At 64.9% G+C, this 46241-nt stretch carries 45 protein-coding genes; 31 read left to right on the top strand and 14 right to left on the bottom strand.

Annotated elements, in window-relative coordinates:
* The first annotated feature begins 71 nt into the window (after positions 1-71).
* The 7 genes from rpsA (at position 72) to galU (ending at position 7482) form a co-directional block, all read left to right on the top strand.
* On the top strand, positions 72-1757 hold the full coding sequence (gene rpsA / locus AC5P9P_RS04650) for a 30S ribosomal protein S1 (protein WP_005409285.1): 1686 nt from the start codon (positions 72-74) through the stop codon (positions 1755-1757).
* 88 nt (positions 1758-1845) lie between these two features.
* A complete protein-coding gene (locus tag AC5P9P_RS04655) occupies positions 1846-2151 on the top strand; it encodes an integration host factor subunit beta (RefSeq protein ID WP_005409286.1) in 306 nt (101 codons plus the stop codon).
* Between the two features lie 76 nt (positions 2152-2227).
* On the top strand, positions 2228-2512 hold the full coding sequence (locus AC5P9P_RS04660; protein ID WP_005409287.1) for a lipopolysaccharide assembly protein LapA domain-containing protein: 285 nt from the start codon (positions 2228-2230) through the stop codon (positions 2510-2512).
* Positions 2513-2518: 6 nt separating this feature from the next.
* The gene (gene lapB, locus AC5P9P_RS04665) at positions 2519-3697 is read left to right on the top strand and encodes a lipopolysaccharide assembly protein LapB (protein ID WP_033834904.1); all 1179 of its coding nucleotides are present in this window, start codon (positions 2519-2521) and stop codon (positions 3695-3697) included.
* Between the two features lie 3 nt (positions 3698-3700).
* Complete coding sequence (locus tag AC5P9P_RS04670) at positions 3701-4690, top strand: MraY family glycosyltransferase (RefSeq protein WP_033834903.1); 990 nt, start codon at positions 3701-3703, stop codon at positions 4688-4690.
* Between the two features lie 3 nt (positions 4691-4693).
* Positions 4694-6607 (top strand): polysaccharide biosynthesis protein, encoded by a 1914-nt coding sequence (locus tag AC5P9P_RS04675; protein ID WP_005413043.1) that lies wholly within the window; start codon positions 4694-4696, stop codon positions 6605-6607.
* Positions 6604-7482, top strand: coding sequence for a UTP--glucose-1-phosphate uridylyltransferase GalU (galU, locus tag AC5P9P_RS04680; protein ID WP_005409291.1), 879 nt, complete (start codon positions 6604-6606; stop codon positions 7480-7482). The genes AC5P9P_RS04675 and galU overlap by 4 nt, the downstream gene beginning before the upstream one ends.
* Positions 7483-8036: 554 nt before the next feature.
* Here the strand turns inward: galU and AC5P9P_RS04685 are convergent.
* The 3 genes from AC5P9P_RS04685 to AC5P9P_RS04695 form a co-directional block, all read right to left on the bottom strand.
* Complete coding sequence (locus AC5P9P_RS04685; RefSeq protein WP_005409292.1) at positions 8037-9245, bottom strand: acetyl-CoA C-acyltransferase; 1209 nt, start codon at positions 9243-9245, stop codon at positions 8037-8039.
* A 69-nt stretch (positions 9246-9314) separates the two neighbouring features.
* A complete protein-coding gene (locus AC5P9P_RS04690; RefSeq protein WP_033834902.1) occupies positions 9315-11687 on the bottom strand; it encodes a 3-hydroxyacyl-CoA dehydrogenase/enoyl-CoA hydratase family protein in 2373 nt (790 codons plus the stop codon).
* Between the two features lie 39 nt (positions 11688-11726).
* Positions 11727-12380, bottom strand: coding sequence for a TetR/AcrR family transcriptional regulator (locus tag AC5P9P_RS04695; RefSeq protein WP_033834901.1), 654 nt, complete (start codon positions 12378-12380; stop codon positions 11727-11729).
* Positions 12381-12693: 313 nt separating this feature from the next.
* Here AC5P9P_RS04695 and ndk point away from each other — a divergent pair, with 313 nt between their 5' ends.
* The 15 genes from ndk (at position 12694) to AC5P9P_RS04770 (ending at position 30793) form a co-directional block, all read left to right on the top strand.
* Positions 12694-13119 (top strand): nucleoside-diphosphate kinase, encoded by a 426-nt coding sequence (ndk, locus tag AC5P9P_RS04700; protein WP_005409295.1) that lies wholly within the window; start codon positions 12694-12696, stop codon positions 13117-13119.
* Positions 13120-13129: 10 nt separating this feature from the next.
* The gene (rlmN, locus tag AC5P9P_RS04705; RefSeq protein ID WP_005409296.1) at positions 13130-14335 is read left to right on the top strand and encodes a dual-specificity RNA methyltransferase RlmN; all 1206 of its coding nucleotides are present in this window, start codon (positions 13130-13132) and stop codon (positions 14333-14335) included.
* The gene (locus tag AC5P9P_RS04710; RefSeq protein WP_445950014.1) at positions 14322-15107 is read left to right on the top strand and encodes a tetratricopeptide repeat protein; all 786 of its coding nucleotides are present in this window, start codon (positions 14322-14324) and stop codon (positions 15105-15107) included. The genes rlmN and AC5P9P_RS04710 overlap by 14 nt, the downstream gene beginning before the upstream one ends.
* Positions 15108-15125: 18 nt before the next feature.
* Positions 15126-15998, top strand: coding sequence for a RodZ domain-containing protein (locus AC5P9P_RS04715; protein WP_005409298.1), 873 nt, complete (start codon positions 15126-15128; stop codon positions 15996-15998).
* Positions 15999-16063: 65 nt separating this feature from the next.
* A complete protein-coding gene (locus tag AC5P9P_RS04720; RefSeq protein WP_005409299.1) occupies positions 16064-16702 on the top strand; it encodes a YfgM family protein in 639 nt (212 codons plus the stop codon).
* Complete coding sequence (gene bamB, locus AC5P9P_RS04725; protein ID WP_005409300.1) at positions 16702-17910, top strand: outer membrane protein assembly factor BamB; 1209 nt, start codon at positions 16702-16704, stop codon at positions 17908-17910. The genes AC5P9P_RS04720 and bamB overlap by 1 nt, the downstream gene beginning before the upstream one ends.
* An 18-nt stretch (positions 17911-17928) precedes the next feature.
* The gene (gene der / locus AC5P9P_RS04730) at positions 17929-19326 is read left to right on the top strand and encodes a ribosome biogenesis GTPase Der (RefSeq protein ID WP_111109115.1); all 1398 of its coding nucleotides are present in this window, start codon (positions 17929-17931) and stop codon (positions 19324-19326) included.
* A 175-nt stretch (positions 19327-19501) separates the two neighbouring features.
* The gene (moeB, locus tag AC5P9P_RS04735; RefSeq protein ID WP_164227466.1) at positions 19502-20638 is read left to right on the top strand and encodes a molybdopterin-synthase adenylyltransferase MoeB; all 1137 of its coding nucleotides are present in this window, start codon (positions 19502-19504) and stop codon (positions 20636-20638) included.
* Between the two features lie 187 nt (positions 20639-20825).
* Positions 20826-22658: a monovalent cation:proton antiporter-2 (CPA2) family protein gene (locus tag AC5P9P_RS04740; RefSeq protein ID WP_164227465.1), complete on the top strand. Its 1833-nt coding sequence runs from the start codon at positions 20826-20828 to the stop codon at positions 22656-22658.
* Positions 22659-22929: 271 nt separating this feature from the next.
* On the top strand, positions 22930-23808 hold the full coding sequence (folD, locus tag AC5P9P_RS04745) for a bifunctional methylenetetrahydrofolate dehydrogenase/methenyltetrahydrofolate cyclohydrolase FolD (protein WP_065195938.1): 879 nt from the start codon (positions 22930-22932) through the stop codon (positions 23806-23808).
* 394 nt (positions 23809-24202) lie between these two features.
* Entirely contained in the window at positions 24203-25660 is a 1458-nt protein-coding gene (gene guaB, locus AC5P9P_RS04750) for an IMP dehydrogenase (RefSeq protein ID WP_005416248.1), read from the top strand.
* Between the two features lie 107 nt (positions 25661-25767).
* Positions 25768-26244: a hypothetical protein gene (locus AC5P9P_RS04755; RefSeq protein WP_204273452.1), complete on the top strand. Its 477-nt coding sequence runs from the start codon at positions 25768-25770 to the stop codon at positions 26242-26244.
* The gene (gene guaA / locus AC5P9P_RS04760; RefSeq protein WP_164227463.1) at positions 26241-27806 is read left to right on the top strand and encodes a glutamine-hydrolyzing GMP synthase; all 1566 of its coding nucleotides are present in this window, start codon (positions 26241-26243) and stop codon (positions 27804-27806) included. Before AC5P9P_RS04755 ends, guaA begins: the two co-directional genes overlap by 4 nt.
* Before the next feature lie 1139 nt (positions 27807-28945).
* Positions 28946-29887, top strand: a complete 942-nt coding sequence (locus tag AC5P9P_RS04765; RefSeq protein WP_164227461.1) for a hypothetical protein — start codon at positions 28946-28948, stop codon at positions 29885-29887.
* Between the two features lie 87 nt (positions 29888-29974).
* The gene (locus tag AC5P9P_RS04770; protein WP_164227460.1) at positions 29975-30793 is read left to right on the top strand and encodes a hypothetical protein; all 819 of its coding nucleotides are present in this window, start codon (positions 29975-29977) and stop codon (positions 30791-30793) included.
* Positions 30794-31067: 274 nt separating this feature from the next.
* Here AC5P9P_RS04770 and AC5P9P_RS04775 read toward each other — a convergent pair whose 3' ends face one another.
* Together AC5P9P_RS04775 and AC5P9P_RS04780 are read right to left on the bottom strand one after the other, a co-directional pair.
* Positions 31068-31424 carry a hypothetical protein gene (locus tag AC5P9P_RS04775; RefSeq protein WP_495232612.1) on the bottom strand — a complete coding sequence of 119 codons (357 nt, stop codon included), beginning with the start codon at positions 31422-31424 and terminating at the stop codon, positions 31068-31070.
* 549 nt (positions 31425-31973) lie between these two features.
* Positions 31974-32897 carry a LysR family transcriptional regulator gene (locus AC5P9P_RS04780; RefSeq protein ID WP_184013899.1) on the bottom strand — a complete coding sequence of 308 codons (924 nt, stop codon included), beginning with the start codon at positions 32895-32897 and terminating at the stop codon, positions 31974-31976.
* A 97-nt stretch (positions 32898-32994) separates the two neighbouring features.
* Here AC5P9P_RS04780 and AC5P9P_RS04785 point away from each other — a divergent pair, with 97 nt between their 5' ends.
* The 4 genes from AC5P9P_RS04785 (at position 32995) to AC5P9P_RS04800 (ending at position 36088) form a co-directional block, all read left to right on the top strand.
* Entirely contained in the window at positions 32995-33834 is an 840-nt protein-coding gene (locus tag AC5P9P_RS04785) for a type 1 glutamine amidotransferase domain-containing protein (protein WP_184013898.1), read from the top strand.
* Positions 33835-33932: 98 nt separating this feature from the next.
* Positions 33933-34664: a hypothetical protein gene (locus AC5P9P_RS04790; protein WP_184013897.1), complete on the top strand. Its 732-nt coding sequence runs from the start codon at positions 33933-33935 to the stop codon at positions 34662-34664.
* A gap of 78 nt (positions 34665-34742) precedes the next feature.
* Complete coding sequence (locus tag AC5P9P_RS04795) at positions 34743-35222, top strand: hypothetical protein (protein ID WP_239502983.1); 480 nt, start codon at positions 34743-34745, stop codon at positions 35220-35222.
* An 83-nt stretch (positions 35223-35305) separates the two neighbouring features.
* Positions 35306-36088: a 3-hydroxybutyrate dehydrogenase gene (locus tag AC5P9P_RS04800; RefSeq protein ID WP_111109124.1), complete on the top strand. Its 783-nt coding sequence runs from the start codon at positions 35306-35308 to the stop codon at positions 36086-36088.
* Here AC5P9P_RS04800 and AC5P9P_RS04805 read toward each other — a convergent pair.
* On the bottom strand, positions 36085-36849 hold the full coding sequence (locus AC5P9P_RS04805) for a COG4705 family protein (protein ID WP_049403162.1): 765 nt from the start codon (positions 36847-36849) through the stop codon (positions 36085-36087). The genes AC5P9P_RS04800 and AC5P9P_RS04805 overlap by 4 nt on opposite strands.
* 97 nt (positions 36850-36946) lie before the next feature.
* Positions 36947-37324 carry a DUF4180 domain-containing protein gene (locus AC5P9P_RS04810; protein ID WP_049403163.1) on the bottom strand — a complete coding sequence of 126 codons (378 nt, stop codon included), beginning with the start codon at positions 37322-37324 and terminating at the stop codon, positions 36947-36949.
* A 145-nt stretch (positions 37325-37469) separates the two neighbouring features.
* Between AC5P9P_RS04810 and AC5P9P_RS04815 the strand changes: the two genes are divergently transcribed.
* Positions 37470-38756, top strand: a complete 1287-nt coding sequence (locus tag AC5P9P_RS04815; protein ID WP_049403164.1) for an alpha/beta hydrolase family protein — start codon at positions 37470-37472, stop codon at positions 38754-38756.
* Positions 38757-38810: 54 nt separating this feature from the next.
* On the opposite strand, the gene AC5P9P_RS04820 is transcribed toward AC5P9P_RS04815, so the two are convergent.
* The 3 genes from AC5P9P_RS04820 to AC5P9P_RS04830 are packed head-to-tail and all read right to left on the bottom strand — an operon-like array spanning position 38811 to position 40053.
* Positions 38811-39269, bottom strand: coding sequence for an SRPBCC family protein (locus tag AC5P9P_RS04820; RefSeq protein WP_005409329.1), 459 nt, complete (start codon positions 39267-39269; stop codon positions 38811-38813).
* Positions 39270-39271: 2 nt separating this feature from the next.
* Complete coding sequence (locus AC5P9P_RS04825; RefSeq protein ID WP_005416268.1) at positions 39272-39586, bottom strand: ArsR/SmtB family transcription factor; 315 nt, start codon at positions 39584-39586, stop codon at positions 39272-39274.
* Between the two features lie 11 nt (positions 39587-39597).
* Positions 39598-40053, bottom strand: a complete 456-nt coding sequence (locus tag AC5P9P_RS04830) for an SRPBCC family protein (RefSeq protein ID WP_353088822.1) — start codon at positions 40051-40053, stop codon at positions 39598-39600.
* Positions 40054-40217: 164 nt separating this feature from the next.
* Between AC5P9P_RS04830 and AC5P9P_RS04835 the strand changes: the two genes are divergently transcribed.
* The 4 genes from AC5P9P_RS04835 to AC5P9P_RS04850 all read left to right on the top strand — a co-directional run bounded on the left by AC5P9P_RS04835 (position 40218) and on the right by AC5P9P_RS04850 (position 43873).
* The gene (locus tag AC5P9P_RS04835) at positions 40218-40742 is read left to right on the top strand and encodes a GNAT family N-acetyltransferase (protein WP_111188224.1); all 525 of its coding nucleotides are present in this window, start codon (positions 40218-40220) and stop codon (positions 40740-40742) included.
* Positions 40743-40836: 94 nt separating this feature from the next.
* Positions 40837-42606 carry an oleate hydratase gene (locus AC5P9P_RS04840; protein ID WP_495232613.1) on the top strand — a complete coding sequence of 590 codons (1770 nt, stop codon included), beginning with the start codon at positions 40837-40839 and terminating at the stop codon, positions 42604-42606.
* 86 nt (positions 42607-42692) lie between these two features.
* Positions 42693-43280 (top strand): TetR/AcrR family transcriptional regulator, encoded by a 588-nt coding sequence (locus AC5P9P_RS04845; RefSeq protein WP_049395871.1) that lies wholly within the window; start codon positions 42693-42695, stop codon positions 43278-43280.
* A 92-nt stretch (positions 43281-43372) separates the two neighbouring features.
* A complete protein-coding gene (locus tag AC5P9P_RS04850; RefSeq protein ID WP_414497908.1) occupies positions 43373-43873 on the top strand; it encodes a hypothetical protein in 501 nt (166 codons plus the stop codon).
* Between the two features lie 11 nt (positions 43874-43884).
* On the opposite strand, the gene AC5P9P_RS04855 is transcribed toward AC5P9P_RS04850, so the two are convergent.
* The 4 genes from AC5P9P_RS04855 to AC5P9P_RS04870 form a co-directional block, all read right to left on the bottom strand.
* Positions 43885-44352 carry a chemotaxis protein CheW gene (locus AC5P9P_RS04855; protein ID WP_495232614.1) on the bottom strand — a complete coding sequence of 156 codons (468 nt, stop codon included), beginning with the start codon at positions 44350-44352 and terminating at the stop codon, positions 43885-43887.
* Positions 44353-44449: 97 nt separating this feature from the next.
* A complete protein-coding gene (locus tag AC5P9P_RS04860) occupies positions 44450-44893 on the bottom strand; it encodes a BLUF domain-containing protein (protein WP_495232615.1) in 444 nt (147 codons plus the stop codon).
* A gap of 95 nt (positions 44894-44988) precedes the next feature.
* Positions 44989-45990, bottom strand: a complete 1002-nt coding sequence (gene ftrA / locus AC5P9P_RS04865) for a transcriptional regulator FtrA (protein WP_495232616.1) — start codon at positions 45988-45990, stop codon at positions 44989-44991.
* Between the two features lie 124 nt (positions 45991-46114).
* On the bottom strand, positions 46115-46241 hold a 127-nt coding region (locus AC5P9P_RS04870), incomplete at its 5' end, for an integrase core domain-containing protein (RefSeq protein ID WP_495201759.1).

The raw sequence follows: 46241 nt of genomic DNA on the forward strand, positions 1-46241 counted from the left end.
CCAACAGGCGGGCGGTCGCCATTCCCCTGAAGGGGACGCCACCGACCCATGTGTCCAACAGAGTAAATCTAATGACCGAATCATTTGCCGAACTGTTTGAAGCCAGCCAGGCCAACCTGGCCAAGCTGAAGCCGGGCGCCATCGTCAGCGGTACCGTTGTTGAAGTCCGCGGCGACGTCGTGGTGATCAACGCTGGCCTGAAGTCCGAAGGCATCGTGCCGATCGAACAGTTCCGTAACGACGCTGGCGAAATCGACGTCGCCGAAGGCGACATCGTCAAGGTCGCCCTCGACTCGATCGAGAACGGCTTCGGCGAAACCGTCCTGTCGCGCGAGAAGGCCAAGCGCGCGATGGTGTGGGACGAGCTGGAAGAAGCGTTGGAAAAGAACGAAACCATCACCGGCCGCATCAGCGGCAAGGTCAAGGGTGGTTTCACCGTGGACATCAAGGATGTCCGCGCCTTCCTGCCGGGTTCCCTGGTCGATGTGCGCCCGGTGCGCGATCCGGCCTACCTGGAAGGCAAGGAACTCGAGTTCAAGCTCATCAAGCTGGACCGCAAGCGTAACAACGTCGTGGTCTCGCGCCGCGCTGTCGTCGAAAGCGAGCACTCGGAAGAGCGCGAGCAGCTGATGGACAAGCTGCAGGAAGGCGCGATCCTGAAGGGTGTCGTCAAGAACCTGACCGATTACGGCGCGTTCGTGGACCTGGGCGGCATCGACGGCCTGCTGCACATCACCGACATGGCGTGGAAGCGCGTGCGTCACCCGTCGGAAGTCGTGAACGTCGGCGACGAGCTGGACGTCCGCGTGCTGAAGTTCGACCGCGAGCGCAACCGCGTTTCGCTGGGCCTGAAGCAGCTGGGCGAGGATCCGTGGGACAACATCGGCCGTCGTTACCCGGCCAACAGCCGCGTCTTCGGCAAGGTCTCCAACGTCACCGATTACGGTGCGTTCGTTGAGATCGAGCCGGGCGTCGAAGGCCTGGTGCACGTCTCCGAGATGGATTGGACCAACAAGAACGTCAACCCGTCCAAGGTTGTGCAGGTTGGTGACGAAGTCGAAGTGATGGTGCTGGACGTCGATGAAGAGCGTCGCCGTATCTCGCTGGGCATGAAGCAGGTTGCCGCCAATCCGTGGGAAACCTTCGCTGCCACCCACAAGAAGGGTGACAAGGTGTCGGGCCAGATCAAGTCGATCACCGACTTCGGCATCTTCATCGGCCTGGACGGCGGCATCGACGGCCTGGTCCACCTGTCCGACATCAGCTGGAACACCACCGGCGAAGACGTCGTTCGCAACTTCAAGAAGGGCGATACCCTGGACGCCGTCGTCCTGGCTGTCGATCCGGAGCGCGAGCGCATCTCCCTGGGCGTGAAGCAGCTGGAGCAGGATCCGTTCGGCCAGTACATGGCTGCCAATCCGAAGGGCTCCAAGGTCGAAGGCGTGGTGAAGGAAGTCGACGCCAAGGGCGCGATCATCGAGCTGGCTGACGGCATCGAGGGTTACGTTTCGGCTCGCGACATCGCCAACGAGCGCGTTGACGACGCCACCCAGCACCTGAAGGTCGGCGACAAGATCGAAGCCAAGTTCGTGGGCATGGACCGCAAGGGCCGCACCCTGCAGCTGTCGATCAAGGCCAAGGACGACGCGGAAATGCGCGAAGTGCTGGAGGAATACCAGTCCTCTTCGGCTTCCAGCGGCACCACCCAGCTGGGCGCGCTGCTGCGTGCACAGCTGAACGGCAACAAGTCCGAGTAATCGGCCTTACGCTGTTTGTTGTTTCCTGGACGGCCCGGGCTTCTGCCCGGGCCGTTTCAGGCTGAGATGCCCCTTATGTGAGCCGGTGATGACCAAATCCGAACTGATCGAAATCCTTGCGCGCCGCCAGGCGCACCTGAAGGCCGATGATGTCGATCTGGCGGTGAAGTCGTTGCTGGAGATGATGGGCGGATCGCTGTCCGCCGGGGATCGCATCGAAATCCGTGGTTTTGGCAGCTTCTCGCTGCACTATCGTCCGCCGCGCCTGGGTCGCAACCCGAAGACCGGCGAATCGGTTGCCCTGCCGGGCAAGCACGTCCCCCATTTCAAGCCGGGCAAGGAACTGCGCGAGCGGGTCAGCAGTGTGCTGCCGCTGGACGCCGATCCGGCCTGAGCCCCCGTCGCGCCACCGCGTGCGAATCCAGCCGCGGGTCGGATAAGCTACGGACTCCTGCCACTGGAGCTGTCGCATGAAGGTCTTTCGTCTGCTGGTCCTGCTGGCGGTCCTGATCCTTGGGCTGATCATTGGTGCGGTCAACATGACCGCGATGTCGATCAACCTGCTTTTCACTCAATTGCACACCTCGGTGGGCGTGGCGCTGATCGCTGCACTGCTGGTGGGTGTCGTGGTCGGTGCCGGCCTGGTACTGGTGAGCGTGGTCATTCCGCTCTACAGCCAGCTGCGCCGTGCCAACAAGTCCGTGGCGGCAACGCCGGCCGCGGGTGTTTCCCCCCAATCTTTTGATGGACGCTGATCGAAGATGGATTTCGTCACCGAGTGGCTGTGGTTTTTCCTGTTCGTTCCGCTGGCCGCACTGGCCGGGTGGGTGATCGGCCGGCGTGGTGGCCAGCGCCACGGTGACAACCAGGTCAGCCGCCTGTCCAGCACCTACTTCCGTGGCCTGAACTACCTGCTCAACGAGCAGCCGGACAAGGCCATCGAACTGTTCCTGCACATCGCCGAGCTGGACAAGGAAACCTTCGAGACCCAGGTCGCGCTGGGCCACCTGTTCCGCCGCCGCGGTGAAGTCGACCGCGCCATCCGCCTGCACCAGGGGCTGGTCAACCGCCACGACCTGAGCGACGCGCAGCGCGTGCAGGCCCTGCTGGCGCTGGGCGAGGACTATATGAAGTCCGGCCTGCTGGACCGTGCAGAGACGGTGTTCACCGAGCTGGCGCAGCTGGACCAGCGCGCCCCGCAGGCGCTCAAGCACCTGATCGGCATCTACCAGGCCGAGCGCGACTGGGAAAAGGCGATCGACAACGCCACCCGCTTCGAAGACGTCACCGGCGAGCCGATGGGCAAGCTGATCGGGCAGTTCGAGTGCGAACTGGCCGAGCGCTTCCGCGGCGCCGGCAAGCTGGAAGAGGCGAGGGCAGCGATCACACGCGCCTACCAGGCCGATGCGATGTCGGTGCGTGCCGGCATCATTGAAGGTCGCCTGGAAACCGATGCCGGCAATCCGGAAGCGGCCGTGCGCGCCTTCGAGCGCGCTGCGCGCAACGATCCGGAGTACCTGCCGGAGCTGCTGCCGGCGTTGATGGAAAACTACCGCAAGGTAGGCGATCTGGCAGGCGCACGTGCGTTCCTGTCGGAAATGACCGAGCACTACCGTGGCATCGCCCCGGTGCTGGCCCTGACCCGGCTGATGGAAGAGCAGGAGGGCGTGGCTCCGGCCCGAGCCTACCTTGGCCGCCAGCTCAAGGATCGTCCGTCGGTGCGTGGCGAATCGGCGCTGATCGACCTGACCCTGGCCGAGGGCGCCGATTCCACGGCGACCCTGCATGACCTCAAGCACATCACCGACCAGCTGCTGGTGCGCAATCCCGCTTACCGCTGCACCCGTTGCGGGTTCGGTGCACGCACCCACCACTGGCAGTGCCCGAGCTGCAAGGAATGGGGCACGGTCAAGCCACTGCTGAACTACGCGGTGCTCTGATCCATGCCGTGGCTCGTGATGGGCGCGCTGCTGGGGCTGGCCCTGCTGAGTGCGGGGTTGACCTGGGCGGCACGGGGTTATGCCCTGCGCCAGCAACTGCTGGATCACCCCGGCGAGCGTCGCAGCCATAGCGTGGCAACGCCGCGCGGTGGTGGCATCGCCATCGTCATCAGCCTGCTGGTCACCGCCGGTGCAGCGATGTGGGTCTGGCCTGAATCGACACCGAGCCTGCTGGTGGCCAGCCTGGGCCTGGTGCTGGTGGCGGGCATCGGCTGGTGGGACGACCACCGGCCGTTGCCGGCCATGCGCCGCCTGCTGGTGCACTTCATTGCCGCCGCGCTGCTGGCCGCCCTGGTCAAGGTGCATGGTGGAAGCTGGTTGCTGGCCGGGCTGGTGCTGGTATTCACCGCCTCGTTGATCAACATCTGGAACTTCATGGATGGCATCAACGGTATTGCCGCCAGCCAGGCCATTGTTGTTGCGCTGGGCCTGGCGCCGGTGCTGCCCTGGCCGTATTCGCTGGCCGCGGTGGCGCTGGGCCTGGCCTGCCTGGGCTTCCTGCCGTTCAATTTCCCGCGGGCCCGGATCTTCATGGGTGATGTCGGAAGTGGCGCGCTGGGCTATGCAGTCGCCGTCGTCCTGGCGATCGCTGCGGTGCGTACCGATATCAACTGGATCCTGCTGCTGGTGCCGGCTTCGGCGTTCCTCGTGGACGCGGGCTTCACACTGGCGGCGCGCATCATCTCCGGACAACGCTGGATGGAACCCCATACCCAGCACGTCTACCAGCGGGCGGTGCAGGCAGGAGCCAGCCACGCCCAGGTGACAGGGATGTACTTTGCTCTGGGCCTGTTCAGTATTACAGTGCTTAATGTCTGCTCCAATTTGCAGCCGAGGTGGGAGGCTGTCCTGGCGGTCGCGTGGTTTCTCGCGCTGAGCGTCCTCTGGATCCTCCTGCGCAATGGATTGCGTCACCGACAAGGAAATACCTGACTTATGGCTTCACCCTGGCGGGACAGAATCCTCGGCCTGATGCCGCGTTCGGCCATCGTCTGCCACGACCTGTTCATGGTCTGGGCATGCTGGCAGCTGCTCCACGCCGGGCGGTACTCGATCCTCCCCAACGCGCCCTCGCTTCCGCTCTGGAATGTCGACACCACCCTGGTGCTGCTGCTGCAGGGCCTGGTGTTCTGGCGCGTGGGCCTGTATCGCGGGCTGTGGCGTTTCGCCAGCGTCAGCGACCTGCTGAACATCTTCAAGGCCAGCTTCATCGGCCTGGTCGGCATCGTGCTGGTGCTGATGTGGAAGCGTTTCGACGGCGTGCCGATGTCGGTGCTGGTGATCTATCCGTTCGCGCTGTCGGCGCTGCTCGGCGCGCCGCGCCTGCTCTACCGGGCCTGGAAGGATTACCAGGCACTGCAGTCGGATTCGAGCGCGCGCCGCGTGCTGATCCTCGGTGCGGGGCAAGCCGCCGAGACGCTGGTCCGCGATCTGCGCCGCTCCGGCAACTTCGAACCGGTCGGCCTGCTGGACGACGCACCGCACCTGCGCGGCGCCAAGCTGCAGGGCCTGCCGATCCTGGGCAGCCTCGATGATGCCCCGGCGGTGGTCCGCGAGACTGCAGCCAAGTTGCTGGTGATCGCCATGCCCTCGCTGGATGCCGCAGGCATGCAGCGGGTGGTCGCCATCTGCGAAAGCACCGGCGTGCCGTTCCGCACCGTGCCCAAGCTGAGCGACATCCTGCAGGGGCAGTCGCTGCCCGGCCAACTGAAGGAGGTGGCGATCGAGGATCTGCTCGGCCGCAAGCCGATCACCCCGGACTGGAACCTGATCCGTGGCTGGTTGGGCGGTCGCACCGTGATGGTGACCGGTGCCGGTGGCTCGATCGGCTCGGAGCTGTGCCGCCAGTGCGCGCGCCACGGTGCCGGCCGCATCATCCTGCTGGAGATCAGCGAACTGCTGCTGCTGACCATCGAGGGTGAGCTGCGTCGCAGCTTCCCCGATATCGAGATCGAAGCGGTGCTGGGCGACTGTGGCGATCCTGCGGTGATCCGCCATGCGCTGTCGCTGCATCCGGTCGACACCGCGTTCCATGCCGCAGCGTACAAGCATGTGCCGGTGCTGGAACGGCAGCTGCGCGAAGCCGTGCGCAACAACATCCTGGCGACCGAGAACGTGGCCCGCGCCTGCCTGGAAGCGCGCGTCGAGCATTTCGTGTTCATCTCCACCGACAAGGCGGTCGATCCGGTCAACGCGCTGGGTGCCAGCAAGCGCTATGCCGAGATGATCTGCCAGAGCCTGGACCAGAAGTCCACGCACACCCGTTTCGTTACCGTGCGCTTCGGCAACGTGCTGGCCTCGGCCGGCAGCGTGGTGCCGCTGTTCCGCGAGCAGATCCTGCGCGGTGGCCCGGTCACGGTCACCGATCCGGAAGTCACCCGCTACTTCATGACCATCCCCGAGGCCTGCCAGTTGATCCTGCAGGCCGCGGCCTCGGCCTCGCACGGTGCGATCTACACGCTCGACATGGGCGAGCCGGTGCCGATCCGGCTGCTGGCCGAGCAGATGATCCGTCTGGCGGGCAAGCAGCCGTACAAGGATGTGCAGATCATCTATACCGGCCTGCGTCCGGGCGAGAAGCTGCACGAGACGCTGTTCTATTCGGACGAGGACTACCGCGCAACCGCGCATCCGAAGGTCCTCGAGGCCGGCGTGCGCATGTTCTCGCGCGATCTGGTGCTGGGCAACGTCCCGCGCCTGCGCGAGGCGGTGTGCAGCTACGACACCGAAACCATCAAGGAAGTCCTGTTCGCGACGATGCCCGAGTTCTCGCCAATCGAACAGGATGCTTACATTTCATCCGCTAAAGTCGTGCCCTTTCCCGCACGCGAGGCCAACAGGCACCAATGAGCAAGCGAATTCGCAAGGCAGTTTTCCCCGTAGCGGGTTTGGGGACGCGTTTTTTGCCAGCAACCAAGACCGTGCCGAAGGAGATGCTGCCGATCATTGACCGGCCGCTGATCCAGTACGCAGTGGATGAAGCAATCGAGGCCGGCTGTGACACGCTGGTGTTCATCACCAACCGCTACAAGCACGCGGTCGCCGACTACTTCGACAAGGCCTACGAGCTGGAGCAGAAGCTCGAGCGCGCCGGCAAGCAGGAGCAGCTGGAGCTGATCCGTCACGTGCTGCCCAATGGGGTGCGCGCGATCTTCGTGACCCAGGCCGAGGCGCTGGGCCTGGGCCATGCGGTGCTGTGTGCCAAGGCCGTGATCGGTGACGAGCCGTTCGCGGTGCTGCTGCCGGACGACCTGATCTGGAACCGCGGCGACAGTGCGCTGAAGCAGATGGCCGATCTCAACGAAGCCAGTGGCGCCAGCGTCATTGCCGTTGAAGATGTGCCGCACGACAAGACCGCCAGTTACGGCATCGTCGCGACCGAGGCCTTCGATGGCCGCAAGGGCCGTATTTCGCAGATCGTGGAGAAGCCGAAGCCGGAGGACGCGCCGAGCGACCTGGCCGTGGTCGGCCGCTACGTGCTGAGCCCGAAGATCTTCGAGCTGCTGGAGCAGACCGGCAGCGGTGCCGGCGGCGAGATCCAGCTGACCGATGCGATCGCGCAGCTGCTGAAGACCGAAGAGGTGGATGCCTACCGTTTCGAGGGCACTCGTTTCGACTGCGGTACGCACCTGGGGCTGGTGGAAGCGACGATCCGCTTCGCGCTGGACAACCCGAAGCTCGCAGGGCCGGCGCGGGAGAAGCTGACGGCGATGTTGGCGGAGTAAGGGTTTTATCAAGCGCTCCGTTCGCGGCGCCTTGATTGATACTTGGTGGGCGGTACGGGTGGGCCTTTGCAGGACACGCCGTAAACCCATCCATGGGGGCTCGATGGCGCCTTGCTCGTGTGCGCTGTCCTGCGCACACGGCAAGACCGGGGTTGGGCGTCCTGCCCAACCCGCCCGAGGCATGCCTCGGGCCCATGGCGCCAACGGTCCTGCAAAGGCCCACCCGTCCCGCCTGCCAGGTTTCCTGCGGGCGCGGACGGGAAGGGCGGAATCAAGGGCGGGAGCACAATCAAAAAAGGCAGCCTATGGCTGCCTTTTTTGTTTTCCAGAGCAGGGCCAAAAGCATCCACGCATGGCGTGGATCTACTGCTCTTGCCTTTGCTCGTCCCTCCGCCGCGGGGAGGCTGGGAGGGCCGGGTTGGCAGGGCTGCCTGGGACCGTTGGCGCCATGGATGGCGCCATCGAGCCCCCAAGGACGGGTTCACGGCGTGTCCCGGGCAGCCCTGCCAACCCGGCCCACGCCATGAAGCCAAACGAGGCAACGCTTTTGACCCTTACAGCGCCTCGAAAATACCCGCTGCGCCCATGCCGGTGCCGATGCACATCGTCACCATGCCGTACTTCTGCTGGCGACGACGCAGGCCGTGCAGCAGGGTGGCGGTACGGATCGCGCCGGTCGCACCCAGCGGGTGGCCCAGGGCAATCGCGCCACCCAGCGGGTTGACCTTGCTCGGGTCCAGGCCGCAATCGCGGATCACCGCCAGCGACTGCGCGGCGAACGCTTCGTTCAGTTCAATCCAATCCAGCTGGTCCTGGGTCAGGCCGGCCTGCTTCAGTGCCTTCGGGATCGCGGCGATCGGGCCGATGCCCATCACTTCCGGGCGCACGCCGGCCACCGAGAAACTGACGAAACGGGCCAGCGGGGTCAGGCCGTAGTCCTTGATCGCCTGTTCCGAGGCCAGCAGCACGGCACCGGCGCCGTCGCTCATCTGCGACGAGTTACCGGCGGTGACGGTGCCGCCGAACTGGCCGTTGCGGAACACCGGGCGCAGCTTGGCCAGGCCTTCAGCCGAGGAATCCGGGCGCGGGCCTTCGTCGGTGTCGGCGATCTTGTTGCGGGTGATGATGCGCTGGCCGTCGGCCAGGTCCGGCAGGTGCGAGACGATCTCGTACGGGCTGATCTCGTCCTTGAACTCGCCGTTCTGGATCGCGGCCATGGCCTTCTGGTGCGAGGCGAGGGCGAAGGCGTCCTGGTCTTCGCGCGAGACCTTCCACTCTTCGGCCACCTTCTCGGCAGTGATGCCCATGCCGTAGGCGATGGCCACGTGGTCGTTGTCGAACACGCTCGGCGCCATGGCGATCTTGTTGCCCATCATCGGCACCATCGACATCGACTCGGTGCCACCAGCCAGCATCAGGTCGGCGTTGCCCAGGCGGATCGCGTCGGCGGCCTGCGCCACGGCCTGCAGGCCGGAGGAGCAGAAGCGGTTCACGGTCTGCGCGGCGATGGTGTTCGGCAGGCCGGCCAGCAGCACGCCGATGCGTGCCACGTTCATGCCCTGCTCGGCTTCCGGCATGGCGCAGCCGATGATGGCGTCATCGATGCGGTTGACGTCCACGCCCGGGGCCTGCGCGACGACGCTGCGCAGCACGTGCGCAAGCATGTCGTCGGGGCGGGTGTTGCGGAACATGCCCTTGGGCGCCTTGCCGACCGGAGTGCGGGTGGCGGCGACGATGTAGGCGTCCTGGATTTGCTTGGTCATTGCAGTGATCTCTTGAATAGGGGGTGGAAGAGGTTGCCGGCCAGCGGCCGGCACTACCGATGTCTTCCGTCAGTTCCGCAGCGGCTTGCCGGTCTTCAGCATGTGCGCGATGCGGGCCTGGGTCTTTTCCTGCTGGGCCAGTTCGACGAAGTGCTTGCGCTCCAGGGTCAGCAGCCACTCTTCGTCCACCAGGGTGCCGCGGTCGACCTTGCCGCCGCACAGCACGGTGGCGATGCGCTCGGCGATCTCGTAGTCGTACGGGCTGATGAAGCGACCTTCCAGCATGTTGACCAGCATCATCTTGAAGGTGGCGATGCCCACGTCACCGGCCACCTGGATGCGGCGTGCCGGCAGCGGCGGACGGTAGCCCGCTTCGGCCAGTGCACGGGCTTCGGCCTTGGCGATGTGCAGGGCCTCGTAGCTGTTGAACACCACCTTGTCGGTACTGCGCAGCAGGCCCAGTTCCTTGGCGTTGACCGCCGAGTTGGACACCTTGGCCATCGCCACGGTCTCGAAGGTCTTCTTCAGTTCGGCGAACACGTCGCCACCCGGGCCCGCGGCCTGAGAGGCACGCACGGCCAGTTCCTTCAGGCCACCACCGGCCGGCAGCAGGCCGACGCCGGCCTCGACCAGGCCGATGTAGCTTTCCAGGAAGGCCACGGTCTTGGCGCTGTGCATCTGGAACTCGCAGCCACCACCCAGCGCCAGGCCACGCACGGCGGCAACCACCGGCACCAGCGAGTACTTGATGCGCTGGCTGGTGCGCTGGAAGTTGGCAACCATTTCTTCGAACTGGTCGACCTTGCCGGCCTGCAGCAGGCCCAGTGCACCGGCCAGATCGGCACCGGCAGAGAAGGGCTCCTTCTGCTGCCAGATCACCAGGCCCTGGAAGTCCTTCTCGGCGCGGCTGACGCATTCCTGCAGGCCGTCCAGCACCTGGTCGGACACGGTGTTCATCTTGGTCTTGAAGCTGACCACGGCGATGCCATCACCGTCGTGCCACATGCGCAGGCCGTCGTTCTCGAACACGGTCTCGCCCGGCGCGAACTTCTCGCCCAGCAGCGGATCGGGGAAGCGCTGGCGCTGGTACACCGGCAGCGACGAGCGCGGCAGCTTGGCGTTGCGCGACGGGCTGTAGCTGCCTTCGGCGGCATGCACGCCGTCGCGGCCATCGAACACCCAGTCCGGCAGCGGGGCGTTGCTCATGCTCTTGCCGGCCACGATGTCATCGGCGATCCACTGTGCCACCTGCTTCCAGCCGGCGGCCTGCCAGGTTTCGAACGGGCCCAGCGACCAGCCGTAGCCCCAGCGGATGGCCAGGTCCACGTCGCGCGCGGTCTCGGCGATGTCGGCCAGGTGGTAGGCGCTGTAGTGGAACAGGTCGCGGAAGGTCGCCCACAGGAACTGCGCCTGCGGGTGCTGGCTTTCGCGCAGCTTGGCGAACTTCTCGGCCGGGTTCTTGATCTTCAGGATCTCGACCACTTCCGGCGCGGCAGCGCGATCGGCCGGGCGGTAGTCCTGCTTCTCCAGGTCCAGCACCACGATGTCCTTGCCGACCTTGCGGAAGATGCCGGCGCCGGTCTTCTGACCCAGTGCGCCCTTGGAGATCAGCGCGTCCAGCCACTTCGGCGACTTGAAGAACTCATGCCACGGATCATTCGGCAGGGTGTCGCCCATGGTCTTGATGACGTGCGCCATGGTGTCCAGGCCGACCACGTCGGAGGTGCGATAGGTCGCCGACTTCGGGCGACCGACCAGCGGGCCGGTCAGGCCGTCCACTTCATCGAAGCCCAGGCCGAACTGCTGGGTGTGGTGGATGGTGGACAGGATCGAGAACACGCCGATGCGGTTGCCGATGAAGTTCGGGGTGTCCTTGGCGTACACCACGCCCTTGCCCAGGGTGGTGACCAGGAAGGCTTCCAGGCCTTCCAGCACGGCGGCGTCGGTGGTGGTGGCCGGGATCAGCTCGGCCAGGTGCATGTAGCGCGGCGGGTTGAAGAAGTGCACGCCGCAGAAGCGGTGACGCAGCTGCTCGGGCAGCACGTCGGCCAGCTTGTTGATGCCCAGGCCCGAGGTGTTGGAGGCCAGCACCGCGTGGTCGGCCACGAACGGCGCGATCTTCTTGTACAGGTCCTGCTTCCAGTCCATGCGCTCGGCAATGGCCTCGATGATCAGGTCGCAGTCCTTCAGCTGCTCCAGGCCCGACTCATAGTTGGCCGGGGTGATGGCTTCGGCCAGCGACTTGCTGGCCAGCGGCGCCGGGCTCAGCTTGCCCAGGTTGGCGATCGCCTTCAGCACGATGCCGTCGGCCGGACCTTCCTTGGCAGGCAGGTCGAACAGCACGGTGTCGACGCCAGCGTTGGTGAGGTGGGCGGCGATCTGGGCACCCATGACGCCGGCACCCAGCACGGCGGCGCGGCGGACTAGCAGGGAATTGGACATGGTGTAGGGCCTTTGTTGGTCAGCAGTTACTGGGTGGAATCAAAGGGAAGCGGGCAGGGCGCTGGCGCGTGCGGCGGCGCGGAACCCGGCTTCGGCGAAATGGATCAGTTCGTGGGCGGCATGGGCACGATGCGCCGCTTCGGTGACACCGGCGGGACGCTTGATCAGCCCGAAGTCGGCCATGGCATAGGTGAGCGAGCCGGCCAGGAAGTCCAGGCGCCAGTACAGCTCTTCCTTGCTCAGGCCGGGCACGCACTCGCCGATGGCCTTGCCGAACGCACGCAGCACGTGGCCGTAGTGGTCGGACAGGAACTTGCGCAGGTTGTCGTTCTTCTCGGCATAGGCGCGGGCGATCACGCGCACGAAGGCGCCGCCGTTCTGGCGGTCCTGGGCCAGCGCCAGGGCAGGCTCGACGAAGGCGGCCAGCACCGGGCGCAGTTCGCCCGGGTGCTCCGTGCGGGCGCGTTCCAGCTGCGACAGGCGGGCGCCGGTCATCTCGTCCATGCGGCGGCGGAAGACCTCGTTGACCAGGTTTTCCTTGGAGCCGAAGTGGTAGTTGACCGCGGCGATGTTGACGTCGGCCTGGCTGGTCACCTGGCGCAGCGAGGTGCCGGCGAAGCCGTGCTGGGCGAACAGCTCCTCGGCGGCACCGAGGATCCGGTCCTTGGTCGAGAAGTGGGCGGGCTTGGCCATCGGTGGTCGGACCTTAATCAAACGATTGTTTGATACTAGGACCAGACGGTACCGTATGGCATTTTGCAGTGCAGCAAAATCGGCCGACCCGGTCAGATTTCACTCAGGTCGGTGAATGGGGTAGTGCCGGCCGCTGGCCGGCAGCCCCGAGGTTGAATGGCGCCCTATGCCGGCCAGCGGCCGGCACTACCATGCCGCCGCTTTATCTTTTACAATTCGCCTACGTTTATCAGGCTAAGCCCGCGTCCCGACGCGGGTTTTTTTCATGTTACCCTTCGGGCCATCAGCGGCCCGATTCCATTGGAGACATCCCATGGCGCTGGAGCGCACCCTTTCGATCATCAAGCCGGACGCCGTTGCCAAGAACGTCATCGGCGAAATCTACGCCCGCTTCGAGAAGGCCGGCCTGAAGGTCGTGGCCGCCAAGTACAAGCAGCTGTCGCGCCGTGAAGCCGAAGGCTTCTACGCCGTGCACCGCGAGCGTCCGTTCTTCAACGCGCTGGTCGAGTTCATGATCTCCGGCCCGGTGATGATCCAGGCCCTGGAAGGCGAGAACGCCGTCCTGGCCCACCGCGACCTGCTGGGCGCCACCAACCCGAAGGAAGCCGCGCCGGGCACCATCCGCGCCGACTTCGCCGAATCCATCGATGCCAACGCCGCCCACGGCTCGGACTCGGTCGAGAATGCCGCGATTGAAATCGCCTACTTCTTCGCCGCCACCGAAGTCGTTTCGCGCTGAGAGTAATGCCGTGAACGAGGTCGTACAGTCCCCCGCCATCCAGCCGCTGCCGAAGTCGGCACCCACGGCTGGCAAGCAGAACCTGCTCGACCTCGATCGCGCGGGCCTGGAGAAGTTCTTCGTCGAGGTTCTCGGCGAAAAGAAGTTCCGTGCCCATCAGGTGATGAAGTGGATCCACCATCGCTACGTCACCGACTTCGATGAAATGACCGACCTCGGCAAGGTCCTGCGCGCCAAGCTGCAGGCCCATGCCGAGGTGCTGGTTCCCAACATCGTGTTCGACAAGCCCTCCGCCGACGGCACCCACAAGTGGTTGCTGGCGATGGGCGTGGATGGCAAGAACGCCATCGAGACCGTGTACATCCCGGACAAGACCCGCGGCACGCTGTGCGTGTCCTCGCAGGTCGGTTGCGGCCTGAACTGCACGTTCTGCTCCACTGCTACCCAGGGCTTCAACCGCAACCTGACCACCGCCGAGATCATCGGCCAGGTGTGGGTTGCTGCGCGCCACCTGGGCAACGTGCCGCACCAGATGCGCCGCCTCACCAACGTGGTGATGATGGGCATGGGCGAGCCGCTGATGAATTTCGACAACGTCGTGCGCGCCATGAGCGTGATGCGCGACGACCTGGGCTACGGCCTGGCCAACAAGCGCGTGACCCTGTCGACCTCCGGCCTGGTGCCGCAGATCGACCGCCTGTCTGCCGAAAGCGACGTGTCGCTGGCGGTGTCGCTGCATGCGCCGAACGACGCGCTGCGCGAGACCCTGGTGCCGCTCAACAAGAAGTACCCGATCGCCGAGCTGATGGCCTCGTGCGCACGCTACCTGCGCGCCAACAAGCGCCGCGAATCGGTCACCTTCGAATACACCTTGATGAAGGGCATCAACGACAAGCCCGAGCATGCCCGCGAGCTGGCCCGCCTGATGCGCCAGTTCGACAACGCGGTGCAGGCCAAGGATTCGGGCAAGGTCAACCTGATCCCCTTCAACCCGTTCCCGGGTACCCGCTACGAGCGTTCGGAAGAGGCGCACATCCGCGCCTTCCAGAAGATCCTGCTCGACAGCAACGTGCTGACCATGGTCCGGCGTACCCGTGGCGACGACATCGACGCCGCCTGTGGCCAGCTCAAGGGCCAGGTGATGGACCGCACCCGCCGCCAGGCGGAGTTCAACAAGACGCTGCAGGCGGGGAAGGGGAGCGATGCCGCGGCCTGACCGCCTCTGGCTGGTTCTGCTCGCAGGCACGCTGGCTCTCGCGGTCGGCGGCTGCAAATCCCATCCAAAAGCCAAGCTGGGCCCCAGTGAGGCGCCGGTCTACTCCGTCCGTGACCCGGACGTGGTACGGCAGCAGGTGCGCTGGCAGGAGTTGCTGTCCCTGGCTGGCCGCGACATCCAGGCCGGTAATCTCGATGCTGCCGAGCGCAAGGCGCGCGAAGCCCAGAAGCTGATGCCCGCGTCCCCCGACGCTCTGGTGCTGCTTGCCGGCATCGACGAGCGTCGCGGTCGCAGCCAGCAGGCTGGCGAGAACTTCCGCAAGGCCGCGGAACTGGCGCCGCAACGCGGCGACGTGCTCAACAACTATGGTGCCTGGCTTTGCCAGCAGGGCCAGGCGGCCGAATCGCTGATCTGGTTCGATCGTGCCCAGCGGGCGCCGGGCAATCCCGCCGTCGCCGAAGCGCAGTCCAATGCCGGCAGCTGTGCGCTGGATGCAGGCCAGTTCGAGCGTGCCGAGCGCGACCTGCGCGCGGCGCTGTCGGCGCTGCCGGGAAACCCGGTCGCGCTGGAGGCCATGGCCCAGCTCAGCTTCCGCCAGGGCCGCTACATGGAGGCCCGGGCCTTCGCCGAACGTAGGATTGCGGCTGCACCCGCAACGCGTTCCGTGTTACAACTTGCGTCTCAAATCGAAGCGCGGCTGGGTGATCGGGCGGCATCTGACCGCTATCTTCAGCGCATTCGACAGGAATTTCCGCAGGAAGCGGGCTCCTAACTCCAGGGTTGATGCACTGTGATTGATGACCAGACTGTGAGCGCTCTCGAGACTGCGGCCGGCTGCGGCACCCGCCTGCGCCAGGCCCGTGAAGCGGCCGGACTGACCCTTGAGGATGTCGGCTCGCGCCTGCGCATGCCGGTCCAGGTGGTCAGGTCGCTGGAGGAAGAGCAGTGGCAGAAGCTGGGCGCGCCCGTCTTCGTGCGCGGCCAGTTGCGCAGCTATGCGCGCCTGCTCGACGTCGATGTGAGCCAACTGCTGGAGCAGGCCCAGGTGGGTCCTGTCGTGCCGCCCACCCTGGTCAGCCATACCCATACCCCGCGTGCACGCCGCATTGCCGAGAATCTCGGCCGGCGCGTGCTGTACGTCGGCATCACCGCCGTGCTGGCCGTGCCGGTGTGGTTCGCCACCCGCGGCCATTTCGATGGCAGCGCCACGCCGTCGCCGAACACGGCCTCGCTGGACGCGATCCCGGCCGCTGTGCCGGTAGCTCCGTCCGCTGCGGGTGTCGAGCCGGCAGCCCCGGCTGAAGTCGCGAGTGCCCCGGCCAGCAAGCCGGCCGCAACCCCGTATGTCGCTTCGCTGTCCCCGGTGCCGCGTTCGGCACCCGCTGCGCCCGCAGCCGCCAATACGCTGGAGATGCAGTTCAGCGGCGACAGCTGGGTCGATATCGGTGGTCCGGACGGCGCCACGGTCGAAAAGGCGCTGATCAAGTCCGGCGAGAGCCGCAGCTTCACGCCGGGCCAGGTGACCCGGGTGACCCTGGGCAACGCCTCGGCGGTCCAGGTTCAGCAGAACGGCGCTATCGTCGATCTGACCCCCTACCAGCGAGCCAACGTGGCACGCTTTCAGGTATCCTCTGAAGGCTCCGTAGTCCCGGTTTCGCACTGAGGCGCGGTTTCACCACCTTCGATTAAACCCAATGGTCCCTCCCGATGGGCGGGGCGAGAGTACGCATGGCGATCGACGATCTGCTCGACGAGCACGAACAAAGTGAACGCGTCCGCAGCTGGCTGCGGAAGAATGGCGCCAGCATCCTCGGTGGCGTAGCCATCGCGATCGGTGCCATTGCCGGCTGGCAGTGGTACCAGAAGGATCAGGGCGGCAAGCTGGCCTCGGCCAACGTGGAATACCAGAAGGCCCTGGTCGGTCTTCAGCAGAACAAGCTCGACGACGCTGCCAAGGCAGTGAAGGCGCTCGAAGCGGGCCCGTCCAGCATCTATGGCGACCTCGCGGCGCTGCAGCTGGCCAAGGCCCAGGTCGACGCCGGCAAGAACGAAGAAGCGCTGGCCACCCTGCGCGCCGTGAAGGTCGAAAGCGACCTGCAGCGCGTGGTCGACCAGCGTGTGGCCCGCCTGCTGGTGGCCACCGGCAAGAGCGACGAGGCGATCAAGCTGCTGGGCAGCGCTACTGACAGCAGCAGCCTGGAAATCCATGGCGATGCGCTGATGGCGCAGGGCAAGCGCGATGACGCCCGCGCACAGTACGAGAAGGCGCTGAAGTCGCTGGACGTGGCAGCGCCGCAGCGGCGCCTGCTGGAAACCAAGGTTATGGATGCCGGCGGCACGGTCGCCGCCCCTGCGGAGTCGGTTTGATGAGTCAGAAGGTCATGATCACCCGCGTCGCCACCGTGCTCCTGATGGGCATGGCCCTGACCGGCTGCAGCACCATGAAGGGCTGGTTCGCCGGCAAGGACGCGGCAGCGAAGAAGGCCCAGGAGCCGGCTGAGCTGGTCAAGTTCGAGCCGAGCGTCAAGGTCAACAAGGCCTGGTCGGTCAACCTCGGCAAGGGCGAGCGCCGCATCGGCGTGCGCCAGGGCCCGGCCGTTGCCAATGGCCACGTGTTCGCTGCGGCGATCACCGGCGGCGTGCACGCCATCGACCTGCAGACCGGCAAGAAGGTCTGGACCTGGGAGCCGCAGAAGGAAAAGAAGAAGCCGAAGCTGCGCCTGTCCGGCGGCCCGGGTGTCGGTGAGAACCTGGTCGTGATCGGCACGCTCGATGGCCAGGTCATCGCCCTGGACATCAATGACGGCAGCGAGAAGTGGCGCGCCCGTGTTCCGGGTGAGGTCATTGCCGCGCCGGCCGTGGCCCAGGGCCTGGTGTTCGTGCGCAGCAACGACGGCCGCGTCACCGCGTTCGATGCCGGCAACGGCACGCAGAAGTGGTTCAACCCGAGCGAACTGCCGGCGCTGACCGTGCGCGGCAACGCGCCGGTGGTCACCGGTCCGGGCGTGTTGTTCATCGGCAAGGACGAAGGCGCGGTTGCCGCGCTGGCCATGCAGGATGGGCGTACCCTGTGGGAACAGAACCTTGGCAACGGCGAAGGCCGTACCGAGCTGGACCGCATGGCCGATGTCGACGGTGCCCCGGTGCTGGAGGGCAACACCCTCTTCGTGAGCAGCTTCAAGAACCAGACCATGGCCATCGAAGGCCCGACCGGTCGCCCGCTGTGGGCGCGCGACCATGGCGGTGCAGGTGGCGTGGCAGTGTCGTCGGGCAATGTGTTCGTCACCGACAACAAGGGTGGCGTGTTCGGCCTGGACAAGGCGACCGGCGCTGCCATGTGGTCGCAGACCGAGCTGGCGCGTCGTTCGCTGACCGGCCCGGCGCTGCACGGTGATTACGTGGTCGTCGGCGACTACAAGGGATACGTGCACTGGTTGAAGACCTCCGATGGTGCGATGGCGGCACGGGCGAAGAGCGGCGGTGACGCCCTGCTGGCCCAGCCGGTCGTCGTCGACGGGGTGCTGCTGGTGCAGAACGTGGATGGCAAGCTGACCGCCTTCCGGTTGGCAAACTAAAAAATTGGAGTAATCGCGATGCTGCCTCTGGTCGCCCTGGTTGGACGGCCGAATGTCGGCAAGTCGACTATTTTCAATGCGCTTACGCGCACCCGTGACGCGCTGGTCCACGACCAGCCCGGCGTCACCCGCGACCGCAACTACGGTGTCTGCCGCCTCGACGAGGACAATCATTTCCTCGTCGTGGATACCGGCGGTATCGCCGGGGAACACGAAGGCCTGGCCGGCGCCACCACGCGCCAGGCCCGTGCGGCCGCGGCCGAAGCCGATCTGATCCTGTTCGTCGTCGATGCCCGCGAGGGCACCTCGGCGCTGGACGACGAGATCCTGGCCTGGCTGCGCAAACTGTCGCGCCCGACGCTGCTGCTGATCAACAAGATCGACGGCACCGACGAGGACAGCGTGCGTTCCGAGTTCGCCCGTTATGGCTTCGGCGAGATGCTGACCGTCTCGGCCGCGCATCGCCAGGGCCTGGACGACCTGCTGGACGAAGTGATCCAGCGCCTGCCGGAAGAAGGCAGCGGCGAAGAGCTGGACAACGACCCGAACCGCATCCGCATCGCCTTCGTCGGCCGCCCGAACGTGGGCAAGTCGACCCTGGTCAACCGCATCCTCGGCGAGGAGCGCATGATCGCCTCCGACGTGCCGGGCACCACCCGCGACTCGATCGCAGTGGACCTGGAGCGCGACGGTCGCGAGTACCGCCTGATCGATACCGCAGGACTGCGCCGTCGCTCGCGCGTGGACGAGGTCGTCGAGAAGTTCTCGGTGGTCAAGACCATGCAGTCGATCGAGCAGTGCCAGGTGGCCGTGCTGATGCTCGACGCCACCGAAGGCGTGACCGACCAGGACGCCACCGTGCTCGGTGCCGTGCTCGACGCCGGCCGCGCGCTGGTGATCGCCATCAACAAGTGGGATGGCCTGACCGAGTACCAGCGCGAGCAGGCGGAAACCATGCTGTCGCTGAAGCTGGGCTTCGTGCCGTGGGCCGAATCGGTGCGCATCTCGGCCAAGCACGGCTCGGGCCTGCGTGAGCTGTTCCGTGCGGTGCACCGCGCGCACGAATCGGCGAACAAGACCTTCACCACCAGCGAAGTGAACAAGGCCTTGGAAGTGGCCTACGAGACCAACCCGCCGCCGACCATCCGCGGCCACGTCTCCAAGCTGCGCTACGTGCACCCGGCCGGTTCCAACCCGCCGACCTTCATCGTGCACGGCACCCGCCTGAAGGAGCTGCAGGAGTCGTACAAGCGCTACCTGGAGAACTTCTTCCGCAAGCGCTTCAAGCTGATCGGCACGCCAGTGAGCTTCATCTTCCGCGAGGGTACCAACCCGTACGAGGGCAAGAAGAACGTCCTCACCGAGCGGCAGATCAAGTCCAAGCGGCGCTTGATGAAGCACGTCAAGGGCAAGTGATTCAGAGAAAGGCGGCCCCAGGGCCGCCTTTCTTGTCTGTGGTAGTGCCGGCCGCTGGCCGGCAACCTCGCGTCGTCCGGTGCGTTCATGGCCATGCCGGCCAGCGGCCGGCACTACCCCATGTTTGCAGGTATCGGTCAAGGCGGCCTGCCGCCACGTGCGTGATAATGCGGCCATGAGCATCCAAGAGTTTTCCCCCGCACAGGCACGCGAGCGCCTGGCCCATGGCGCGGTGCTGATCGATGTGCGCGAGGCGCACGAACGGGCCGGCGGCATGGCCGAGGGCGCGCGTGGCGTGGCCAAGGGCGAGCTGCAGGCCGACCCGGCCGCGCATCTGCCGCAGCGCGACCAGGAGATCCTGCTGATCTGCCAGAGCGGCAAGCGCTCGGCCGATGCCGCGCAGTTCCTGCTGGAGGCCGGCTACACAAACGTCGCTTCCGTGACGGGCGGCACCGTGGCCTGGCGCGAGCAGTCGCTACCGCTGGTGCAGCCGCTGGCCAGCGCCGCCGACCGCGACTTCTACGACCGTTATTCGCGGCACCTGCTGTTGCCACAGGTAGGCGAGGCCGGCCAGCGCCGGTTGCAGCAGTCGCGCGTGCTGGTGCTGGGCGCGGGCGGGCTGGGTGCCCCGGCCGGCTTCTACCTGGCCGCCGCGGGGGTGGGGCGCCTGCGCTTCGCCGACCACGACCGCGTGGAGCGCAGCAACCTGCATCGGCAGATCGTGCATACCGAAGCCAGCGTCGGACAGTTCAAGGTTGATTCGGCGCGCGAGCGGTTGCTGGCGCTGAACCCGTCGATCGAGGTCGAGGCCGTGCCCGAGCGGGTCACCTCCGAGAACGTGGATGCGCTGCTGGAGGGCGTGGACGTGGTGCTGGATGGGTCGGACAACTTCCCGCTGCGCTACCTGCTCAACGACGCCTGCATCAAGCACGCCAAGCCGCTGGTGTATGCCGCCATCGAGCGCTTCGACGGCCAGGTCAGCGTGTTTGATGCCGGTCGCCAGCGTGGCGTGGCACCGTGCTATCGCTGCCTGTTCCCGGAGCCGCCGCCGCCGGAGTTCGCGCCGAATTGTTCCGAGGCGGGCGTGCTGGGGGTGCTGCCTGGGTTGGCGGGCGTGCTGCAGGCCACCGAGGTGCTGAAGCTGCTGCTGGGCATCGGCGAGCCGCTGGTCGGCCGCCTGCTGCGCTTCGACGCGCTGGGCATGCGCTTCCGCGAGACCGGCATCCGGCCGGACCCGCACTGCCCGGTGTGCGCGCCGGACGTGCCATTCCCGGGGTATATCGATTACGCCGCGTTCTGCCGGGGTGGGTGAATCCGGCCGGGCGTCATCCACGCAGGGCGTGGATCTACAGCGACGTGCAATGGTTTCGGGATGATGCTGGGGCGGGTACCCACCATCGTTCCACCTCCAAGACAATCCGGCGCAACATGCGTGCTATTGCCGTCATCGGCATTGCTCTATTGTTGAACCCGATTCTGGATCTTGGGGAACACACCGCATGGCGGTAGAAGCAGCGACCAGCGAGCTGGTCAAGGTCGTGGCCCTGTTGGGCGCGGCGGTGGTGATGGTGCCTTTGTTCCGCCGGGCCGGCCTGGGCTCGGTGCTGGGCTACTTCGCTGCCGGCCTGGCGATCGGACCGTTCGGGCTGGGCTGGTTCTCCGACCCGCAGGCGATCCTGCATACCGCCGAACTCGGCGTGGTGATGTTCCTGTTCGTGATCGGCCTGGAAATGCGGCCCTCGCACCTGTGGAGCCTGCGCAAGGAGATCTTCGGGCTGGGCACGCTGCAGATCGTCACCTGTGCGCTGGTGCTGACCAGCATCGCCAAGCTGTTCGGCCTGCCGTGGCAGGTGGCCTTCATCGGTGCCACCGGCTTCGTGCTCACCTCCACCGCAGTGGTGATGCAGCTGCTGGCCGAGCGCGGTGACATCGCGCTGCCGTCGGGGCAGAAGATCGTCTCCATCCTGTTGTTCGAAGACCTGCTGATCGTGCCGTTGCTGGCGCTGGTAGCCTGGATGGGCCCCAGTGCGGGCAGTGCCGACGGCGAGGGTTCGCGCTGGTTGTCGGTGGCGATCGGTGTGGGTGCCATCGTCGGCCTGGTGCTGGTCGGCCGCTTCCTGCTCAACCCGTTGTTCCGCGTGCTGGCCGAGTCGAAGGCGCGCGAGGTGATGACCGCCGCCGCGCTGCTGGTGGTGCTGGGTGCGGCGCTGCTGATGCAGTTGTCCGGCCTGTCGATGGCGATGGGCGCGTTCCTGGCCGGCGTGCTGCTGAGCGAGTCGACCTTCCGCCATCAGATCGAAGCGGACATCGAACCGTTCCGCGGCATCCTGCTCGGCCTGTTCTTCCTCAGCGTGGGCATGGCGCTGGACCTGGGCGTGGTGGCCGGCAACTGGCAGCTGATCCTTGGCCTGGTGCTGGCGTTGATGGCGGCCAAGGCGCTGTGCATCTACGTGGTCGCGCGCATCATGGGCAGCGACCACGCGCAGGCGCTGGACCGCGGCGTGCTGATGGCGCAGGGCGGCGAGTTCGCCTTCGTGCTGTTCTCCGCCGCCGCATCGGCCGGCGTGATCAACCTGGAGATCAATGCCAACTTCACCGCCGTGGTGGTGCTGTCGATGGCGCTGACCCCGCTGGTGGTGCTGCTCTACAAGCGCATCGCACCGAAGCCGACGGTGAACATGGACGGCGTGGACGAGGCCGACGGCCTGTCCGGCAGCGTGCTGCTGATCGGTTTCGGCCGCTTCGGCCAGGTCGCCAGCCAGTCGCTGCTGGCGCGCGACGTGGACGTGACCATCATCGACAACGATGTGGAGATGATCCAGAGCGCCGCGCGGTTCGGTTTCAAGATCTACTACGGTGATGGCACGCGTCTGGACGTGCTGCATGCCTCGGGTGCCGCCACTGCGCGCGCGATTGCGGTGTGCGTGGACAAGGCCGAGGCGGCTGATCGCATTGTTGAGCTGGTGTCGCATGAGTTCCCGCAGGCCAAGCTGATGGTGCGCTCGTTCGACCGTGAGCATTCGCTGCGGTTGATCCATGCCGGTGTTGATTTCCAGATCCGCGAGACGTTTGAATCGGCGGTGCTGTTCGGCCAGGCCGCACTGGTGGAACTGGGTGCGGACGAGGACGATGCGGTGGAAATTGCCGAGCAGATCCGTCGCCGCGATGCCGAGCGCTTCGAGCTGGAGATTGCCGGTGGTGGTCTGAATGCCGGCGCCAAGATGGTGTTCGGCAACTCCGGCCAGGGCGTGCCGACGCCGACGCCGTTCACCGCGCCGAAGCGGGCAAGCAAGACGTTGAACCCGCAGGACGTGCCGGAGGAGGAAGAATAAAGCCCGGTCGTGCCGGCCGCTGGCCGGCAGATGCGGAAACGTTCCGCCGTCATGGGGGTGCCGGCCAGCGGCCGGCACTACCCGTGTGGGGAATTGCCGGAGCCGGTGGTTGGTAGTGCCGGCCGCTGGCCGGCGGATACGGAAACGTTCCGACGTCATGGGGTTGCCGGCCAGCGGCCGGCACTACCGGTGCGCGGAGTCGGCGCACGGCGGTGGGCGAGGGGGCCTGAATCGGGGACAATAGCGTCCCCGCCGCCCCACGCCTGCCCCGATGAACGATTCCGTCCCCCAGCATCCTGCCCGCATCCTTGATGGCCGCCGCATCGCCGAGGATCTGCTCGACAGCCTGAAGGTGCGCGTCGACGCTCGCGTGGCCGCCGGTGGCAGCCGTCCGGGCCTGGCTGTGGTGCTGGTCGGTGGCGACCCGGCCTCGACGGTGTACGTGCGCAACAAGCGCCGTGCCGCCGAGAAGGTCGGCATCGAAGCGCACGACTACGATCTGCCGGCCGGTACCACCGAAGCCGAGCTGCTCGACCTGATCGACCAGCTCAACGCCGATCCGAAGATCAACGGCATCCTGATCCAGCTGCCGCTGCCGGGCATCCCCGACGCGCGCCGGCTGATCCAGCGCATCGACCCGCGCAAGGACGTGGACGGCTTCCACCCGGAAAACGTCGGCCACCTGGCCCTGCGCGAGTTCGGCCTGCGCCCGTGCACCCCGCGCGGCATCACCACGCTGCTGGGCCACACCGACCAGCCGGTGCGTGGCCGCAACGCTACCATCGTCGGCGTCAGCAACCACGTCGGCCGCCCGATGGGCCTGGAGCTGCTGATTGCCGGCTGCACCGTGACCAGCTGCCACAAGTTCACCCCCAAGGACGTGCTGGAACAGGCCGTGCGCAACGCCGACATCCTGGTGGTGGCGGTGGGCCGCCCGGGCATCGTGCCGGGCGAGTGGGTGAAGCCGGGCGCGGTGGTGATCGACGTGGGTATCAATCGGCTGGATGACGGCCGCCTGGTGGGCGACGTTGGGTTTGAGGCGGCCGCCCAGCGGGCGAGCTGGATCACCCCGGTGCCGGGCGGCGTGGGCCCGATGACCGTGGCCACGTTGATGCAGAACACCCTGGAAGCCGCGGAAGCGCTGAGCTGACCTTTGGGGCGGGTGCCGACTGTTGGCCTGCTCCTGGTAGGTGCCAACCTTGGTTGGCACACATCCATCGGGGCCATCGGCCCATCTGGGGTGCCGGTGCCGGACGCATCGTGCCAACCAAGGTTGGCACCTACCCAAGGCAATCCAAGGTGGCTTGGGCCCCCCGGCATGACCCGCTCCTGGTGGGTGCCAACCTTGGTTGGCACAAACAGGCAGAGGCCTTGGCCCCATCTGGGGTCCTGGTGCCGGATGGATAGTGCCAACCAAGGTTGGCACCCACCCAAGCCGCCCTGAACCAATCACCGCCCGCGCGACACTGCGTCGCATCTACCCCCTGCCACGCGGCGCGAAAACAGGGTAAAATGTCGCGCTTCCCCACATCTCGGGTATGCCGATGCTGCGCATCCAGGCTGAAGCACTCACTTACGACGACGTCTCGCTCGTCCCCGCCCACTCGACCATCCTGCCCAAGGACGTCAACCTCGAAACGCGGTTGACCCGAGACCTGAAGCTGAAGCTTCCGATCCTGTCCGCCGCGATGGACACCGTCACCGAAGCCCGCCTGGCCATCGCCATGGCCCAGCTCGGCGGCATGGGCATCATCCACAAGAATCTCAGCCTGGAACAGCAGGCCGCGGAAGTGGCCAAGGTCAAGAAGTTCGAGGCCGGTGTCATCCGCGACCCGATCACCGTCGGCCCGGAAACCACCATCCGCGACGTGCTGGCCCTGACCCAGGCGCACAACATCTCCGGCGTGCCGGTGGTGGGCAGCGACGGCCAGCTGGCCGGCATCGTGACCCACCGCGACATGCGCTTCGAGACCGAGCTGGACGATCCGGTCCGCCACATCATGACCAAGAAGGATCGCCTGATCACGGTCAAGGAAGGCGCCGCCAGCGACGAAGTGCTGCAGCTGCTGCACCGCAACCGCATCGAAAAGGTGCTGGTGGTCAACGATTCGTTCGAACTGCGTGGCCTGATCACCGTCAAGGACATCCAGAAGAACACCGACTTCCCGAACGCTGCCAAGGATCTGTCGACCCGCCTGCTGGTCGGCGCTGCCGTCGGCGTGGGTGGCGATACCGATCGCCGCGTGGAAGCGCTGGTCGCCGCCGGCGTGGACGTGATCGTGGTCGATACCGCGCACGGCCACTCGCAGGGCGTGCTGGACCGCGTCAGCTGGGTCAAGAAGAACTTCCCGAACGTGCAGGTCATCGGTGGCAACATCTGCACCGGCGAAGCCGCACTGGCGCTGCTGGACAGCGGCGCGGACGCCGTCAAGGTCGGCATCGGCCCGGGCTCGATCTGCACGACCCGCGTCGTTGCCGGCGTCGGCGTGCCGCAGGTCACCGCCATTGACCTGGTGGCCGAAGCCTTGCAGGACCGCATCCCGCTGATCGCCGATGGCGGCATCCGCTACTCGGGCGACATCGGCAAGGCGCTGGCCGCCGGTGCCTCGACCATCATGGTCGGCGGCCTGCTGGCCGGTACCGAGGAATCGCCGGGCGAGACCGAGCTGTACCAGGGCCGTTCGTACAAGAGCTACCGCGGCATGGGTTCGCTGGCTGCCATGGAGAAGGGGTCGAAGGACCGCTACTTCCAGGACGCCGCCACCGCCGACAAGCTGGTGCCGGAAGGCATCGAAGGCCGCGTGCCGTATCGCGGCCCGGTGGGCGGCATCATCCACCAGCTGATGGGCGGCCTGCGCGCCACCATGGGCTACGTGGGCTGCGCCACCATCGAAGACATGCGCAGCAAGCCCAAGTTCGTGAAGATCAGCGGCGCCGGCCAGCGTGAGAGCCACGTCCACGACGTGACCATCACCAAAGAGCCGCCGAACTACCGCGCCTGATGCGCTTGCGAACTGCTCTTGCGATTACGGGCAGCCTGCTGATGGCAGGCTGTTCGTTGTCCGAACCGCCGCCGCGCTCCGGGTCTCCGGGCGCGGCGGTTTCGCAATTGCAGGACGTGCAGAAGTGCCAGAATTCATTCTCCCTGCCGGAAGGCTGGCACATGGAGGCTGCCGGCGAGCACCGCTGGCTGCTGAAAGGCACCGGCGAGCGCCCGCTGCAGGTCACGCTGCAATGCATTACCGAGCTGCTGCACGGGCCGGATGATCCGGTGCTGACGCCAGTACTGGGCGCGCTGGAGCCCGCACGGATGAGCGTGCAATGGGCGTTCTGGGGCGCTGCAGATTCGGGCTTCTCGATGGCCGCACTGCAACGTCGCCTCGTACCTGGCACCGAAGTGCAGGAAATCGCCGAGCTGCCGCGCGCTGACCGCGCCAACCCCAACGCACCGCACGGCCTGCTGATGCTGCGCTGGGATGAGGAAGACCCCTCACATATTCAACAACGCGAGGCGTTCATCGCCACGCTGACGCAGAGCCTCGAAGCGCCGGGCGCTGCGAAAAACACCACTGGAACGGCACCATGACCAATATCCATAACGACAAGATCCTCATCCTCGATTTCGGCGCGCAGTACACGCAGCTGATCGCCCGCCGCATCCGCGAACTGGGCGTCTACTGCGAAATCTGGGCCTGGGACCACAACCCGGCCGAGATCGCCGCGTTTGGCGCCAAGGGCATCATCCTGTCCGGTGGCCCGGAATCGACCACGCTGCCGGGTGCGCCGACCGCGCCGCGGGAAGTGTTCGACAGCGGCCTGCCGATCTTCGGCATCTGCTACGGCATGCAGACCCTGGCCGCGCAGCTGGGCGGTGCTACCGAAGCCGCTGACCAGCGCGAGTTCGGCCACGCCGAAGTGAACGTGATCAACCCCGATGCACTGTTCAAGGGCCTGAGCGACCATGGCGGCGAGCCGAAGCTGAATGTCTGGATGAGCCACGGCGACCACGTCTCCGTTGCACCGCCGGGCTTCACCATCACCGCCACCACCGACCGCATTCCGGTGGCCGCCATGGCCAACGAAGAAAAGCGCTGGTACGGCGTGCAGTTCCACCCGGAAGTGACCCACACCCTGCAGGGCCAGGCGCTGCTGCGCCGCTTCGTGGTGGACGTGTGCGGCTGCCAGACCCTGTGGACCGCCGCCAACATCATCGAAGACCAGATCGCCCGCGTGCGCGAACAGGTGGGCGATGACGAAGTGATCCTGGGCCTGTCCGGCGGCGTCGATTCGTCCGTGGTGGCCGCACTGCTGCACAAGGCGATCGGCGAGAAGCTGACCTGTGTGTTCGTGGATACCGGCCTGCTGCGCTGGCAGGAAGGCGACCAGGTGATGGCGATGTTCGCCGAGCACATGGGCGTGAAGGTGGTGCGCGTGAATGCCGCCGACCGTTACTTCGCCGCGCTGGAAGGCGTGAGCGACCCGGAAGCCAAGCGCAAGATCATCGGCAACCTGTTCGTTGAGATCTTCGACGAAGAGTCGAACAAGCTGAAGAACGCCAAGTGGCTGGCGCAGGGCACCATCTACCCGGACGTGATCGAGTCGGCCGGCAGCAAGACCGGCAAGGCGCACGTGATCAAGAGCCACCACAACGTGGGCGGCCTGCCGGAGCACATGAAGCTGGGCCTGGTGGAGCCGCTGCGCGAGCTGTTCAAGGATGAGGTGCGCCGCTTGGGCGTCGAGCTGGGCCTGCCGCGCACCATGGTCTACCGCCATCCGTTCCCGGGCCCGGGCCTGGGCGTGCGTATCCTGGGCGAAGTGAAGCGCGAGTACGCCGAGCTGCTGGCCAAGGCCGATGCCATCTTCATCGATGAGCTGCGCAAGGCGGACCTGTACGACAAGACCAGCCAGGCGTTTGCCGTGTTCCTGCCGGTGAAGTCGGTGGGCGTGGTGGGCGATGCGCGGGCTTATGAGTGGGTGATTGCGCTGCGTGCGGTGGAGACGATTGATTTCATGACCGCGCATTGGGCGCATCTGCCGTATGAGTTCCTGGGGACGGTGAGCAACCGGATTATCAATGAGTTGCGGGGGGTGTCGAGGGTGGTTTATGACATCTCGGGGAAGCCGCCGGCGACCATTGAGTGGGAATGAGTTGAAAGAACGAGGGCGCCGAGAGGCGCCCTTTTTTGTTCGCCGCGAGCGCTGATGAGGTGCTTTGCGCCATTCATGGCGATTTACATCCAAAGCGGCTTTCCGGCACTTTGGGGGTCAATTCGAGGTAGCTTGTCCAAGATCTTCTGTGGTCGTAAGATCAAAACGGTCAACACCTAATTTCTCAGGCATACACAAGGGATTGCTATGCAAATGCGAGAGGCGGAAAAACTTCGGAAAAGTTGGGGGAATAAGCCCTGCAATCACCCTCGAGTAGAGCAGGAGTATCACTTGGGGTCAAATACGGGTGAGTTCGTATGCACAACCTGTGGAGAATCCAAAGAGCGGCGTGATTGGAATATTAGGGCAGAAGAAAAAGGGTGAGCGCTCGTTGACATCCGAGATTCAGGTGAAGCAGCCACTGTAGCTGTTCGCATTGGGCCAATTCATATTCTATGGATGAGCCGTTGAGCTCTCAAAATTCTGGAGTCTTGGAATGAGTTCATGGCAACGACAGCTTCAAGATGTCGGATTTGCGAAGACCCAAATTTCTAGGAAATTCGAATTTACTGAAGTCGAGCAGACTTTAGGAAATATTGACAAAATTTATGGCGTTGAGCCAATTCAAGAGCTCGTGCCAAGGGTTGGTGTGGGTATGGGTCCCAGCTATAGCCATAATTTCGGATTAGGGGTATTTCCATTTCATACCGATATGGCTCACTGGAGCATCCCTCCGCGCTACTTTGCGCTTATTTGTATCGTGGGATCCCACGACGTGAAGACAAATATAGTGCACAGAGATAGTCTGATTAGCCCCCAGGAACGGGACTTCTTTAGGAAGGCAATTTTGCGATCTCGGAGGCCGCTTGATGGTCGTCAGATTCCGCTAAGAATGGTGGATGGTGATATATTCCGTTGGGATACACTATTCCTTCAGCCCGTAAATTCGATAGCAGTCCGTGCTGTGCGAATGATTAACGATCGGATTCGGGATGTGAGTATTAGTAGCGTTGCCCTAGATGAGCCTGGCCAAGTACTGGTGGTGGACAATTGGCGAACCCTGCACGGCAGGTCGGAAGTGTCGTCGAGTTCTCGTGGAAGAGTTCTGAAGAGGGTCTACTTGGAGTGAGGGAGGACAGATGGCAGTTAGGGTCGATCACGAGTGGTCAAAGAGCTCCTACTTAGCCAAGTCTGACTTGTATTCGGAGGCTATGCAGGCTAATTCTACCGATTGGCAGTATGGGCTTTGGTCAACTTTTCTCATGGAAATGTTGATAAGAGCGTCAATTTCGCATGTGTCGCCTGCGCTTGTGGCAGACGGCTCCGACTGGAATAATATTCTTTATGCACTTGGGCATGCTCCAAAGAAGGCTAAATTCGTTCCTCGAACCGCCCCGATTACAGAATTGATTGGGCGCGCTGAAGAATTGGTCCCTGCGTTTACGCGCGAGCATGTCAACTTTTGCTTGGCGCATTTCTCAAAGAGAAACTCGGAGCTTCATTCTGGAAACCTGAACTTTGAAAGCTCTAGCTCGTCGTCCTGGCGGCCGCACTTCTTTGCTGTCTGCGATGTGCTCTTGAGTCATTGTGGGTCTTCCTTGGAAAATCTTTTCGGAGATGCTGGGGCAAAAGAGGCGAGGGAAGATATATCAGCACTTAATGACGGCGCCGCGAAGAGCGTCCTTGGTGCTATCAATGCCCATAAGGTTGTTTGGGATTCGAAGTCAGACGAGGACAGGAAGACGGCTCTGGACCAGGCTGCGGCTGCGTCTTTGCGCCACTATGGTCATCGAGTTAATTGTCCCTCCTGTACCGCCACTGCGCTCGTGCAGGGGCGCGCAATGGGCGTAGCCAAAACATCAACTGCGGAAGATGGTGTTATTGAACGTCAAGCAATGCGGCCAGAGGAGTTCTTCTGCGTTGCATGCGGATTGAAGATTTCAGGATACTCAAAGCTTCTTGCTTGCGGATTAGGTGATAGTTATGTTTCGACTAGTCATTATGATGCGATAGAGTACTTTGGCATTGATGTTGATAGGCTTGCGCGAAATATGTGGGAAGATGACAATAATGAGTACTAATTGTAAAGGTGCTAGCGTCGGTGTTCTTGGTCCAGTCAGGCGGCGACTTCTGACTCTTGAGCGGCGTAGCCAGGCAGGCGCGAAGCAATGAGCCGAAAATTTGATCTCGATGCGCGTGCAGAGAGGATGCGGCGGAAGGAAGAGCCGTTTCGTCTCCACGGGAAGCTGCGATCAGTCCACTTTCTGCGAGGCGTTATGTCACGCGCAAGCATGAGCCTTCCGGCGTTCTACTATTTTCTTGGCACCGCGCAGGCTGCTGAAGATATGGATGCCTCGGGCGACTTGCCCTTTCGCGTATCGCAGTCGTACCTAGAGTTCTCAACGCTGAACTCGCTGTCCCTGAACTGCCGGAAAGTCTTTGATCATGCCACCAAGCCAGACCTTACTGGAGGTAATTTCGGCCGCTTGCCCGACGGAGTGCTCGAAGAGCATGCGCACTACTGGTCCGAGCGAGGAAGCAATACTTTCGAAGATGCTCATCGCGCCCTCGTCTTTTTAAGGGAATTCTTTCGTGAATACGCGCGGACAGATACTGACCTACTCAAGGCTCCCGGTCGACTCCACAAGCGGATCGGCCTTCTAAAGCAACACGCCGATCGCGCGGCAGCGCATCTTTCTTTACAGGAGTACGAGCTCGAACTTCTCGATGTGATGCATGTGGTAGCTGCGCTTGTGATCGTGGGGGAGGTGATTCGAAGCTTCGATGCGCCCTCAATGGGTAGCGAATACTTCAATGATACCGACGCGGCATCCCTGGCGGCAGCGTCGCGTACTTTTCCATCTATGCGCGATTTTCGCCTGCTCGGACATGTGAAGGTAGACCAGCAGGCGCGCGCCTACTGGAGGATGTACCAGTACGAGAGTATCCCGCGCTTCTTCGATCAGCTCGAGTTCGCGTTGGGGTAGCGCTGGCCAAATGCCGGAGGATGGCCTTAGGACATCGCCACGGTAAAAGACTGCAGCTCATTCGGTCTCGTTTGCATGCATCGTCCTTTCCGGAGGATGATCGAACGGGCTTGCTGGGGCTCGCCGCTCTCGACCGTGATCGCTCATTGATGTAGGAATTTGCTCCGATGCTCTTCAGCCGGGTGGAGCTGCTATGTTCGCGTCTGTCAGGAGGCGCGTGTTAATCAATGTGACGCCCAATCAAATCTGCTGTACGTCGCTCCGGTCAGGCAGGTCACTCCGGCCTTACCTCATGACAAGCCCACTCAACCAACCCCCGGCAAGCTAGAAACAACCCATCAACAACCCCCTCATCCAAATGCCGCTCCGGCTCCGCTGCCACCCGGCAGCGGTCTGCGGCATGCAACAGCTCCAGCACCGTCAGCGCGCCCACCATCGCGCGCTCGCTCCTGGCCAGGCTCACGCGGCGGCCGGGTGATACATCGGTTTCTGGCCAAGGGTGTCCATCAGCCCCTTCGCAGCCGCGCATGCGCTTGAGGATGCCGAGCAGGGAGTTCAGGTCGGGCAGGGGAGTGTCGTCGTTGATGGGCTCAACAACGGTGTACGAGGAAAAGGTATCGGCTTCGTTCATGGCGTCGGCTTCCGTGGCTGTGCTTAACAGCGCCACCGTGAGGAGGTGGCGGACGATGCGTGGCTGCAAACCGGGACGAAGCAACGAATGACCGGTGGGTCCGAAGACCCCCACGCACCGCCCGCCAGATAGGCCGACGGATTGCCCGCCGGCACCGGTTAAGGACGGTGCCGACGGGCAAGCGTAAACAACAGTCGTTGCTCATCGCGGGTTTGCAGACCCGGAGCCACCCGTTGTCGGTGGCACGTCATGTTGGTTACGCCGCCGCTTCGAATGCCAATAGAAATTCGCGAAGGAATCTCTGAATCCGAGAGCGAAGAACTATTGTGGCACGCGCCATGCGTGCAGCACGCGACACCGCCAGACGCATTCGCGCGGCTGCTCTGTTGATTGCGATTCTGAATGACGCAATCGCCCGCGCCACAAGCGAATAGCGCGACGGCCTTCTTTGCAACAGTTCTTAGTTCGCCTCAGCAGGCAATGGCGCACAACCAGGCGCAGGCCCCGAGAATCGGTTCAAACACGACACCGCCAGCGAGCATCGCAGCCTCAACTAGCGGCGTCCTCAACCACCGCAGTATTCCCCACCAGCAACTCAATCATCGCCCTTGCCGCCGCCGACTGCCGTCGATGCGGCGCATAGATCACCGAGAACGGCCGCGACCGCCCACGCAGCTGCGGCAGCACTTCCACCAGCTGCCCGCGCCGCAATCGCTCGCGCACGATGAATTCATAGCTCTGGCAGATGCCGATGCCCTGTTCGGCCAGCGACACCACGCCCAGCACATCGTCGGAGGTCTCGATGGACGAACGCGGCACCCAATCCACATCCCGCCCGCCATCCCGAAACACCCACGGCGCCAACCGCCCGGTGCGCGGCATCACGAACGGCAGGCACAGATGCTGCTGCAGATCGTCCAGCGTCTGCGGCGTACCCCGGCGCTGCAGGTAGTCCGGCGAAGCCGCCAGCACCAAAGGCGCATCTTCCAGCTTCCGCCCCACCAGCCCGCTGTCCGGCAGCTGTCCCAGGCGGATGGCCAGGTCGAAGCCTTCGGCCACCAGGTCCACGTTGCGGTTGGTGATGTTCAGTTCCACCTGCACCTGCGGGTACTGCTGCGCAAAGCGCGCCAGCACGGGCGGCAGTCGGTAGTGGCCATAGGTGGTGGGCACGCTCAGGCGCACGCGGCCGGCCAGCGCACCGTCCTGGGCCAGGACGTCGCGCTCGGCGTCGTCCAGCAGGCCGAAGGCGGTGCGCACCTGTTCCAGGTAGAGCCGCCCGGCGTCGGTCAGGCCCACGCGGCGGGTGGTCCGCTGCAGCAGCTGCCGGCCCAGCCGCGCTTCCAGGCGGGTGACCGCACGGCTCAGCACCGAGGGCGTGGTGGACAGCGCCACCGCGCCGGCCGTGAACGAGCCGTGCTCGACCACCGCCAGGAACACCTCCACATCGCCCAGGTAGTCGAACTTGCGGCTCATTTTGCTCTCCGGGGAACAGATGTTTTGCGATGGGGCCAATTTATCGCCGCTGGGGCGATGAATAAAGTGGCCGCCATTCCCTGATAGGAGCTATCCCATGAACTTGAAGACCCGGCTGGCCGCAGCGCTGGCCCTGACCCTGGCCGCCACCAGCGCGCATGCCGCCAACGTGCTGGTGGTGCTGTCCGACGAAAACCACCTGGACCTGAAGGACGGCAAGGTGCTGTCCACCGGCTTCTATCTCAACGAGCTGATGCAGCCGGTCAAGCTGCTGCTGGACGCGGGCCACGAGGTGACCTTCGCCACGCCGCAGGGGCGGGCGCCGACGGTGGATGCGTCCTCGGTAACGGCCGCTTACTTCGGCAACGATGCCGCACAGCTGACGCTGCACAAGGACCTGCTGGAGAAGCTGGCGCTGACCTCGCCAACGGCCTCGCCGGTGGTCAGCCTGTCGCGCATCGAGCAGCAGGGGTATGCGCGTTTCGATGCGGTCTACATTCCCGGTGGCCACGCGCCAATGCAGGACCTGCTGAAGAGCCCGGCGCTGGGCCGGTTGCTGGCCGACTTCCACCAGCGCAACAAGACCACCGCGCTGGTCTGCCACGGGCCGATCGCGCTGCTGTCCACGTTGCCGGATGCGGGTGGTTTCGTGGCAAAGCTGGAGGCGGGCGCGATGCCGGCCACGCCGAAGTGGATCTACAGCGGCTACCAGATGACGGTGATCAGCAACCAGGAAGAAGCGCAGGCCAAGCCGCTGCTGGGCGGCGGTGAGATGAAGTTCTACCCGCAGACCGCGCTGCAGCGGGCGGGTGCGACGTTCAGCAGCAACACCACGCCGTGGACCGGGCATGTGGTGGTGGACCGCGAGCTGATTACCGGGCAGAACCCGGCTTCGGCGCTGGAGGTGGGGCAGCGGTTGGTGGAGCGGTTGAAGTAGGGCGGGCTCTGCATCGCATGCGGTGCCGTGGCACCATGGCGGACCGGCCTCGTCCTTATGAGCGAGGCCGGTTTTCCAGGGAAGCTCTAGAACACGCCATGCGAACGTCTTTTTTCATTCTCTCCGCCCTGTGCCTTGGCTTGCTGTCCGGCTGTGCCAGTGGCCCGGAGGAACACGCCTCAAGCCGCGAGATCACCAGTGCGTTCGTGGCCGAAGACGGCCAGCTGTATCTGCTGCCGCGCTATGACGAGCCGATGCGCTTCAATGCCGCGCCGTTCCGCGAGTACCGCGCGCTGATGGACAGCCCGCTGCGCGAGGCGGTGGCCTGCGCGCAGATGTACTTCCATGAGGACTGGCGCGACCCGGCCAACAAGGCCAAGGTGCACGGCAGCTATGCGCTGCTGCTGCGGCCGGAGCAGGTGACGGCGGAACAGGCCGCGCAGTTCAAGCTGGAGCGGATTGAGGTTACCCCGCGTGAGGCCAAGGCCGTGGAGGAGCGGGCGCGCTACTACCTGCCGATGGACCGGACCCGTTACGCGCTGGCGTTTGACCGCGCCTGCAATCTTTCCAAGAAGGGCGGCAGCTATTACAGCGCGCTGTTCGAGGGCGACGGCGAGCGGGTGAAGTTGCCGGATGCTACGGCGCTGGCGGAGAAGGGGAGGCTGGCACAGCCGATCAATGCACGGGCGCAGCGGATCCTGCCGGAGAGGGAGGACAAGCCGGGTGTGGGTTCGGCGGCGGGCAAGGTGCTCGGCGCGGCGCTGATCCCTGTGGCGGTTCCGGTGTTTGTGTTGAGCCTGCCGTTCCTGGGGCCGGATCATTGGAAGTGATGGGGCGCTGAGGGAGAGCATCCACGCATGGCGTGGATCTACTTGGGCATCGCCTGAACGTTCATCCTGGAGATCTGTGTGCCCAGCACGCTGGAAACTGTTTTGAAGACCGTAGGTTTCATTGTCCTCGCGGCACTTCCGTTGGTGATCCTCTGGTTCACCCTTCGGCGAATGGCAGCAACTGCTCGCTCGTCCGTGAAGTCTGGGCTGCGTTTGCATGCCCCGCGCCGGATTTCCGGCACGTCCATGACCTTGGTGATGGTGGATGGCAAAGAGGATCGCGAGCACTACTTCTTTGATGCGGCGTCCTTTTACCTGCGGCGAGGGCCGGTGCCCACGGCGGTTCCGCTTTCGCAGATCACCTCAGTCACACGAACGTCCGACAAGATCTACGGGCGCTATGTCTGGCAGGTGTGCTTCAGCAAAGCATCGGGCAGAAAGTGCGTGACGTTCACCAGCAACCTGACGCTGTTCAACCGCGATTTCCTGCTGTTCCTGGAGGCGGTGCGGAAGGCCAATCCGCTGGCGTCCGTTGATCGGGCGGGCATCCGCTTCTAGCTGTGGGCCGACTTGAGGGTGTCAGTTAAAGCGGCGAGCCGGTGACGCTACACTGGCCGCCTGTGCCCGACGGAAGCTCGCTCATGTTCTCTGGAAAGGTTGCAGTGGTCACCGGCTCCACCAGCGGTATCGGTCTTGGCATCGCCACCGCGCTGGCACGGCAAGGCGCGGACATCGTGCTGAATGGCTTCGGCGATGCGGCGGAAATCGAGCGCATCCGTTCCCAATTGGAAGCCGAGTTCGGCGTGCGCGTGGCGCATGACGGTGCCGACCTGTCCCGTGGTGAGGCGGTGCGCGGAATGATCGAAAACGCCGTCGCGACGATGGGGCGCATCGATATCCTGGTGAACAACGCGGGCATCCAGCACACCGCGTCGATCGAGGAATTCCCGGTCGAGAAATGGGACGCGATCCTGGCGCTGAACCTGTCGGCGGTGTTCCATGCCACGGCGGCGTCGTTGCCGCACATGAAGCAGCAGGGCGCCGGCCGCATCATCAACATCGCGTCGGTGCACGGGTTGGTGGGCTCGGTGAACAAGTCGGCCTATGTGGCGGCCAAGCATGGCGTGGTGGGCTTCACCAAGGTGACCGCGCTGGAGAATGCGGGCACCGGCATCACCGCCAATGCCATCTGCCCGGGCTGGGTGCGAACGGCGCTGGTCGAGCAGCAGATCACCGCGTTGGCGGAGAAGGAAGGCACGGATCAGGAGTCCGCCGCTCGCGCGCTGCTGGCTGAGAAGCAGCCCTCGTTGCAGTTCGTGACGCCCGAGCAGCTGGGCGAGATGGTGGTGTTCGTGGCCTCGGACGCGGCAGCGCAGATCACCGGCACGGCACTGCCCGTGGATGGGGGCTGGACGGCGCGCTAGCTGGCTGGCTGCGCCTTACGCTGCACCATCGGCAGCGCCACCAGCGTTACCAGAATGGTGAACAACACCAGCGACGAGCCGACCGTGCCGAAGCCCAGCCCGCCCTTTTTCAGCGGCTTGGTGAGCAGGTCGCCGAAGGTGGCGCCGAACGGGCGGGTGAGCACGAAGGCGATCCAGAACAGGATGACCCGGTTGATGCCCTTGATGCGGCTGGCCAGTGCGGTGAGCGCGATGAGGCTGCCGATCAGCAGTGCGCCGCCGGTGAAGCCCAGCCCGGAATCGTCGGCGAGGAAGTCGCCCAGCGCGGTGCCCAGCGTGTTGGAGAACAGCACAGCGGTCCAGTAGAAGCCTTCGGCGCGGCGCGATGCGATGTTGCTGACCGAGATCGACTTCTCCGACATGCGCCAGGCCAGCAACACCAGCGCCAGGCAACCGGCCAGCAGGCTGGCGCCGGTGGCGTAGCCCAGGCCGAGCGTGCGGTCGAGCAGGTCGGAGATAGTGGTTCCAGCGGTGCTGGTCGCCAGCACCACCGACCAGAACAGCACCGGGTGGAAGCGCCGTGCCGACAACTGCAGGGAAAGCAGGCCGGCGAAGACCGTCAGCAGGATGGCCGAGCTGGCCACGTAACCCAGGTTGAGGGTCATCGACAGCAGGTCGCCGGCGGTCTCGCCGAGGGTGGTGGCGGCGATCTTCATCACCCAGAAACCGAGGGTGACCGCCGCCACCTTGCTGTGCAGGGAATCTGCGTCTGAAGCACGCATGGAACGTCGCCAGGGGAGCCTGCCGGTGATGCTGTGGCGGGCGCCGTCGGAGCGCGGTCGGAACCGGGTTTGGCGAGGGCGAGCGTGGGGGCGGCGTTCAGCCGGTGCTGGCGGGGGCCGGCAGGCGTGCCAGCAGGGCGTCCCAGTCGGCCACGAAGCAGCCGTTGTGCCCACGGTTGCACTCGGTGATCCACGCGTCCAGCGACTCGCTCTGTGCGCGGTAGCCGCTGACATCGCCCAGGACGGCGAAGTGCAGGCGGTAGTTCACCAGCATCTGCAGCCATTGCCCGGCCATGCCGGAGCGCAGCTCGAAGAAGTCTGCCGATAGGCGCTGCACCGGCACGGCGATCCACTCGGCCTGGTGCCCAAGGGCATCGCCGACCAGGTCGCGCAGGGCGTTGCCATCCAGAAGCGGGCCTGTATCGGCGCTGCGCAGGACGCGGGTGCTGCCGATCTGTTCGACATGTGTGTGCATCGTGCGCTCTGAGGTTCGTATCGTCCGCCCAGTATGGCCATGGGAGAGGCCAACAGTAAGCAGATGCAGCATGAATCTCGCGAACGAACGCGCTAGGCTGCGCCGGGCGCCCGCACGAGGCGGGTTCACGATACCGGGAAAGGGCATGGCAGGGTGGAAAGGACGTTCGTTGTTGATGGCGGTGCTGGTGTGTTCGGGTCTGCCGGCCGCGGCCGCCGAGCTGTGCACGGCCAGCGCCTACGGTGACGGGCAGGGCAACATCGTGGTGCTCGGCGCACCCGCTGCGGCACCGGCCACGGGCCAGCGCTATCTGATGCTGGACGGGCGACGTGGCGCCACCGGTGATGCCAACGCGCCGGTGAGCTGCAGCGGCGATGTGGTCAGCTTCAGGACGCCTGCGGGAGCCACGCAGCGCTGGCAGCGACTGCCGACCCGCGATACCGATGCAACGTTCATCAGTGCCGGAACAAAACTGGTCGGGCAGCTGATCGAACCAGCTGGTCCGGCCGACTCCAAACGGCCGTTGGTGGTGCTGGTGCACGGCTCGGAACGCACGATGGCGGTGGCGGCCATCTACCAGCGCATGCTGGTGGCCCAAGGCATTTCGGTGTTCGCCTACCAGAAGCGTGGCACCGGCGATTCGGAAGGCGAGTACACCCAGAACTTCGAGCTGCTGGCTGACGATGCAGCGGCGGCGCTTGCCAAGGCACGTGAGCTGGCGGCGGGGCGATTCGGTCAGGCCGGCTACTTCGGTGGCAGCCAGGGCGGGTGGATCGCGCCGCTGGCGGCGACGCGCTCGCAGGCGGATTTCGTGGCGATCGGTTTCGGCCTGGTGGTGTCGCCGATCGAGGAGGACCGCGAGCAGCTGTTCGACGAGGCACGCCGCATGCAGCTGGATGCAACGGCGATGAAGCAGGTCGGCCAGCTTTCAGACGCGACCGCGCAGTTGATGCGCACGCATTTCAACGAAGGGTTCGAGGCACTGGCCAGGGTGCGTGCGCAGATCGGTGCCGCGCCGTGGGCGAAGACGATCAACGGCGAATACAGCGGCGATATGCTGCGCATGAGTGACGCTGACCTGCGCCGGATCGGTCGCGCGCGATTCGACAACCTGGAGCTGATCTGGGACTACGACGCCGAGGCCGCGCTGCGCCGCCTGAAGGTGCCGTTGCTGTGGGTGCTGGCCGAGCAGGACCGCGCCGCGCCGATTGCCGCCACGCGTTCGATCCTGTCGCGACTGCGCGCGTCGGGGCAACCGATCGACACCTACCTGTTCCCGGATACCGACCACGGCATGGTCGAGTTCCGCACCGATGCCGAGGGCAACCGGGTGTCGACGCGGATCACCGACGGCTACCTGCGCCTGCTGGCAGATTGGATCAAGCAGGATGTGCATGGCAGTTATGGACGTTCGCGCAGATTGAGCGATTGACCGGATGGGGAGCGCTGGCGGCGGATGGCGCGCCGCCGCCGATTGCGGCACGACTCAGTTCGGCTTCGCAAATACGTCCAATCCCTTGCCGGTTTCCAGCAGCGACTTCAGGCTCGACAGCACGATCGGCCAGCCCTGGCGGATGCCGGTATCCATGCCGCTGCCCGGTTCCAGCTCCTCATGGGTAACCGTCAGCCGCACCATGTCCTGGTAGGGCACGATGTCGAAGGTGACGCGGCTGTAGGCATCCGGGTTGTCGGCCTGCGAGGCGGCGGCCCAGGTGATGACCAGGCGCGAGGGCGGGGTGCTCTCCACCACTTCACCGACCAGCTCGACCGAGCGCGTTTCGTTGGCACGCACGTGCTGCCAGCGCGAGCCGGGCTTCCAGTCCGAGACGTTCTCGTGGCCCCAGTAGCGGCTGGCGATCTCGGGGCGTGTGATGGCCTCGAACACCTTCTGTGGCGTGGACGCGATGTAGATCACGTGGATGAAGCGGGTTGACTCTGCAGACATCGTCATTCTCCTTCCAGTTCGCGTTTCAGGTCATGCAGCAGGCTCAGGCGCTGCTGCTCGAACTTGCGTACCCAGCGTTCGTAGACTTCATGCAGCGGCACCGGGTTGATGAAGTGCAGCTTCTCGCGGCCACGGCGCACAGTGCTGATCAGGTTGGCGTCTTCCAGCAGGCCCAGGTGCTGGGTGACCGATTGCCGGGCCATGTCCAGGTGCTCGCACAGCTGGCCCAGGGTCTGGCCGTTGTCTTCGCAGAGCAGATCCAGCAGCGTCCGGCGCGTGGGATCGGCCAGCGCCTTGAATACCTTGTCTGCATTCATGCGGGACGTCTTCAGTTCCAGTTGTCGATCCTGACGTCGTGGGGGTTGGGTTGGCCGTTGCCGGTTTCCAGCAGTGCCTTCAGGCTCATCAGGAACACCGCCCACTTGGTGCTGCAGTGGGAGGTGAACTCGACGCGCTCTTTCCAGCCTTCATGGGTGAACAGGACGATGCAGTAGTCGCCTTCCTGTTTCAGCGCGAAACGCGCATGCGTGCCGATCCATTCGGCAGGGCCGGCCAGGAACTTCCAGAGCACCAGCTCGCTGGGAATGAGCTGTTCCAGCTGCATTTCCATGGCACCGATTTCCTGGCCGTTATTGGTGAAACGGGCCTTGACCGAGCCGCCGGCTTCGCGGTCGCCATGGGTGTCTTCAGCCCACCAGGCGGCGACGCCTTCGGGGGTGGCCAGCGCCTGGTACACCTGGCTTGCGGGGGCCTTGATGCCGACCCTGTGTGCGATATCCACCATTGCAGGTTCCTCGCATGGGCAGGCAGGTGCCGCCCTTGGGATGGACTATATGCAGGTAAATGCCTGCATGTCAAATCCGGCCCAGGGACTTCCGACCCTGGTAGTGCTGGCCGCTGGCCGACATCCTCGTGACAGCTGATTGACGCGTTGACAGGAGTACGTGCATGACTGAAACAGGAGAGGACACCTTGACCATCCGCCGCGCCAGTGCGGCAGATGCCCCTGCGGTGCTGGCGCTGTTCGATGAGGTGATTGAATGGTTCGTGTCCATTGGCAATCTGCAGCAATGGGGCAGCGAGCTGTGGTCCACGGTGCCGCGCCGGGTCACCCAGGTGACCGATGCGTGCGCGCTGCCTGGCGCATGGGTGGCCCAGAACGAGCAGGGTGAGGTGCGTGCGTTCCTGGCGCTGGGCGAGTCGATGCCCTATGTGCCGGCGCCCGATGGGCCGGAGCTGTACGTGCGGGTATTGGTGGCCTCGCGTGATGCGCGCGTGCGCGGCATTGGCCGTCGCCTGATGGCGTTTGCCGATGAGCAGGCGCGCGCTGCCGGCCTCGACCATCTGCGCGTGGACTGCTATGGCGGAGGCAGCGGTGATCTGGTGCGCTTCTACGAGTCCTGCGGCTACACGCGAATTGCGCCGTTCAACGTGGACGGCTGGCCAGGCATGCTGCTGGGCCGCCAGCTCTGACGCCGCTGCGTCATTCGGTCGCAGCATGCATGCAGGAATCGGTACATCGGTTCGGCGCTAGAGTGGGGTCACCCCCTCCAGGAAGGAGCAGCGCATGTACTACAGCAGTGGCAACTACGAAGCCTTCGCGCGCCCGCGCAAGCCAGCCGGTGTCGATGGCAAGCGCGCCTGGTTTGTGGGGTCGGGGCTGGCCTCGCTGGCCGGCGCCGCGTTCCTGGTGCGCGATGGGCGCATGGCCGGTGAACGCATCACCATTCTTGAACAGCAGCAGATTCCTGGCGGTGCGCTGGATGGCCTGAAGGTGCCGGAAAAGGGTTTCGTGATCCGTGGTGGCCGCGAGATGGAAGATCATTTCGAGTGCCTGTGGGACCTGTTCCGCTCGATACCGTCGCTGGAGATCGAAGATGCCAGCGTGCTGGACGAGTTCTACTGGTTGAACAAGGACGACCCGAACTATTCGCTGCAGCGCGCCACCATCAATCGCGGCGAGGATGCACACACCGATGGCCTGTTCACGCTGACCGAGCAGGCACAGAGGGACATCGTCGCGCTGTTCCTGGCCACCCGTCAGGAGATGGAGAACAAGCGCATCAACGAAGTACTGGGCCGTGATTTCCTGGACAGCAACTTCTGGCTGTACTGGCGAACTATGTTCGCGTTCGAAGATTGGCATTCGGCGCTGGAGATGAAGCTGTACCTGCATCGCTTCATCCACCATATCGGCGGCCTGCCGGATTTCTCGGCGCTGAAGTTCACGAAGTACAACCAGTACGAATCGCTGGTGCTGCCGCTGGTGAAGTGGTTGCAGGACCAGGGCGTGGTGTTCCAGTACGGTACCGAGGTGACCGACGTCGACTTTGATCTGCAGCCGGACCGCAAGCAGGCCACGCGCATCCATTGGATGCATGACGGTGTAGCCGGTGGCGTGGATCTCTGCGCGGATGATCTGCTGTTCATGACCATCGGTTCGCTGACCGAGAACTCGGATAATGGCGACCACCACACTGCGGCACGCCTGAACGAAGGCCCGGCGCCTGCCTGGGACCTGTGGCGCCGCATTGCCGCGAAGGATGACGCGTTCGGGCATCCGGATGTGTTCGGCGCGCACATTCCAGAAACCAAGTGGGAATCGGCAACGGTGACCACGCTGGATGCGCGCATTCCGGCCTACATCCAGAAGATCGCCAAGCGCGATCCCTTCAGCGGCAAAGTGGTGACCGGCGGCATCGTCAGCGTGCGCGACTCGCGCTGGCTGATGAGCTGGACGGTGAATCGCCAGCCACATTTCAAGAACCAGCCCAAGGACCAGATCGTGGTCTGGGTGTATTCGTTGTTCGTGGATACGCCCGGCGACTACGTGAAGAAGCCGATGCAGGACTGCACCGGCGAGGAGATCACCCGCGAGTGGCTGTACCACCTGGGCGTGCCGGTGGAGGAGATCGACGAGCTGGCGGCGACCGGCGCGAAGACAGTGCCGGTGATGATGCCGTACATCACGGCGTTCTTCATGCCACGCCAGGCAGGTGACCGCCCGGACGTGGTGCCGGAAGGTGCGGTGAACTTCGCTTTCATCGGCCAGTTCGCCGAATCGAAGCAGCGCGACTGCATCTTCACCACCGAGTACTCGGTGCGCACGCCGATGGAGGCGGTGTACACCTTGCTGGGGATCGAGCGTGGCGTGCCGGAGGTGTTCAATTCCACGTATGACGTGCGCTCGCTGCTGGCCGCGACCGGGCGCCTGCGTGATGGCAAGGAACTGGACATTCCCGGGCCAGCGTTCCTGCGCAACCTGCTGATGAACAAGCTGGACAAGACCCAGATCGGTGGTCTGCTGCGCGAGTTCAAGCTGGTGCAGGAGAACTGAGCGGGGCGTGGGTAGCGCCGGGCCATGCCCGGCGAGCCCGGCAGCGGGTAGTTGACAGCGTTTCAACCTACTAGTAGGTTGGCGACATGAAAGAGTCGCTCTCGCCCAAGGCCCAGGAGATCCTGACCCATGCCCGTTCGCTGCTGGAGGCCGGTGGCTACAACGGTTTCAGCTACGCCGACGTGTCCGCGCGGGTGAACATCAGCAAGGCCAGCATCCATCACCACTTCCCCAGCAAGGCGGACCTGGTGCGCACGGTGGTTGAACTGTACCGGGCCGAGGCGCGCGAAGGCCTGGCGCTGCTGGACCGGCAGCTGGACGACCCGCTGCAGGAGCTCAACGCCTATGTGGAGTACTGGTCCAGCTGCATTGCAGGGGGGACGTCGTCGTTCTGCATCTGCGCGATGCTGGCAGCGGAGGCGCCGATGATCCCTGCGGAGATTGCCGATGAAGTGCGCGGGCATTTCGAGGATCTGAGCGGGTGGCTGACGGTGACGCTGGAGAAGGGCGCGGCGCTGGGCCAGTTGCGCCTGCAGGGTTCCCCCGCGGACGAGGCCAGGGCGTTCATGTCCTCGGTGCACGGCGCGATGCTGGCCGCGCGCGGTTTTGGTGACGCGGCGACCTTCGCGGCACTGGCACAGTTGGCGATCGCGCGGGTGAGTGCGGCGCTCTGAGAGATGTGTGGTGGGCCTGCGGCGACGCGGGCCTTCTTTTTGAGTCCAATGCCTACCTACTAGTAGGTTCATTCTATCCCTGGAGATGTCCCATGTCCCACCCTCTGTCCACGCTTGGCGTGATCCATACCGCTGTCAGCCTGATCCCGGTGTTGAGTGGCCTGTATGCCTTCATTCGCCATCGCGCAATCGATCCCGCCACGCGCGCGGGCAAGCTGTACCTGGTGGGGCTGGTGCTGTCGGTGGCCACCTCGTTCACCGTGTCCAGCACGGGCGGGATCAACCCCGGCCACGCATTCGGGGTGATCGTGCTGCTGGTGGCATTCGGCGGCGTGCTGGCCGCGCGGCTGCGCTGGCTGGGGCGCGCAGCACCTTATGCATCGACGTTTGCGCTGTCTTTCAGCTTCCTGCTGTCGTTGGTGCCCGGCGTCAACGAAACGCTGACCCGCGTGCCGGCAGCGCATCCGATTGCTGCCGCGCCGATGGCCCCGGTGGTGCTGCACACGCTGCTGGGATTGGCTGCGGTGTTTGTGCTGGGCTTTGCCGCGCAGTGCTGGCGCATGCGGTCTCAACCGGTTCGCAGGCGCCCTTGAGCAGAGGCACCTCAGTCCCGCACGGCCATTTCAGCCAGCAACGACTGCGGTTCGATCAGCGCAGCCGAACGTGTGGCATCCACCCGAACATGCCGGCTGCAGAAGTTGAACACCCGACCCTCGGCAGGCGCGGATACGTCTGGCGTTGCGTCCGGCGTCTCGATCTCCAGCACTTGATCCACCGCCAGCGCCAGGGTTGCGCTACCGGCGTTGATCAAGAGCACGGCAGGGCTGCCGCCACCGAATGCCGGTTGACCGCTGAGCCTGCGCAGGTCGGCTACCGGCAACGGCTGCGCCCGTACCTCCAGGGTCCGCCGGCCCTGATGATCTGCGGGGCCGAAGGTCTCGGGGCCGCGTATTTCCACGGCAGCCTGGACGTCGATCGCGAACAGGGCCGTGCCTGCACGCAGGACGACGACCTCGAACAACTCGGCGGGCGAGGCACGTGTTTGCGTTGAAGGTTGAGCGGGTACAGGCATGCTGTGGATCTGGCAGGAACGATGGGTAACGCGGGTTGAATGATGACGTGTGCAGGGAGCACGCGGCCGCGTGTGACTACGCGCGCAAGGCGGCGGTTCAGCTGGATCCGACGGAGGCATGGTGTGCACTGAGCGGGCCGATGCGCGGAAAGTGCGGACGCAGCAGGCCGACGAGCTGATCCATGCCTGGAACGGAATGGCCGAATTCGTCCCATCGCGCATTGACCAGCCCGGACACGACGATCTGCCCGGTCTCGATGCGGGTCATCGCCCAATAGGGAACAGCACGCGTGCTGATCGCCATGTCCAGTACCGGCACGATGGCAGCATGCGATCGGCTGTCATGGATGCGGCGCTTGACCGCCTCCAGCCCGTCGGGAGGGCCTTCGACGTACTGGAAAAACCGGTGCCCATCGACGAGCAATGCACCGGTCACGTCCATCCGGCGATTGAACGCGGCGGATCGGGAAACGATCTGGCGGAGGGTTTCATCGGAAAGCCCAGCCGACATGTGGCTGGAGTAAGCAAATGCGTGGAGCATGGAAGGGGCTTCGTGTGACGCACATCACTATACGTGGGTCTCCACCGTCCGCCGTGAGCCTTTTCTCACGTGGAGCTTGAGAGCGCTGAGCTGGATCAGCAGCCCACCAGCCGATCCGCGCCAATTCCGCCGCGATGCTGGCTGCGGTATTCGGTGGGACTAGCGTCCACCTGGCCGCGGAAGTGCCGGCGGAACGACTCCTGCGAACCAAAGCCCGCCTGTTCCGCGATCCACTGCAGCGGCCGGTCGGTGGTTTCTAGCAGCTCACGGGCGTAGGCCACGCGCTCGCGGATCAGCCAGTCGATGGGCGACAGGCCGGTGGCCTCCAGGAACTGCCGCTGCAGCGTGCGCTGGCTGAGCGCGGCCTGATCGGCGAGGCTGCCCAGCGAGTGCGGCTCGCGCAGGTTGCGGCGCATCCATTCCATCAGCTTTGCCAGGCGCGTGGGCTCGCCATGGGGAATGGCGCGGCTGACACGCTGGCTGCGTTCGGCATCACGCCACGGCGCCAGTACCAGCCGTTCGGCCACCAGATTGGCCACGCGCGCACCGTAATCCTTGCGCACCATATGCAGCATCATGTCCATGCCGGTGGCCGAGCCGGCCGAGGTGATGACGTTGCCGGTATCGACGTACAGCACGTCTTCGCGCACATCGATGCGCGGAAAGTCGCGTGCCAGCGCTTCGGTGAGGCGCCAGTGGGTGGTGGCCGGGCGGCCATCGAGCAGCCCGGCCCACGCCAGCACGAAGGCACCGGAGCAGATCGAAGCGATGCGCGCGCCACGGCCGTGGGCACGGATGAGTGCATCAAGCAGCGCCTGTGGCGGGCGCTCGCTGGGCTCGCGCCAACCGGGAATGACGATGATGTCGGCGTCATCAACTGTGCTGAGGTCGTAGGGAAGCTGCACCTGCGTTCCGCCAAGCATGCGCAGCGCACCGGGTTCACCCGCGCACAGCTGGGTGCGGTACCAGGCCACGCCGAGTTCCGGCCGCACCGGCGCGAACAGGCCAACCGCACAGCCGAACTCGAACAGGCCTTGGCCGTGGCAGGCAACGATGGCGACGAGCGGTGCGCTGGGATCGGTGGGTGGGCTGGGCATGGCTTGATGCTACGGGTGCAGATGCGGGGCGCTGCGTGGTGCGAGGGCATGAAGTGATGCCTGTGGAGCATGTACACAGGGGCATTCGCCTGGCTTGGGGCGCCCGACGGGGTAGAGTCGACTGTTAGTTGTGTAAACCCACCACGTTGTTCAGCGGGATTCTGGAAATAGGCGGTTGGCTGCCGATCCCCATGTGGGGTCGGTGCCAGTTGTAGTAATGCAGCCATTCAGGCAGCACGGCATCACGTTGC

The sequence above is a fragment of the Stenotrophomonas sp. YJH_SMC_14-1 genome, from assembly GCF_059372275.1.

Coding starts and splice junctions, on each gene's coding strand:
- AC5P9P_RS04690 (WP_033834902.1), bottom strand. CDS start 11,687: ATGTCCAATTCCCTGCTAGTCCGCCGCGCCGCCGTGCTGGGTGCCGGC.
- AC5P9P_RS04780 (WP_184013899.1), bottom strand. CDS start 32,897: ATGAGCCGCAAGTTCGACTACCTGGGCGATGTGGAGGTGTTCCTGGCG.
- folD (WP_065195938.1), top strand. CDS start 22,930: ATGAACGATTCCGTCCCCCAGCATCCTGCCCGCATCCTTGATGGCCGC.
- galU (WP_005409291.1), top strand. CDS start 6,604: ATGAGCAAGCGAATTCGCAAGGCAGTTTTCCCCGTAGCGGGTTTGGGG.
- AC5P9P_RS04770 (WP_164227460.1), top strand. CDS start 29,975: ATGAGCCGAAAATTTGATCTCGATGCGCGTGCAGAGAGGATGCGGCGG.
- AC5P9P_RS04820 (WP_005409329.1), bottom strand. CDS start 39,269: ATGTCTGCAGAGTCAACCCGCTTCATCCACGTGATCTACATCGCGTCC.
- AC5P9P_RS04835 (WP_111188224.1), top strand. CDS start 40,218: ATGACTGAAACAGGAGAGGACACCTTGACCATCCGCCGCGCCAGTGCG.
- bamB (WP_005409300.1), top strand. CDS start 16,702: ATGAGTCAGAAGGTCATGATCACCCGCGTCGCCACCGTGCTCCTGATG.
- AC5P9P_RS04685 (WP_005409292.1), bottom strand. CDS start 9,245: ATGACCAAGCAAATCCAGGACGCCTACATCGTCGCCGCCACCCGCACT.
- guaA (WP_164227463.1), top strand. CDS start 26,241: ATGACCAATATCCATAACGACAAGATCCTCATCCTCGATTTCGGCGCG.
- AC5P9P_RS04785 (WP_184013898.1), top strand. CDS start 32,995: ATGAACTTGAAGACCCGGCTGGCCGCAGCGCTGGCCCTGACCCTGGCC.
- ndk (WP_005409295.1), top strand. CDS start 12,694: ATGGCGCTGGAGCGCACCCTTTCGATCATCAAGCCGGACGCCGTTGCC.
- AC5P9P_RS04660 (WP_005409287.1), top strand. CDS start 2,228: ATGAAGGTCTTTCGTCTGCTGGTCCTGCTGGCGGTCCTGATCCTTGGG.
- AC5P9P_RS04710 (WP_445950014.1), top strand. CDS start 14,322: ATGCCGCGGCCTGACCGCCTCTGGCTGGTTCTGCTCGCAGGCACGCTG.
- guaB (WP_005416248.1), top strand. CDS start 24,203: ATGCTGCGCATCCAGGCTGAAGCACTCACTTACGACGACGTCTCGCTC.
- der (WP_111109115.1), top strand. CDS start 17,929: ATGCTGCCTCTGGTCGCCCTGGTTGGACGGCCGAATGTCGGCAAGTCG.
- AC5P9P_RS04765 (WP_164227461.1), top strand. CDS start 28,946: ATGGCAGTTAGGGTCGATCACGAGTGGTCAAAGAGCTCCTACTTAGCC.
- AC5P9P_RS04810 (WP_049403163.1), bottom strand. CDS start 37,324: ATGCACACACATGTCGAACAGATCGGCAGCACCCGCGTCCTGCGCAGC.
- AC5P9P_RS04720 (WP_005409299.1), top strand. CDS start 16,064: ATGGCGATCGACGATCTGCTCGACGAGCACGAACAAAGTGAACGCGTC.
- AC5P9P_RS04805 (WP_049403162.1), bottom strand. CDS start 36,849: ATGCGTGCTTCAGACGCAGATTCCCTGCACAGCAAGGTGGCGGCGGTC.
- AC5P9P_RS04825 (WP_005416268.1), bottom strand. CDS start 39,586: ATGAATGCAGACAAGGTATTCAAGGCGCTGGCCGATCCCACGCGCCGG.
- AC5P9P_RS04675 (WP_005413043.1), top strand. CDS start 4,694: ATGGCTTCACCCTGGCGGGACAGAATCCTCGGCCTGATGCCGCGTTCG.
- AC5P9P_RS04740 (WP_164227465.1), top strand. CDS start 20,826: ATGGCGGTAGAAGCAGCGACCAGCGAGCTGGTCAAGGTCGTGGCCCTG.
- AC5P9P_RS04655 (WP_005409286.1), top strand. CDS start 1,846: ATGACCAAATCCGAACTGATCGAAATCCTTGCGCGCCGCCAGGCGCAC.
- rpsA (WP_005409285.1), top strand. CDS start 72: ATGACCGAATCATTTGCCGAACTGTTTGAAGCCAGCCAGGCCAACCTG.
- AC5P9P_RS04775 (WP_495232612.1), bottom strand. CDS start 31,424: ATGAACGAAGCCGATACCTTTTCCTCGTACACCGTTGTTGAGCCCATC.
- AC5P9P_RS04855 (WP_495232614.1), bottom strand. CDS start 44,352: ATGCCTGTACCCGCTCAACCTTCAACGCAAACACGTGCCTCGCCCGCC.
- AC5P9P_RS04695 (WP_033834901.1), bottom strand. CDS start 12,380: ATGGCCAAGCCCGCCCACTTCTCGACCAAGGACCGGATCCTCGGTGCC.
- lapB (WP_033834904.1), top strand. CDS start 2,519: ATGGATTTCGTCACCGAGTGGCTGTGGTTTTTCCTGTTCGTTCCGCTG.
- AC5P9P_RS04830 (WP_353088822.1), bottom strand. CDS start 40,053: ATGGTGGATATCGCACACAGGGTCGGCATCAAGGCCCCCGCAAGCCAG.
- ftrA (WP_495232616.1), bottom strand. CDS start 45,990: ATGCCCAGCCCACCCACCGATCCCAGCGCACCGCTCGTCGCCATCGTT.
- AC5P9P_RS04845 (WP_049395871.1), top strand. CDS start 42,693: ATGAAAGAGTCGCTCTCGCCCAAGGCCCAGGAGATCCTGACCCATGCC.
- AC5P9P_RS04840 (WP_495232613.1), top strand. CDS start 40,837: ATGTACTACAGCAGTGGCAACTACGAAGCCTTCGCGCGCCCGCGCAAG.
- AC5P9P_RS04860 (WP_495232615.1), bottom strand. CDS start 44,893: ATGCTCCACGCATTTGCTTACTCCAGCCACATGTCGGCTGGGCTTTCC.
- AC5P9P_RS04670 (WP_033834903.1), top strand. CDS start 3,701: ATGCCGTGGCTCGTGATGGGCGCGCTGCTGGGGCTGGCCCTGCTGAGT.
- AC5P9P_RS04790 (WP_184013897.1), top strand. CDS start 33,933: ATGCGAACGTCTTTTTTCATTCTCTCCGCCCTGTGCCTTGGCTTGCTG.
- AC5P9P_RS04850 (WP_414497908.1), top strand. CDS start 43,373: ATGTCCCACCCTCTGTCCACGCTTGGCGTGATCCATACCGCTGTCAGC.
- AC5P9P_RS04815 (WP_049403164.1), top strand. CDS start 37,470: ATGGCAGGGTGGAAAGGACGTTCGTTGTTGATGGCGGTGCTGGTGTGT.
- moeB (WP_164227466.1), top strand. CDS start 19,502: ATGAGCATCCAAGAGTTTTCCCCCGCACAGGCACGCGAGCGCCTGGCC.
- AC5P9P_RS04800 (WP_111109124.1), top strand. CDS start 35,306: ATGTTCTCTGGAAAGGTTGCAGTGGTCACCGGCTCCACCAGCGGTATC.